Below are 57,671 nucleotides of genomic sequence, written 5' to 3' on the forward strand. Positions count from 1 at the left end.
CGATCACGAGCACGAGCAGGCCGAAGACGACCGCAAGGCAGATGAACGTCACACCCAGTGCCTCCATGCTGGGAACCCTAGACGGATTCCGGAGTCACCGAACCGCCGACCCTGGCGTTGTCCGCCACGATCACGACCCGGTTCGAGTCGACGGAGAAGAAGCCCCCGTCCACACCGACCACCAGGCGTTCGCCGTCGACCGGGTCCACCGAGAGCTCACCCGCTTCGAGGATCGCCAGGATCGGAGCGTGGCCGGGAAGGATCCCGATCTGCCCGTTGGCGGTGCGTGCGTTGACCGTGCGCGCCGCGCCCGACCACACGAAGTGGTCGGCCGCGACGATTTCGACCTCGAGTTCGCCGTGCGATGCCATCAGCGTTACTTACCGGTCTGGGCTTGGATCTTGGCCCACTGGCGCTCGACGTCGTCGAGGCCACCGATGTTGAAGAACGCCTGCTCCGCGATGTGGTCGAGGTCGCCGTTGCAGATGGCCGCGAAGCCTTCGATGGTGTCCTTGATGGAGACCGTCGAGCCCTCGACGCCGGTGAACTGCTTGGCGGTGTAGGTGTTTTGCGAGAGGAACTGCTGGATACGGCGCGCACGCGCGACGATGACCTTGTCCTCTTCGCTGAGCTCGTCGATACCGAGGATCGCGATGATGTCCTGCAGTTCCTTGTTCTTCTGGAGGATCTGCTTCACGCGCACGGCCGTGTTGTAGTGGTCGTGCCCGATGTACTGCGGGTCCAGGATGCGCGAGGTCGACGCGAGCGGGTCCACGGCCGGGTAGAGGCCACGGGATGCGATCTCGCGGGAGAGCTCGGTGGTCGCATCGAGGTGCGCGAACGTGGTTGCCGGAGCCGGGTCGGTGTAGTCGTCGGCAGGGACGTAGATCGCCTGCATGGACGTGATCGAGTGACCCTTGGTCGAGGTGATGCGCTCCTGCAGGAGGCCCATCTCGTCGGCCAGGTTGGGCTGGTACCCCACGGCGGACGGCATGCGGCCGAGGAGGGTCGACACCTCAGAGCCTGCCTGGGTGAAGCGGAAAATGTTGTCGATGAAGAGCAGCACGTCCTGGTTCTGCACATCGCGGAAGTACTCCGCCATGGTCAGCGCCGAGAGGGCCACGCGGAGGCGCGTTCCCGGCGGCTCGTCCATCTGGCCGAACACGAGGGCGGTGTCCTTGAGCACGCCGGCCTCTTCCATCTCGACCCAGAGGTCATTTCCTTCACGGGTGCGCTCACCGACACCGGCGAACACCGAGGTGCCACCGAAGTTGCGGGCGACACGGGTGATCATCTCCTGGATGAGGACGGTCTTACCGACGCCCGCACCACCGAAGAGGCCGATCTTTCCACCCTTGATGTACGGGGTCAGGAGGTCGATCACCTTGATGCCCGTCTCGAGCATCTCGGTGGAACCTTCCAGCGACGCGAAGGACGGTGCCTTGCGGTGGATCGGCCAGCGCTCGCTGATCTCGAGTGCGGACTCCTCGACGTCGAGCGGCTTGCCCAGGACGTTGAAGATGTGACCCTTCACGCCGTCGCCGACAGGCACGGAGATGGGGGCGCCGGTGTCCTGCACTACGGTGCCGCGGACGAGTCCGTCGGTGGCCTGCAGCGAGATGGCGCGTACGAGGTTCTCACCCAGGTGCTGCGAGGTCTCGAAGGTGATCAGGCGGGTCACACCGTTGAGAGTGACCTCGGTGGTGAGCGCGTTGTACATTGCGGGGATTGCGTCGGCCGGGAACTCGACGTCGACAACCGGGCCGATGACACGTGCAATACGGCCGGTGGCGCCGGGGGCAACTGAGTCCGTACCGTGTTCAACAGTCTGGGCAGTCATCTCTCTCACTTCATTTACGTAGATGGCGTGGAAACAAGTCTAGCTATGCACCCGGCGCCCGCGAGGACCCGGATGGGGTGTCAGGAGGCGTTCAGCGCATCCGCGCCGGCCACGATCTCCGAGAGCTCCTGGGTGATCTCCGCCTGGCGGGCGGTGTTGCGCAGACGCGTGTACTTCTTGATGAGCTCGGTCGCGTTGTCGCCTGCCGACTTCATGGCCCGCTGGCGCGCAGCGAGTTCGCTCGCCGCTGCCTGCAGCATGGCGGCGAAGATGCGCGCTTCGATGTACCGCGGGAGGAGCGCGTCCAGGACCTGCTCGGGCTCCGGCTCGTACTCGTAGAGGGGAAGGAGTTCGCCGTCCTGCGACTCGTCCTCGTCGACCACCTCGAGCGGGAGCAGGCGCATGACGGACGGCTCCTGCACGACCATGGAGCGGAACTTCGTGTAGACGACGTGGATCTCGTCCACGCCACCGTCCTCGTAGTCCTTCAGGAAGGTGGACAGGAGCGCCTCACCGACCTCTCGGGCGACGCTGAACTCGGGAGCATCGGTGCCTCCGGTCCAGATCTTCTCGTAGGCGCGGCCACGGAAGTCGAAGTACGACTGGGCCTTGCGTCCGATCAGGTATGCCTGGATCTCCTTGCCCTCGGAGCGGAGCGTCTCGAAGAGCCCCTCCGCCTGCTTCAGGGCACTGGCCGAGTACGAACCGGCGAGGCCGCGATCGGAGGCCATGACCAGCACGGCTGCGCGCCGCACCTGACCGTGCTCGGTGGTCAGCGGGTGGTCGATCTCCGTCTGCGACGCCACGGCCGAGACGGCACGTGTGATCGCGTTCGCGTACGGCAGCGCAGCGGCGACACGCGTACGTGCCTTGCCGATGCGAGAAGTCGCGATCAGTTCCATCGCCTTGAAGATCTTCCGCGTCGACGTGGTCGAGGCGATCTTCTGGCGGTAGACCCGGATCTGGGCTCCCATTCTTGTCCTTTCCTTCGCTCCCGGTGGGGGAAGCGATCAGGCCAGGGTCCTGCACGCCGGGAGGGGTCGGGCCCCTCCCGGCAGCAGATCCTCTAGCGCTTGTGCCTGACGATCTTTTCCTGCTCGACCGAATCGGCGTCGATCGCTTGGTGCTCCTCGTGACCGGGGTGGATGCCGTTACCGTGACCGAAGAAGCCCTGCTTGAAGTTCGTGATCTGCGTCTTCAGCTCCTCGACGGTCGAGTCCTCGAGCTTGCCGGTCTGGGCGAGCGTGGTGAGGATCGGCGAGGTGTGGCCGAGGTGCTCCAGGAACTCCGTCTCGAAGCGGTTGATGTCCTCGACCGGTACGTCGTCGAGGTGTCCGTTCGTTCCGGCCCAGATGGAGACGACCTGCTGCTCCACCGGCATCGGCGAGTACTGACCCTGCTTGAGCAGTTCCATCAGGCGGGCACCGCGTGTCAGCTGCTGGCGTGACGCCGCATCCAGGTCGGAGGCGAACATCGCGAAGGCCTGCATGTCGCGGTACTGGGCCAGGTCGAGCTTCAACGTGCCCGAAACCTTCTTCATCGACTTCACCTGTGCGGCACCGCCCACGCGGGACACCGACACACCGACGTCCACGGCGGGGCGCTGGTTGGCGTTGAACAGGTCCGACTGCAGGAAGATCTGGCCGTCGGTGATGGAGATGACGTTGGTCGGGATGTAGGCAGACACGTCGTTCGCCTTCGTCTCGACGAGCGGGAGCCCCGTCATCGAGCCTGCACCGAGCTCGTCGGAGAGCTTCGCGCAGCGCTCGAGGAGGCGGGAGTGCAGGTAGAACACGTCGCCCGGGTAAGCTTCACGTCCCGGCGGGCGCCGGAGCAGCAGGGACACCGCACGGTAGGCCTCTGCCTGCTTGGACAGGTCGTCGAACACGATGAGGACGTGCTTGCCGCCGTACATCCAGTGCTGGCCGATGGCCGAACCGGCGTAGGGGGCGAGGTACTTGAAGCCCGCGGGGTCGGAGGCGGGAGACGCGACAATGGTCGTGTACTCCAGCGCACCCTTGTCCTCGAGGGTCTGGCGGACGGCTGCGATGGTCGAAGCCTTCTGGCCGATCGCCACGTAGATGCAGCGGACCTGCTTGTTCACGTCGCCCGAAGCCCAGTTGGCCTTCTGGTTGATGATCGTGTCCACGGCGATGGCTGTCTTGCCGGTCTGGCGGTCACCGATGATCAGCTGACGCTGGCCGCGGCCGATCGGGATCATCGCGTCGATGGCCTTGAGCCCGGTCTGCATGGGCTCGTGCACCGACTTGCGCTGCGTGACGCCAGGAGCCTGGGTCTCGAGCGCGCGGCGTCCTTCGGCGACGATCTCGCCGAGGTCGTCGATGGGCTGGCCGAGGGGGTCGACCACGCGGCCGAGGAACGCGTCGCCGACGGGAACGGAGAGGATCTCGCCCGTGCGGTGTACTTCCTGGCCTTCTTCGATTCCGTTGTAGTCACCGAGGACGACGACACCGATTTCACGGGTGTCGAGGTTCTGGGCGAGTCCGAGCGTGCCGTCCTCGAACCGCAGCAGCTCATTGGCCATGACGGAGGGAAGACCCTCGACACGGGCAATGCCGTCACTGGCGGTGGTGACGCGTCCGACTTCGACGCGCTCCGCGTTTCCGGGCTCGTAGGACGCCGCAAAGTCGTTCAACGCACTACGGACGTCTTCGGCGTTGATGGTCAATTCGGCCATCTCAGTCCCTGCTCTCCTGTGTTGTGATCACCAGATGCGTGGCGACCGGGGTGTGATTCAGTGGGTGTGACAAGGCGCGCGCGCCTATCCCGCCAGTCTGCGGCGGAGTTCGGACAAGCGCGTGACCACGGTGGAGTCGACCATTTCGTCTCCGACGCTGACACGGACTCCCCCGATGAGTGAGGGATCGACGTTCACATTGACCTTGAGCTCGCGGCCGTACATCACGTTCAGCCCGGCTTCCAGCCGTTCGAGCTGGCTTGCCGTCAGCGGACGGGTGACGCTGACGTTGGCAATCCAGCGCTGCTGGCGTGCGGCGACGAGTTCGAGGAACCTCTCGACGAGGGCCGCCGGCTTCAGTCCGCGCGGTGCCCGCACGGCCTGCGCGATGAGGAGCCTGCCGGCAGGTCCTGCCTGGGGAACGAGCTTCAGGCCGAGTGCGACCTTCGACTCCGGCGCCGCCTGCGCTTCGGACAGGGCGCGCTGCAGCGCGTGGTTCGAGGCGACTACCTGCATGAAGGAGTACAGCTCGTTCTCGAGCTGGTCCAGGCCCTCCACCCCGCTGCCCTGCTCGGCGACCGAGATCACCACGGTCGCCGCGAGGGTCTCCAGGGCGTCCCCGATGTCGCGTGCGTTGGCCCAGCGCTGGCTGACGAGGTCCTTGACCACGTCCGCTGCGTCGGGCGAGACGCGACCGGCGATGAGCTGGTCGACCAGCACGGCCTTGTCCTTGCCCGTGCGGGACGGATCGGTCAGCGCGCGGCGGAGCCCGGCATTGCTGTCGAGGATCGCCAGCACGCCGAACAGGTCCTCGGCCAATGCGAGGGTTGCGCCCGGCAGTCGGGACTCCAGTCCTTCACGGACCGTTGCCAGGGAGACGCTCGATACTCCTGCCATTACTTCGCTGCACCTGCGCTTTGCGACGACGTCTCGAGGTCGGCGAGGAAGCGGTCGATCACGCGCGCCGAACGGGCGTCGTCCGCGAGGGACTCCCCGACGATGCGGCTTGCGAGATCCGTGGCGAGCGTACCGACCTCGGCGCGGAGCGAGACCACGGCGGCCTGGCGCTCGGCTTCGATCTGCACGTGCGCCTGCTCCGAGATGCGTGCCGACTCGGCAGCAGCCTTCTCCTTGAGGTCCGCGAGGATCTGCGCACCTTCGGCACGGGCTTCCTCACGGATCCGGTTGGCCTCGGTGCGAGCCTCCACGAGCTGCTGCTTGTACTCGTCGAGCGCCGCGTTGGCCTGGGCCTGGGCGGCCTCGGCCTTAGCGATACCGCCTTCGATCGCCTCCGTACGCGCTGCGAAGGTCTTCTCGAACGCCGGCATGACGAACTTGATGACGATGAACATCAGCACGGCGAAGCCGGCAAGCGTTACAAGGAATTCCCACCAGTTCGGTGCGAGCGGGCTCGATCCCTCTTCCGCCGCCATAATTGCTGCGTTAAGCATTTTTCACCCGTCTTTCTTCAACGTGTCTTCGATCGATCTGGACGGGGTGTCAGGCGCCGATGACGAAGGCGAAGACGAGACCCAGGATCGCGAGGGCTTCGGTCAGTGCCAGACCGAGGAAGGCGATGGGCTGGAGGACACGCTGTGCCTCAGGCTGGCGAGCTACGCCATTGATGTAGGCCGCGAACACGAGACCGACACCGATACCACCGCCGATTGCGGAGAGACCGTATCCAACGAGGTTGAGGCTACCCTGTACTTCCATTGTGTTCCTTTCAAGATGCCGCTTGCTGCGACAGGTTGTTTGGGATCATCCCCGACGGGGAAGACTTGTGTGAATCAGTGGGCGTCGGCGTGCAGTGCGCCTTCGATGTAGATCGCGGCGAGCAGCGTGAAGACGTAGGCCTGGAGGATCATGATCAGCGCCTCGAGCATGTACATGGCGACGGCTCCGACGAGGACCAGGACGCTCGTACCCTGCAGCAGGATGTTGCCGGTGGAGACCATGTACTCGATCGCGGAGCCCGCCAGGGTCACGATGAGGTGACCGGCGAGCATCGTCGCGAAGAGTCGCAGTGAGTGGGTGACCGGGCGGACGATGAAGTTCGAGATGATCTCGATCGGCACGACGATCGGCAGGATGTACCAGGGAACACCCGAGGGGACGACGGCCAGCTTGAAGTAGCGCAGACCGTGCTTCTTCACGCCGATGCCCACCCACAGGAGGTAGAAGATCGCCGCGATGGCGTAGGCGCTGCCCGGGTGGGAGAAGCTCGGCAGCTGCAGGAACGGGATGGCGCCGAAAATGTTGTTCACCAGCACGAAGAAGAAGGCCGTGAACAGCCAGGGGACGTACTTCAGGAAGTCCCTGCCGCCGATGATGTCCTTGCCGATGGAGTTGCGAACGAAGCCGTAGGCCGACTCACCGAGGAACTGCACCTTTCCCGGAACCAGCTGCTGGCGGCGGGATGCGACGAGGAAGAAGGTCGCAATGAGGATCACGGACAGGACGACCATGAGCATCTGCTTGCCGAAGCCGGGGTCGAACCAGACGCCGTAGGAGTCACCCCAGGGGAGGATGTCCCGGTAGTGGGTGTCCTCGATCGTCGGGGCTACGAATCCCTCTTCGGTAGTTGCGGCCGGGAGCGCAAGCGCGATCAACGCGTTTCCTCTCTGCAGTGTCCATCGTTGGGCAAGATCTGTTCGGCCGCAGCGTGACTGGTCCGACTCTTTAAGTTATGGGGATTCACTCGCGTTCAGCCTCGGTCCCGGGCACGGTCCGCCCGCCTCGCGGCTTCGGGGTGTGGTTCCGGGTGAGGTTGTGCATGTGGGAGAGGTAGAAACCCCCTGCTGCACCTAAGAACGCTCCCGCCAGCACCAACCAGCGCATGTCGAGGAGATTATCCAGCCCCCAGCCTATCAAACTCCACACCGCGATCCCGCCAATCATGTAGCTGAAGACGGCGATGCCGGCGTTGTACCCGCCGTTGGAATAGCGCGCGTCCACGTCCTGGGGCGGCGTTCCGGGACCCTCGTCCGGGTCGGGCGTGATGCGGGCCACGTCAGCGTCCTTCCGTGGGATCGGCAGACGGCGCTGCGCCCGCCGGCGCGTCCGGCGCCGCGTCGTCGTACAGGGGTGTCCTCAGGCGGGAGAACGCGAAGACCTCCGCCACCTGCCAGGCGACGACGGTCGCGAGTGCTCCGGTGAAGAACCAGGTGCGGTCGAGCCAGCCCGGCGTCCCGAGGAGGAACAGGACGGCGGCGAATCCGACGACCTTGATCGCGTAGGTGACGGCGAAGAGCCCGAGCGCCCCGGAGGGATTGGTCCTGCCGGTGAAATGCCCGATCAGGAGACTTATGCCGAAGAAGGCGACCACCAGCGCCGCACCGAACAGCACGCTTGCACCGGCTGCGGAGGAGGTCGCGAGGGTCGCGGCGACCGCGAGCACCAGGGCGATCGCCCCGCCTGCAGCGGCGCTCCTCGCGAGGATGCGCAGCCAGGGGGACGCCGTGGCCTCCGCCGCGGCCACGAGGGGCTGGGCTCCGTTCGCCGGGTGCTCCGGTCGTGGCACGTGCTGGTCCGCTCTGTCGGCTGCGCCGTCCGGCGCCCTGCTGGCCCTCCGCCGACGGCGTCGGGAGGGTGGTGCGGATGCGCATGGAGAACACGCCGCACCGGCGCCTGAAATTCTACCGCACGGCGGACGGCACTCCCGGAGCTGTCAGGGCGTGGCAGCCGTACGGCGACGGGCGAGCGCGCGGAAGATCCGCGGAGAGTAGAGGTACAGGGCGACGACGGCGGCGGCGAAGAGCGAGGCGGAGACCGCCAGTGGCGCCGCTGCAGTGGCGAGCACGAAGCCGGCCGCCCCCGTCAGAGCGGACAGGATGCTGACGAGGAGTGACACCTGCACGTGGCTGAGGCCGGTGTCGGTGAGCCGCTGGTACACATGCTGCCGGTGGGCGGTGTAGAGGCGCTCACCGCGGCGGGCCCGGCGGACGAAGGTGGTGAACGTGTCCGCGAGGTAGATCAGCACGGGCGAGAGCAGGTATTCGAGGTAGACACCCGCCAGCAGGCCGGTCACGGCGATCGCGGCGACGGACGCCCCCAGGAGGTAGCTGCCGACGTCCCCGAGGAAGACGAATCCCCGGCCGAGGTTCCAGGGCAGGAACCCGGCGAACGCCGCGGCGACCACGAGCCCCGCGACCGTCAGCCACAGTTGGTCGCTCAGCACGCCGGCGTAGGAGTAGAAGAGCCCGACGACGAGGCCGTGCATGCCCGAGATGCCGTTGATCCCGTCCATGAAGTTGGCGGCGTTGATGTAGGTGGCGACGGCGATCGCGCCGATGGGCACCCACCAGTAGCTGCTCTCGTCGATGGTGGTGGCGAGCGCCGCGGTACCGACGGCACCGATCAGGAGCTGCGCGGAGGCGCGGACCCGGATCGGCAGGCCGCGGAAGTCCTCCATCCACCCGAGAACGGCCGATGCCCCCACCATGCAGATGATGACCAGGATCAGCGACCGGTCGACGGCGACGAGGCCGGTCGCGAGCGAGAGCACCAGGGCGACGAGGATCGCCACCGCTACCGCCACCCCCATCCCGCGGATCACGACGGTGCTGTGCGAGGAGCGGTGGTTCGGTATGTCGATGACGCCCAGCCGCTTCAGCAGGGGCTTCACGACGGTGGGCAGCGCGAGCGACAGCCCCAGCGCGACGGCGCCGACGACTGCCAGGAGCGCCGTCACGAGTGTCCTCCGCCCGCCCGCAAGGGCGTCGGGTGCGAGGGCGTCGGGTGCGGGGTCGTCGGGTGCGCCGCCGTCGCGCCCTGTCCGTCGTGCCGGACGGCCCCCGGCCCGATGGAACCCTCGGGCGAACCGTCGGAGGGACCCCCCGGGGATCCGTCGGACGGGGCGATGCTGCGGCGGCCGTCCCCGAATCCGCCCTCGTCCTTCCACTCCGCGAGGCTGAGTTGCTGCGGATCGAGCGGCGCCACGGAGGTGTGCGAGATCTTGGGGTGCAGGGGCCGGGAATCGTTCTCCCCGACGCCGATCAGGTCCTCGTGCATCTTCTCGCCCGGCCGCAGACCCGTGAAGACGATGTCGATGTCCTTGCCGGACATCGCGATCATGCGCTGGGCGACGTCGAGGATCCGGACGGGCTCGCCCATGTCGAGGATGAGCACCTCCCCTCCCCTGCCGATCGCCCCGGCCTGGACCACGAGCTGGCAGGCCTCCGGGATGGTCATGAAGAACCGCGTGACCTCGGGATCGGTGACCGTGATCGGGCCGCCCGTGCGGATCTGCTCGGTGAAGAGCGGGAGCATCGAGCCACGGCTCCCGATGACGTTCCCGAAGCGTACGGACACGTACTTCTGACCCGTCCGCTCCGCATGCCAGGACGTGAGCTTCTCCGCGACGCGCTTGGAATGGCCCAGGACGCTCGTGGGATCGGCCGCCTTGTCCGTCGAGATGTTGACGAAGTTGGTGACGCCGACGGCTGCGGATGCCCGAAGGACGTTGAGGGAGCCCTGGACGTTCGTCTTCCAGGCCTCCTCCGGATACTGCTCGAGCAGCGATACGTGCTTGAGCGCTGCGGCGTGGAAGACGACCTGCGGCCTGCGGTCCTCGAAGATGTTCAGGAGCGCGTCCGCGTCACGGATGTCGGCCAGGACGGTGTCGCGGCCGGTCAGCAGGCCGCGGCCTGTGAGGGAGATCTGCGTCGACTGGAGCCCGGTCTCGTCGCGGTCCAGCATGATGAGCTCGGCCGGCGCGAAGCCGGACAGCTGGCGGCACAGCTCGGATCCGATCGAGCCGCCGGCACCGGTCACGAGCACGCGCTTGCCGGTGATGTAGCCGGCCACCTCGTCGGGGTGGATGTCGACGGGGCGCCGCCCGATGAGGTCCTCCACCGCGACCTCACGGAAGTCCGCGATGCCGGCACCCGCCGCGCCGAGCATGTCGCGCAGGGGCGGCAGGACCAGCACCTTGATGCCGAGTCCCTCCACCAGGTCCGAGACCCGGCGCACCTGGGACGCCTCGACGTCGGCAAAGGCGATGACCAGGGCCGATGCCTGCGTCCGGACTGCGACCTCCCGCAGGTCGTCAATCCTGCCGAGGACGGGCACGGTGGACAGCCGGAGATGCTTCTTGGCGGGGTCGTCGTCGATCAGGCCGACGGGGAAATAGGGGGACTCGGGATCCTGCATCATGCGGACCACGAGGGAGTTGCCGAGGAAACCGGCACCGTAGATCAGTGTGCGCTGCGCGTCCTCTCCCGGTTTGGCCTTGCTCTCCACGTACATGCGCTTGAGGTAGCGCGTCGCCGCGAGGAACATGCACGCGAAGGGGAAGGCGATGACGCCGATGCTTCGCGGGACCTCGATGACGGTGAAGAACGCGACGCTGACGAGCACCAGGATCACGGCGACGAGGACGGCGACGATCACCAGCAGTTTCGCCTCGTGGAAGCTGCCGAAGCTGTATCTTCCCCGGTACAGGGCGAAGCTGAGGCCCACCACCAGTTGCGCGACGACGGCCACCGCGCAGAAGGTCGCGATGCCGGCGACGTTGATCTCCTTCACCAGCAGCTCGTAGCGCAGGATCAGCGCGAGGACGATGGCCACGATCCAGGCCGCCGCATCGAGCAGGTACTGCGACCACAGCCAGATCGCCGGCTTGTCCCCGGAGGGAGTTCCGGCAGAGCCTGGTGTCCGGGTGGAAGCCCGGCCTTCGTTGAGTCCCATGATTCCTAACAGTGTCATGCAGACCACCACCGCGTTCCCCCGAGGTGCGGCCGCCGGGGCCCGGCACCGGGAGGGCAGGGCCGGTCCGGCCGGGGGTGGAACACGGTGTAATAGACTGCTATTACCCGAGAATACTAACTGCACCGCCTGTGCCGGGCCTGTTGGCACAGCCCTGGCGCGGCCCGGAAGGAACACGTTGCACGTCCCCGACGCCGGCACTCCGCGCGTGTTCATCGTGATCACCACCTTCAACCGGGCCGCACATCTCGCGGATCTCCTCGACTCCGTCGCTGCCCTCGACCCGGCACCGTCCGGAGTCGTCGTCGTCGACAACGCGAGCATCGACGGCACCGCGCAGCTCCTCGCGGAGGTCGACCTGTCGGTTCCGGTCCTCGTGCACCGACCGGCCCGGAACCTCGGAGGCGCGGGTGGATTCGCCGCCGGCGTGGCCCGCGCCCTCGACGAGGGTGCCGACTGGCTGTGGCTGATGGACGACGACGTCGTCGTCCTGCCCGACGCCCTCGCGTCCTTCGAGCCCTGGATGCACCGCTATTCCTGCATCCACGGCCGCCGGTACGACACCGAGGGACGGCCGTTCTTCTGGCAGCACACCCTCAACGAGTTCCTCGGCGTCCACCTGCCCGTCCGCGGGGACGTCTTCGCGCAGTCACCGGTCTTCCATACGAACGTGGGCTGTTTCGAGGGCATGCTGGTGGCCGCCTCCGTGGTGCGTGAGATCGGGCTGCCCGACGCGCGGTTCTTCCTCAACGGCGACGACCTCACCTACGGCTGGCTCATCGCGCAGCGGTACCCGGTGGCGTATGTCGACGCCTTCGTCCTGCGGAAGAACCGCGCGCAGCGCCAGGTGGACCTCGGGGTCCGGCACCTGAACGACTCGAGCGACCTGTCACGGTTCTGCGGCATGCGCAATCGCGGCTACCTCGCGCGCTATCTCCGGCTCCATGGCCGCTATCACCGCGCCGGATTCGGCGCCGGGACCGTCCTGACCGCGGCGAAGGAGCTCCTGCGGCTGGTCGCCGTCGAGCGATCCCTCTCCGGAGCGTCCTCCCTCTGGCGCGGCTGGCGGGCCTCGCGAGTCATCCTGCGCGACCCGGACTGGACGCCCGAGCCGCCGCTCTCCCTGCCCGGCGCGTCCGGCTCGATCGGGTCCGCTGCATGAGCTGGCTGGTCCTTGGCGGTTCCGGTTTCGTCGGGTCCGCGGTGCTCCGCGCGCTCCGCTCCTCCGGGATCGAAGCCGTCGCCGCTGCAGCGCCGCGCCTCACGGCGACGGCGGGCACCGCGGATGCCGTCAGCGAGGCCGCGGCACGCATCGACACCGCGGAGCTGGAGGCGATGCTGCAGGGCCACGAGGTCGTGGTCAACGCGGCCGGTCTCGCCACTCCCTCCGCGTCCGGCGGAGCGGACCTGCTGGGCGCGAACGCCCTGCTGCCCGCCGTCGTCGCCCGTGCCGCAGCAGCCGCGGGAGTCCGGCGCTTCCTCCACCTCAGCAGTGCTGCCGTGCAGGGCAGGACGCCGATGCTCGACGAGACGGACACCGTCCGCCCCTTCTCCGCCTATTCACGCAGCAAGGCCCTCGGGGAACAGGCACTCGCCCTGGTGGCGGCCGGTCTCCCCGACCTGTCGGTGGTCACCATCCGTGCCACGTCCGTGCAGGGGCGGGGCAGGCCGACGACGGCGGCGCTGGCGCGGCTCGCCCGCTCCCCCCTCGCCTCGGTGGCCGCTCCCGGCAGCGCCCGGTCCCCCGTCACGTCCGTCGAGGCCCTCGCCGACCTGGTCCTCTCCGTCGGCCGGCACGAGGGACCGGTACCGCCCAGGGTGCTCCAGCCCTGGGAGGGGCTCACCGTCCGTACCGTCCTCGAAGCCGCCGGGGGGCGACCCCGGGTGCTGCCTGCAGCGCTCTGCCGGCTCGCGGTCGGGAGCGGGTACGCAGTGTCGTCCGTGCTGCGCGGACGCCTGGATGGTTCTGTCCGCCGCGTCGAGCTGATGTGGTTCGGCCAGGACCAGGTGCCGGGATGGGCTGCGGCTCAGCATATCGTCCCGGAAGCGCGGGCGCGCGACGTCCTTGCCGGGGCACAGCAGGATCGGACCGGACCGGACGGGCCTACCGGACCGGGTGCCGAGGGGTCCCGGGAGGACCCGGGTCCGCACGCGGGACCGCAGGACGCCCCCCGCACCTGACGCGCGTCAGCGGCCGGAGGGCGCCTGGCCTACGTCATTCCCGGCGTCGGTCCCGGCGTCCGTCGCGGCATTCCCGCCGCGACCGTCGATACCGACGACGTCCGGGATGACCTCCCGGAGCCGCTCCAGCGGGAGGGTCCCCTGGCGGACGACGCGCAGGACCTCGCCCGTCGCGTCGACGATGGTCGACCCCGAACCGTCGGCGGCCGTCCGCGGTCCGGCGTCGAGGTAGACGGCTACGGATTCGGCGAGCTGCGCGGCCGCGTCGGCTGCCGTGGTCGCAGCGGGCTGACCGGTCCGGTTCGCGGACGACACGGCCAGCGGACCGGTGATGGTGAGCAGCTCGAGCGCGACGGCGTCGTCCGGCATGCGGAGTGCCACGGTTCCCATCGTGTCGCCGAGGTCCCAGGTGAGGGATGGCTGGGCATGGCAGATCAGCGTCAGGCCCCCGGGCCAGAACGCCTCGGCGAGCCTCCGTGCGTCCGGGTGGATGTCCGTCGCGAGTCCGTCCAGCGTCTGGATCCGGGGGATGAGGACGGGCGGGGGCATGTTCCGGCCACGGCCCTTGGAGGCGAGGAGGGTGGCGACGGCCTGCGGGGAGAACGCGTCGGCACCGATCCCGTAGACGGTGTCGGTGGGCAGGACGATGCACTGCTTGAGCGACACCGCCCGCTGGGCAGCCGTCAGCCCCTCTCTGCGTTGGACGGGATCGGAGCAGTCGTAGCTGGTGGTCACGAACCCATCTTTCCATTCGTGCGCGGCGCTCCGCACCTCGGGAGGCGGCGCGGCCTTCCCGGTCAGGACGACGGCGGCGGACCGAAGCCCGTCCCCCGGAGGCCCGCCGAATAGGCGGCGAACCAGGCCCGCAGTCCCTTGATGTCACGCTGCGTGACGAACCAGTAGGGGAAGCCGATGACGTCCGCGCCGAACCACCGGAGGTTACGGTACTTGCGGGCCAGGTAGGCCCGGTTGCGGAAATAGGAGAACCGCTTGAAGTCGCCCTCGGGGATGACCGGCGTGATGAAGCCGCCGAAGATCGGCTTCATCTCCGACCAGGTCGCCGGGTGGCGGACGGCCACCGTCGCCAGCGTCCCGTACGTCAGGCCCGCCTTCCGCACGCGTGCCAGGAAGTCCACCTCGTCGCCGCGGATGAAGAACTTCATGTCGGGCAGTCCGATCTTCGCGAACACGTCGGCCCGGACCAGCGCACCGTTGAAGAAGTGCACCATGCCGGGCAGGTAGCCCATCGGCTCCAGCTTCGCCCGGTCGTTCGTGAGGAGACCGTTGATCCGGAAGTTGAAGGACAGGCGCGTGGGATCCGAGGTCGCGGCGACGAGGGGGCTCACGATATCGAGGTCGTGCTCGTGCGCCGCGCGGAGCAGTTCGGCGAGGCAGCGCTCGTCCTCGGGGTGGCCGTCGTCGTCCATGAGCCAGATCCATCGGGCGCCGCTCGCGATCGCCGCCAGGATGGCGAAGGCGAAGCCGCCGGCACCGCCGAGGTTGGCTTCCGAACGGAGGTAGTGGATACTCCCGGCCGCGGCGTCGACGACGGCTGTCGCGGGCTTCGTGCCCGAGTCGACCAGGGCCACGGTCGCGATCGGCGCGCTCTGCGCCGCGAGGGACCGCAGGAGCTGGGCGAGCTCCTCGTGCCGGTCGTAGGTGACGGCCGCGACCGCGACGGTATCACCCGACATGCCGGCGCCCCTGTCGGCCCCGGTGTCGGCCGCTCCTCCAGTGTTCATTTCTCCGGTGCCCATTTCTCCGGCGTCCATTTCTCCGGCGTCCATGGCGGATCCGGTCATCGGCTTTCCTTTCCGGTCGTGTCCAGCGACACGCTGTCGGAGCCGAGCACGGCGCTCGTCGCGCGGTCCCGACCGTTGAGGTCCTGATGCGTGCGGATCGTGCTCCACAGACCCGACTGCCGGAGGAACGCGGCCACCCAGGGCGCCTGCACCTCCGCATGCTCCATGACGAAGTAGCCGCCCGGGCGGAGGAGGCGCGCCGCGGAGGAGGCAGCGGCCCGGGGCAGCTCCATCCCGTCCGCTCCCCCGCCGTAGAGCGCCATCTGCGGATCGTGCTCGGCCACCTCGGGCTCGTTGGGGACGGCGTCCGCGGGGATGTACGGCGGGTTGGACACGACGATGTCGAACGATCCGTTGTGCGCGGGGAGGGCCGTCGCGAGGTCACCGCGGGTCAGGTGCACCCCGAACCGCTCCAGGTTGGGCGCAGCCCAGGCCAGTGCGAGGTCGCTGAGTTCCACGGCATGGACGCTGGCGCCGGGCACCTCGTCGGCGACGGCCGCGGCGATCGCGCCCGACCCGGTGCCCAGGTCCACGATCTTCGGGGCCTCGAGGCCTGCCGCATGGTCGATCACGAGCTGCGCGACGGTCTCGGTCTCGGGCCGCGGCACGAAGACCCCGGGGCCGACCGCCAGGTCGATGCGCCGGAAATGGGCCGTACCCGTGAGGTGCTGCAGCGGAACGCGCCGGGCCCGCTCGTCGACGAGTGCGTCGAAGCCGTCGGGTACCGCCGCACCGGTCAGGGCAAGGGCCCGGAGCCTGCCGCGGGAGACACCCAGCAGGTGGGCGGCCAGGAGTTCCGCGTCGACGCGGGGACTGGGAACACCCGCCTCCCGGAGCTGCCGCTCTGCCGCCCGCAGGGCCTCCTCCACGCCTACTCTTCCGTGCCGATGGCGTCCAGGCGGGCCTGCTCGTCCATCTCGATCGCGGACTGCACCACGGGCTCGAGTTCGCCGTTCATGACCGCGTCGAGGTTGTAGGCCTTATAGCCCGTCCGGTGGTCGGCGATCCGGTTCTCGGGGTAGTTGTAGGTACGGATGCGCTCCGAGCGGTCCATGGTGCGGATCTGCGACTTCCGAATGTCGGAGTTCGCGGCGTCGATCTTCTCCTGCTCGTGCGCGAGGATGCGGGACCGGAGGACGCGCATGGCGGCTTCACGGTTCTGCAGCTGCGACTTCTCGTTCTGCATCGCGACGACGATCCCGGTGGGGAGGTGGGTGATGCGCACGGCGGAGTCGGTCGTGTTCACCGACTGCCCGCCGGGGCCAGAGGACCGGTAGACGTCGATCTTCAGGTCGTTCTGGCTGATCTCGACCTCCTCCGGCTCGTCGACCTCGGGCAGGACGAGGACACCCGCGGCCGAGGTGTGGATACGGCCCTGCGACTCGGTGACGGGCACGCGCTGCACACGGTGCACGCCGCCCTCGAACTTGAGCCGGGCGTAGACGCCCTCGGCGGGATCGTTCGAGGACCCCTTGATGGCCATCTGGACGTCCTTGTAGCCGCCCAGGTCGGACTCGTTGGCCGAGATGAGCTCGGTCTTCCAGCCACGCGACTCGGCGTAGCGCGCGTACATGCGGAGCAGGTCGCCGGCGAACAGCGCGGCCTCGTCGCCACCCTCGCCGCCCTTGACCTCGATGATGACGTTGCGGCCGTCGTTGGGATCCCTCGGGATCAGGAGCCGGCGCAGGCGCTCCTGCGCGGTGGCGAGTTGCTCCTCGAGCACGGGCACCTCGGCGGCGAACTCGGGGTCCTCGGACGCCATCTCGCGGGCCGCCTCGAGGTCGTCGTTCAGCGCGCTCCAGCGGTTGTGCGCATCGACGATGCGGCCGAGCTCCGCGTACCGGCGGCCGAGCTTCCGGGCCAGCGCCTGGTCGGCGTGCACCGCGGGGTCGGCGAGCTGATCCTGCAGCTCGGAGTGTTCGTCGAGCAGTCCCTGGATGGACTCAAACATCGGGTGTACCTCTTTCGGCTGTTACAGCCAGTCTACGAAGGACGAGACGGCAGACATGACCGGAATCCCTCGCGGAAGCCGGTCATCTGTGTCATCTCGGCGCCGGATGCTGTTCCCGGCCGGTCTTAACCAGAAAACCGCCCTGGAACCGGCCACCGGGCCCGAACCCCCGCAGGCTCTGCGCCTGCGGGAGGTCCGTGCTTCGGGGCCGCGTTCCGGGCGGTTCCGGAGGGACTAGTCGGAATCCTTGGAGCCCAGGGTGGTCTTCTGGACCTGCATCAGGAACTCGACGTTGGACTGCGTCTCCCGGATCTTGTTGGTGAGCAGCTCCAGCGCCTGCTGGGTCTCCAGACCCGACAGCACACGGCGCAGCTTCCACATGATCTTGACCTCGTCGGGCGAGAGCAGGTTCTCCTCGCGGCGCGTGCCCGAGGCGTTGACGTCGACGGCGGGGAAGATGCGCTTGTCGGCGAGGTTGCGCGACAGGCGGAGCTCCATGTTGCCGGTGCCCTTGAACTCCTCGAAGATGACCTCGTCCATCTTGGATCCGGTCTCCACCAGTGCGGTGGCGAGGATGGTGAGCGAGCCACCGTTCTCGATGTTGCGCGCAGCACCGAAGAAGCGCTTCGGCGGGTAGAGAGCAGCCGAGTCGACACCGCCCGAGAGGATGCGGCCCGACGCCGGAGCGGCGAGGTTGTACGCACGGCCGAGACGCGTCATCGAATCGAGCAGCACGACGACGTCCATGCCCATCTCCACGAGGCGCTTGGCGCGCTCGATGGAGAGCTCCGCGACCGTGGTGTGGTCGTCGGCCGGACGGTCGAAGGTCGAGGCGATGACCTCACCCTTCACGGTCCGCTGCATGTCGGTGACTTCCTCGGGACGCTCGTCCACCAGGACCATCATGAGGTGGACCTCAGGATTGTTGATCGTGATGGCGTTGGCGATCGACTGCAGGATGAGCGTCTTGCCGGCCTTCGGCGGCGAGACGATCAGGCCGCGCTGGCCCTTGCCGATCGGAGCCACGAGGTCGATCACGCGGGGACCGATCTTCTTGGGGTCGGTCTCGAGGCGCAGGCGGTCCGAGGGGTAGAGGGGCACGAGCTTCGCGAACTCGACGCGGTCCTTCAAATCCTCGGCGGGCTTGCCGTTCACCGAGGTGACGCGGACGAGCGCGTTGAACTTCTGGCGTGCGCTGGCCTGGGTCTCGCCCTCGCGGGGTGCCCGGATCGCACCGACGACGGCGTCGCCCTTGCGCAGGTTGTGCTTCTTGACCTGCGCGAGCGACACGTAGACGTCGTTCGGGCCCGGCAGGTAGCCGGAGGTGCGGACGAAAGCGTAGTTCTCGAGGACGTCGAGGATGCCCGCGACGGGCAGCAGGACGTCGTCCTCGGTGACCTCGACGTCGTCGACGTCGGGCTGGTTGCGGCCGCGGCGGCGGTCGTTGCGCTCGTTGCGGTCCCGGAACCGGCTGTTGCGGTCCTCGGTGGGGGCGGAGCCGTTGCGGTTCGCGCGGTTGCGGCGGTTGCGTCCGCGGCCCTCGTCATCGTTCGCACCGTTTCCGCGGTTGTCGCTGCGCTCGCTGCCGTTGCGCCCGGCGTCGTTCTGGCTCTCGCCGTTCGCGTTGCCGTTCGAGTTGCCGTTCGCGTTGCCGTTCGAGCGGTCCTCGTCGCGTCCGTTGCGTGAGCGGCTGCGGCGCTCGTTGCGGTCGCCGCGGCCTTCGCCCTGGTCGGCCGGGGCATCGCCCTGGGCGTCACCCTGCTGCCCGTTCTGGGCGTCGTTCTGCTGGCCGTTCTGGCCGGCCTGCACGTCGGAACGGTCCTCGCCGCGGCGGCTGCGGCGGTTGCGCTGGTTGCGGCCCCCGTTGTCGCGGTCATTGTCGCGCTCGCCGCGGTCCTGCTGCTCGCCGTCGGCGGAGTCCGCGGCATCGCGCGAAGGAGCGGTATCGCCGACGGGGGCTTCGGCCTGGTCGCCGGCGTCGGCGGCGGGCGCGGACACGACACCGTCGCTGCCGGCCCGGCGGTTACGGTTCCGGGTGCGCGGCTGGCGCTCGGCCGGAGCGGACTGCTCGTCGGAAGCACGGCCGCCGGCGGCCTCGGCCGGGGCCTCAGCTGCGGGACGCTCCGCGTCGGCGCTGCGCTCGGTGCGGACCGCGGCGACCTTGGGGCGGTCGGCGACGGCGGAACCGCGCTGGTGGTCGGAGATCGCGGACACGAGGTCGCTCTTGCGCATCCTCGATCCGCCGGTGATCCCGAGCTGGCCGGCCAGGGCCTGGAGCTGTGCGAGCTTCAGGCCCGCAAGGCCGCTGCTCTTGGAAGTTGTTGCGCCGGTTGCTTCAGCGTCTTGGGTTGCCACACCTGGTAACAGGTCAGTGGTGTCAGTCACGAAGGATCCTTCCCCCTCGTCGGGCGGCCACCTGATCGGTGGTCCGCGGTGGTTTGCCCCGTGCCGCAGGTCAAAGCAGGCGGGGTTCAGCCGAGCCGGAGACGATCCGGCAGGCCGGGTGTGCTGGAAGCCTGAGGATGTCGATGGGCGGGAGGAGAAGTCCGCACGCACAAAGATAAGGTCGGAGGCTACACCGGAGGCGGTGCTGCTGCTGATGGAACCTGCAGTGTCGCGGCGGTCCGAAGAAGAGGACGGCCAGCTCAACAGAAGCACACAATGCCTGTTGGAGTCTTTCACGTTTCAACAGACGCAGTAATTCCGCCTGGGCGGTTACTACCCTTGGTGCACTCCTACTTTAGCACCTTCCCGCTCCACTGCTAGCCGGAGAACCCGCCAGATCCCCGGCGTGTCGCCCTGTCCGACCAGTGCGCGCACGGCGTCCTCCGCCTTGAGGGCCCCGGCCTCGCCCACGGCGAGGGTCAGGACGCTCGGCCCTGCCCCGGAGATGGTACTGGCGAAACCGGCGGCCCGCAGTCCGCGCAGGAGGGTGGCGCTGGGTAGCATGGCCGGCGCGCGGTAGTCCTGGTGCAGCGAGTCCTGCGTGGCGAAGAACAGCAGCGACGGATCGGCACCGAGGGCGTGCACCAGGAGGGCTGCGCGTCCGGCATTCGCCGCGGCGCTGCGGTGGGAGACCGACGGCGGGAGGAGCGCCCGGGCGCTCTCCGTGGACAGTGCCAGATCCGGTACGGCGAGCACGGGGATGACGTCCGGGTGCACCTCCACACGTGTGCTGTGGTAGGCCCTGCCGCTCTCCCACGAGATCGCCAGGGCTCCCATCAGGGCAGGCGCGACGTTGTCCGGGTGGCCCTCGATCGTGGCTGCCCACTGCAGGAGGTGCTCGGCGTCGAGCTGTTCGCCGACGGGGAGCAGGGCGTTGCCGGCGAGGACTCCGGCGACGATCGCGGACGCCGAGGAGCCCATCCCCCTGCCGTGCGGGATGACGTTCGTGGTGTCGAGTTCGAGTCCGGGCGCACGGCGCCCCGCGCGATGCAGGGTGCTGATGAGCGAGCTCGCGACGAGGTGGGTCTCGTCGGTCGGGAGGGCCTCGGCGCCCTCCCCCGTGGGGCGCACCGTCGTGGATCCCGACGTCGTCGTGCGGACACGCACGGTGTCGTGCAGGGTCAGCGCGAGGCCCAGGGTGTCGAAGCCGGGTCCGAGGTTCGCACTCGTGGCCGGTACCCGGACGACGATGTCCTGGCCGGCCTCGACCGTCGGGAGGTCGAGCACGTTCGACGACGCGGGTGCCGCGTGCAGGCCCGCCATGTCAGTCTTCGAGCCCGAGCGCCGCAGCGACGCTCACGACGTCGAACTCCACCTTGGTCGGTTCTACATCCGAACCGTCCGCGGTGCGCAGCGCCCACTGCGGATCCTTGAGGCCATGGCCCGTAACGGTGATGACGATCGTCTTGCCCGTCGGGACGAGGCCTTCCGCGTGTTTCTTGATGAGCCCGGCGACACCGGCGGCGGACGCGGGTTCGACGAAGACGCCCTCCCGCGAGGACAGCCAGCGGTGCGCGGCGAGGATCTCGTCGTCCGTCACGGCCTCGATGAGGCCGCCGGACTCGTCCCGCGCCGCGACCGCGAAGTCCCAGGACGCCGGGTTGCCGATCCGGATGGCGGTGGCGATGGTGTCCGGCTCGGTGATCGGGTGACCCTTGACGAGCGGCGATGCACCCTCCGCCTGGAATCCCCACATGATCGGCGTGCGGGTCGCGACGGCGGGAAGCTCCCCGGCGTGCATCGAGGCGTAGGGCGCCGCGTACTCCTTGTAGCCCTTCCAGTACGCGCTGATGTTCCCGGCGTTCCCGACGGGCATGAGGTGGTAGTCCGGCGCGTCGCCGAGCGTGTCGACGACCTCGAAGGCCGCCGTCTTCTGGCCTTCGAGCCGTGCCGGGTTCACCGAGTTCACGAGGAACACGGGGTACGCCTCAGCGAGCTTCCGGGCCACGTCGAGGCAGTTGTCGAAGTTGCCGTTGACCTGCAGGAGCTGGGCTCCGTGGGCGATCGCCTGGCTGAGCTTGCCCATGGAGATCTTGCCGTCCGGCACGAGGACGGCGCACGTGATACCGGCCTGCGTGGCGTACGCGGCGGCGGAGGCGGAGGTGTTGCCCGTCGAGGCGCAGACCACGGCCTTCGCACCGGCGGCGACGGCGGCCGTCATGGCCATGGTCATCCCGCGGTCCTTGAAGGAACCCGTGGGGTTCATGCCCTCGACCTTCAGGTAGACGGCCGAGCCCGTCAGCTCGGACAGGTGCCGGGCGTGCACGAGCGGCGTTCCGCCCTCGCCGAGGGTGATGACCTCGGTGGCGTCCGTGACTGGCAGGCGTTCGGCGTATTCGCGGATGACTCCGCGCCACTGGTGGGCCACTTAGATTCCCTCTACTCGAAGAACGGATGAGACGGCGGTGATGACATCGAGCGCGGCGACCTGCTTAACGGTCGCGGCGAGGGACGCCTCGGGTGCGCGGTGCGTGACGATGCGCAGCTCGGCGGTCGTACCGCCGTCGGGCCCGCCCTGATGGATGCGCTGGCGCATGGTCTCGATGGACACGCCGTTCTCGGCGAAGATCTGAGCGATGCGCGCGAGGACGCCCGGCTGGTCCGCGACCTCCAGCCCGATGCAGTAGCTCGTGCGCACGGTGTCGATGCTCAGCGCCGGAACGTGACCGGTGGTGGTCTCCGTCCGTCCCGGGCCGCCCAGCACCATGCGGCGTGCGGCGCTGACGACGTCTCCGAGCACGGCCGACGCGGTCGGGGTGCCGCCCGCGCCCTGGCCGTAGAACATGAGCTCGCCGGCATTCTCCGCCTCGATGAAGACGGCGTTGAAGGCTCCGCGGACCGCGGCCAGCGGGTGGGACCTCGGCAGCAGCGTCGGGTGCACGCGTACGCCGGCGCCCGCGGATCCGGCGTCGTCGGTCAGCAGCTCGGCGATGGCCAGGAGCTTGATGACGTAGCCGTCCTCGGCGGCGGCCGCGATGTCGTCGGCCGTGACGGCCGTGATGCCCTCGCAGAAGACGTTCTCGAGGCCGAAGCGCGTGTGGAAGGACAGCGATGCGAGGATGGCGGCCTTCGCGGCGGCGTCGTGGCCCTCGACGTCGGCGGTCGGGTCCGCCTCTGCGTAGCCGAGGTCCTGGGCCGCCTTGAGGGCATCGGCGAAGGACGCGCCGGTGGTGTCCATCTGGTCGAGGATGTAGTTCGTGGTGCCGTTGACGATCCCGAGGACGCGCGTGATGCGGTCGCCGGAGAGGCTGTCCTGGATGGGCCGCAGGATCGGGACTGCGCCGGCGACGGCGGCCTCGTAGGACAGCTGGACCCCCGCGGCGTCCGCCTTCTCGTAGAGTTCCGGTCCGTCCTGGGCCAGGAGTGCCTTGTTGCCGCTGACGACGGTCGCTCCGTGCTCGATCGCGCGGAGGATCAGGGACTTGGCAGGCTCGATGCCGCCCATCAGTTCGATCACGATGTCCGCGTCCTCGACGAGCGCCTCGGCGTCGAGCGTGAGGAGTCCGGCAGGGAGGTCGACGTCACGCCGGGCGTCGAGCGTGCGGACCGCGATCCCGATGAGTTCGAGCGGGGCTCCGACACGGCGGCCGAGGTTCTCCGCGTCCTCGAGGAGGATGCGGGCTACCTGCGAGCCGACGTTGCCGCAGCCGAGCAGGGCTACGCGCAGGGGCTGTGCGGGGGGCGTTGCTGGTGAGTTCATGCGGTCCGTGGTGCTCCTGAATCCGTGGCTGGCAATGCGGGTTCGCGCTGGACGTCCCTGCGGAACAGGTCCTCCTCGGTCTCACCGCGCACGATGAGCCGGGCAGCACCGTCGGCCACCGCCACGACGGGCGGGCGCGTCAGGTAGTTGTAGTTGCTCGACAGCACCCAGCAGTAGGCTCCGGTGCCCGGGACGGCGAGGAGGTCGCCCGCTCCGGTGTCATCCGGGAGGTAGACGTCCCTCACCACAATGTCACCGCTCTCGCAGTGTTTTCCAACCACACGGGAGAGCACGGGGCTCGCCTCCGGGGTCCTCGAGGCCAGAACGGCCGAGTAATCCGCGCCGTAGAGCACCGGACGGGCGTTGTCGCTCATGCCCCCGTCCACCGACACATAGCGTCGCGGATGCGTAACGGAGGTGTCCGCCACCACCTCGGACCCGTTCGCGGCCGCGTCGACGCGCACCGTCTTCGTGGTGCCCGCGGTGTAGAGGGTGAAGGTCGTCGGGCCCACGATGGCGCGGCCCGGCTCGATCGAGATCCGGGGCACGCGCAGTCCCAGCTCGCGGCAGGTGGCACCGACGACGGCGGCCATGGCGCGCGCGATCTCTGCCGCGGGGCGCGGCTCGTCGGCCTCGGTGTAGGCGATGCCGTAGCCGCCGCCGAGGTCGAGTTCCGCGAGTTCGACTCCGTGGCGGTCGCGGACTCCGGCCAGGAATCCCAGCAGCCGCTGCGCCGCGAGTTCGAAGCCCTCGGGCTCGAAGATCTGCGACCCGATGTGGCAGTGCACGCCGAGGAGGTTGATGCCGGGGTGGGCCAGGGCGTCCGCGACGGCGCGCGCGGCGGGCGAGGAGGCATCGCCATCGCCCCCGTCCGCCTGTCCCGGACCCTGCTCGGTGGTCAGGGAGAGCCCGAACTTCTGGTCCTCGTGGGCCGTCGCGATGAACTCGTGCGTGTGCGCGTGGACCCCCGGCGTGAGGCGGAGCATGACGTTGGCCTGGCGGCCCCGCTGCAGGGCGAGGTCCCCGACGAGGGCGACCTCCTGGAGGCTGTCGACGACGATCCGTCCGAGATCCGCGTCGATGGCGCGGGTGATCTCCGCCGCCGACTTGTTGTTCCCGTGGAGCCCGAGCCGGGAGCCGGGCAGGCCGGCACGGAGGGCCACGGCGAGCTCGCCGCCGGAGCACGTGTCGAGGCCGAGCCCTTCCTCGCGTACCCAGTGCGCGACCTCCGTGCAGAGGAAGGACTTGCCCGCGTAGAACACGTCCACTCCCCCGCAGAGGTCCCGGAACGCGTCGTCGAACGCGTCGCGGAAGGTGGCCGCACGGGTGCGGAAGTCACCCTCGGACACGACGAACAGGGGGGTGCCGTACTGCCGGGCGAGCTCGGTCACGGGGATCCCGTCGACCTGCAGCACGCCGTCCGGTCCGCGGTCCACGTCCTCGGCCCACAGCTTGGCGTCGAGCCGGGCCGGGTCGACGGGAACGGACAGCCACTCCGGGGCGAGCGGGGATGCTTCGGCGGCCACGGCTACATCCTCTCCGGCGCGGACACGCCGAGGAGGTCCAGGCCGTTCGCCAGGACCTGCTGCGTCGCGTTGTTCAGCCACAGGCGCGAGCGGTGCACGTCCTCGACCGCGGCGTCACCGAGCGGTGCCACGCGGCAGGCGTCGTACCAGCGGTGGTAGGTCCCCGCGATGACCTCCAGGTGCCGCGCCACGCGGTGCGGCTCGCGGAAGGTCGCGGACTGCGCGACGACGCCGGGGAACTGGCCGAGCGCAGCCAGCAGTTCGCCCTCGGTGGGGTGGCTCAGTGACGCGGCGTCGAAGGTGCTGGTGTCCACTCCGGCGGACACGGCATTGCGTGCGACGGCGTGCGTCCGGGCATGCGCGTACTGCACGTAGAACACGGGGTTCTCGTTGGTGTTCTTCCGCAGTAGCTCGGGATCGATGGACATGGCCGAGTCGGCCGGCGACCGTCCGAGGGAGTAGCGCAACGCGTCCTTGCCGAGCCAGTCGAGCAGGTCCCGCAGCTCGATGATGTTGCCGGCGCGCTTGGAGAGCCGGGCGCCGTTCACGGACACCATCTGGCCGATGAGGACCTGGATGTTCTCCTCCATGTCGTCGCCGGCGCAGGCCGCGATGGCCTTGAGGCGACCGATGTAGCCGTGGTGGTCCGCTCCGAGGAGGTAGATCTTCTCGGGGAAGCCCCGGTCCTTCTTGGAGAGGTAGTACGCAGCGTCGGAGGCGAAGTACGTGGGCTCGCCGTTGGCCCTGATGAGAACGCGGTCCTTATCATCGCCGAAGTCGGTCGTGCGGAGCCAGACGGCGCCGTCCTCGTCGAACACGTGGCCCTGCTCGCGCAGGCGGTCGACAGCCTGCTCCACGGCGCCGCCGTCGTGCAGTGCGGACTCGGAGAAGAACACGTCGAAGTGCACTCCGAAGTCCGCCAGCGTCTCCTTGATATCGGCCATCTGTGCCTCGTAGGCGAGGGCGCGCACGATCGGGAGCGCGGTGTCGTCGTCTAGGTCCGCGACCTCGGGGCGGTCGGCGAGGACGGAGCGGCCTAGATCGGCGATGTACTGGCCGGGGTAACCGCCCTCCGGCGTCGGTCGGCCCTTGATGGTCGCAAGCACGGAGGCTGCGAAGTTGTTCATCTGGGTGCCGGCGTCATTGATGTAGTACTCCGTGGTCACCTGTGCACCGCTGGCCCGGAGTACGCGCGCGATGGAATCACCGAGGGCGGCCCACCGCGTGTGGGCGAGGTGCAGCGGACCCGTCGGGTTGGCCGATACGAACTCCATGTTGATGGTGTGGCCCGCGAGTGCCTCGTTGGTGCCGTAGGCGGGGCCGGCCTCGACGATCGTGCGGGCCAGCTCGCCCGCGGCCCCGGCGTCGAGCGTGATGTTGAGGAAGCCCGGACCGGCGATGTCGACGCTCTTCACGCCAACGATCGCGGCGAGGCGGTCGCTCAGGAGCTGGGCGAAGGCCCGCGGGTTCATGCCCGCCTTCTTGCCGAGCTGGAGGGCGATGTTCGTCGCCCAGTCGCCGTGCTCCCGGTTCTTGGGTCGCTCCACCCGCACCTCGGAGGGGAGGTCGATGCTGAGGTCACCCGCCTCGACGGCGGCCTTCAGGCATGCGGATATAGCGGCAGAGAGTTCTTCGGGAGTCACCCGTCAAGCATAGCGACACGGGCCGCGGCACCCTGATTTTCGTGACGCGGCTCAACTCGCGCTGCCCGGTCGCCCGGCTCCGGGAGCGGCCGGGACCGGGCGGAACAGTCCGCGGGGCTGTCAGAAACGAACCATCGGTGGAACGCTGGACTGATTCCGCACGTTACTTTCAGATTCAACCATTCCTGTGCGGAGTCCGCCGCACCCCGACGACCACCAGGAGCACGCAGTGACCAGAACAGGCCCGGCCGGCACACCCGTTGACAGTTCCGATGACAGATCCGCGGCCCCACCCGCCGCCATGACGTCCAGCACGACGTCCCGACCCGGAATGACCGGCCGGACCGCCTTCCCCGCGCACAAGCGCGTGCTGACAGCACTCGCCGCCGTGTCGATCCTCGGTGCCGCGGGCTGTGCGGGCGCCGAGGCCGGAACGCCGGCAGGGACCGCTGCGGATGCTCCCGCCGCCACCGGACCGGAGGAGTCGGCGGCCGCCGGACCGATGGAGACCGGAGCTGCCGGGGCCGCCGCCGGCGAGCAGGCCTACAGGGACGGCACCTACACCTCGACGGGTTCCTACCAGTCACCCGCAGGACCGGAGGAAGTGGGCGTGACCCTCACACTCGAGGCCGACGTCGTCACTGCCGTCACGGTCGAACCGAAACCCGACAACCCGACCACGAGGGAGTACCAGGGGCGCTTCGCGGGGGGCATCTCGGACGCCATCGTCGGGAAGAAGCTCGACGAACTCTCCGTCGACAAGGTGGCGGGTTCCTCGCTGACCAGCGGTGGCTTCAACGATGCGACCGGCAAGATCAAGAGCGAAGCCGGGCTCTAGGCGCGGCATGACCGCCTCCTTCGGCTTCGACGCGATCGGCACCCGCTGGCGCGTGGACTGTACCGCGCCGCTGGCGCCGGAGCAGACAAGGGACCTGCTGCGCCTCGTGGAGGAGTACGACGGGCTCTACTCGCGCTTCCGGAGCGACTCGGGAGTCACAGCGCTCGCGGCCGACGGCGGTCAGCTCGCCCTGCCGGACCACGGTGCACGGCTCGGCGGGCTCCTGCGTACTCTCTACGACCTCACCGACGGCGGTGTCTCACCCCTCGTCGGGGACCGGCTGGCGGCCTCGGGGTACGACGCCGCCTACTCCTTCACCGTGACGGCGGAGCCGGCGCCGGCACGCGCGTGGGACGACGTCCTGCAGTGGACGGGCCAGGGCATCACCCTGCGCGAGCCGGCCCTCCTGGACGTCGGTGCGGCGGGCAAGGGCCAGCTCGTGGACCTCCTGCTGGAAAGCCTCGTCGCCGCGGGCCACGAGGACGTGATCGTGGACGCCGGCGGCGATATGCGGCGAACCGGCTCCGACGCCATCACCGTCGCCCTCGAGCATCCCTACGATCCGTCGTCCGCCATCGGGACCGTCCGCCTGGGCTCCGCGGCGCTCTGCGCGTCCGCGTCCAACCGCAGGGTGTGGGGCGACGGGCTGCACCACATCCTCGATGCCCGCACGGGCCGCTGCGTCGACACGGTCGTCGCGACATGGGTCCTCGCGGAGGACGCCATGACCGCCGACGGACTGTGCACCGCCCTCTTCGTCACCGACCCCGCGGCGCTCGCTGAGGCCTTCACGTTCGACTACGTCGTGGTGTACTCGGACGGACGCGCCCGCTATTCCGCCCCCCTCGCAGGAGCCCTGTTCCGATGACCGCACGACTCGACGCCCTGCTGGGCCGCCTGACCATGTACCGGCTGACGCTGGCCCTGCTCCTGGTCCTGACCGTCGAGGCCCTCGTGCTGTCGCTGGCGGGCCTCCTCGCGTTCTCGCCGGCCGAACTCGGCGGGACCCTCCTCGCCGCCGTCGGCGGAACGATCATCGGCACACGGCTCCTGGCCCTTATCCTGCGGCTGCGTCCGCACGGGGACTCGTCGCTCATCACGGGACTGATCGTGTTCCTCATCATGTTCCCGTCGGGTACCACGGCCGGCCTCGGCGGCATCCTGGTGGCCGGCATAGCCGCCGGAGCGTCGAAGTTCCTGCTGGCCTTCCGGGGGCGGCACATCTTCAACCCCGCCGCGACGGGCGCCGTCGTCGCGACCCTGCTGGGAGTGGGGGCAGCGGGATGGTGGGTCGCCAACGCCTACATGCTCCCCGTCGTCGCCGTCGGCGCCGCCCTCCTCCTCTACCGGACGCGGAAGCTCTCCATGGCCGCGGTGTTCCTCGTCGTGGGCATCGGCATCCTGCTCGTCGGACTGGTGCAGGGCGGCATGAGTCCCGCCGCGGGCCTGCAGCTGGTCCTCACGTCGTACCCCCTCCTGTTCCTCGTGGGGTTCATGATGACCGAGCCGCTCACCCTGCCGCCGCTTCGCTGGCAGCAATGGCTGTTCGCCGCGATCGTCGCCACCGTCCTCGCGCTCCAGCTGTCCATCGGTCCGGTCTTCCTCGGCCCGGAGTTCGCCCTGGTCATCGGCAACGCGGGAGCCTTCCTCCTAGGCCAGCGGCGCGGCGTGCGGCTGTCCTTCGCCGGCGCGCGGCCGCTCACACCGACCAGCACCGAACTCGTCTTCGAGCCCTCGCGGCCCGTGCGCTTCCGTGCCGGCCAGTACATGGAGCTCAGCATGCCGCACCGCGACGCCGACGGGCGCGGCAGCCGCAGGGTCTTCAGCATCACGTCCGCACCGCAGGACACCGCGGTCACGTTCGGTGTCCGGACCACGGAATCGGGCAGCTCCTTCAAGAAGGCACTCCTCGAGCTGCCCAGGGAGGCCCGCATCACCGGCACCCTCGTGGGCGGCGATTTCTGCCTGCCGCGCGACCGGTCGGTGCCCCTGCTGCTCGCGGCCGGAGGGATCGGCGTGACGCCGTTCATCAGCCAGCTACGGGACCTGGCCGCGCGCGGCGAGGAACGCGACGTCGTCCTCGCCTACGTCGTCCGGAGCAAGGAGGACATCGCGTTCCGGGACGAGCTGGCCGACCTCGGCACCCGCGTGGTGCTGTTCGTGCCCGGCGGGGAGGCCCCGGACCTGCCCGGCACCTGGACCTACGGGGGCCCGGCTCCTGATGCGGAGAGCCTCCTCGCCGCCGTGCCGGACCTCAGGAAGCGCAGGGTGCTCGTCTCGGGCTCGCCGAAGCTCATCGGCGAGATCCGCGCGGAAGTCCGCAAGGCCGGCGTTGCACGCGTGCGCACGGACGCCTTCCTGGGCTACTGACCGCCCGTCCGCCGCCGCGTTTTCCGGGAGAAGCACTACCTGCTAAGCTCGATGAGTCCCTTACGGATCCGGGAGTTCCCGTGTCTGCCTTCGTAGCTCAGGGGATAGAGCGTCTGCCTCCGGAGCAGAAGGTCGTAGGTTCGAATCCTATCGAGGGCACCCCGACTCACGCAGAGTCCACCGCCGTCGGCCACCAGGCCGGCGGCGGTTCTGTTTTCGGTGGGCTCCACAGCACGCGCCCCGCCGGGGCCGGACGGGATCGCGGACAGCTTTCGTCCGCTTCCCGTCGTACCGTGGTGGCATGATCGAGACCTCGGCCCGCCTGCTGCAGCTCCTCTCCCTCCTGCAGCTGCGGCGCGAGTGGACCGGCCCGGCCCTGGCCCAGCGCATGGACGTCACGGAACGCACCGTACGGCGGGACATCGGGAAGCTGCGCACGCTGGGCTACCCCATCAACGCCTCCCCCGGCATTGCCGGCGGGTACCAGCTCGGCGCCGGTGCCCAGCTCCCCCCGCTCCTGCTTGACGACGACGAGGCGCTCGCCGTCGCGATCGGGCTGACGGCGGTCACGGCCAGCCCGGTCTCGGGCGTGGGCGAAGCCTCCGTCCGTGCGCTCACCAAGCTCGAGCAGGTCCTGCCTCCCCGCCTTCGGCCCCGCTTCTCGGGGCTGCGGTCCGCAGTGACCCGGATGGCGGCCGCCAGCACACCCGTCGATCCCGAGGTGCTCACCGCCCTCTCCGCAGCCATCACCGAACGCCGCTGCGTCGCGTTCCGGTACGACCGGCACGACGGCGAATCATCCCGGCGGGTCGTCGAGCCGTACCGCCTCGTGGACACGGGCCGGCGCTGGTACCTCGTGGCCTTCGACCGCGAGCGCGAGGGCTGGCGGACCTTCCGGGTGGACAGATGCCGGAGCGTGCCCCTGGCGAGGGACCGTTTCGTGCCCCGGCCGCTGCCGGCGCCGGACCTCGCCGTCTACGTCCAGGAGTCCATCACGCGGTCGCCCTTCTCCTATGACGCCGTCATCCGGTTCTCCGCGCCCCTGAGCGAGCTGGAGGCACACGTCCCCGCGACCACGGGGACCCTCGAGGCGGACGGCGAGGAGCACACGCTGCTCCGGGCGGGCTTCGACTCCCTCGATTTCCCGCTGGCCTACCTCGCGAGCTGGGACATCGACTTCGAGGTCATCGAGCCCGCCGCGATGCGCGAGCGCGCCCTCGTGATCGCCGACCGCCTGCGCCGCTCAGCCCGAGGACCCGGACAGGACGGGACCGGACAGGACGGAGCCGGTGCCGTCGGCAAGGCAAGCCCCGGCCGACAGTGAACGCAGGCCTGCCGGTCGGTGCGACGAACTAGACTGGTAGGCAACTATGGCACTGACAATCTCCTACCCCGCGGACCTTCCCGTCTCGGAACGCCGGGCAGACATCATGGCTGCCATCGCAGCGAACCAGGTCACCATCATCGCCGGCGAGACCGGGTCCGGGAAGACGACGCAGATCCCCAAGATGTGCCTCGAACTCGGCCTGGCCGAGCACGGGCTGATCGGCCACACCCAGCCCCGGCGGCTCGCGGCCCGGACCGTCGCCGAGCGTATCGCCGAGGAACTCCAGGTGGACCTCGGCGAGGAGGTCGGCTACCAGGTCCGCTTCACGGGTTCGGTGGGCCGGAAGACGAAGATCAAGCTGATGACCGACGGCATCCTGCTCGCCGAGATCCAGCACGATCGGATGCTGCGCAAGTACAGCACCATCATCATCGACGAGGCCCACGAGCGCAGCCTCAACATCGACTTCATCCTCGGGTACCTTCGGCGCATCCTGCCCGAGCGGCCCGACCTCAAGGTCATCATCACGTCGGCGACCATCGACCCGGAACGCTTCGCGGCCCACTTCGCCGCCGATGCCGCCATCGAGGACTCCTCGCCCGCACCCATCATCGAGGTCTCCGGGCGCACCTACCCCGTGGAGATCCGGTACCGTCCGCTCGACCAGCCGCCGGGCGGACTCGACGACGGCGACGGCGGCGCGGACAGCGAGCTGGAGGAGGAGCGCGACCCGCTCGATGCCGTGTGCGACGCCGTGGACGAACTCTCGCTCGAGGCTCCCGGCGACATCCTCGTGTTCTTCTCCGGCGAGCGCGAGATCCGCGACGCCGCCGACGCCCTCCGGGCCCGCATCCAGTCCACGTCCCGCCTGCGTGGCACGGAGGTCCTGCCCCTGTTCGCCCGGCTCTCGCTCGAGGAGCAGCACCGCGTCTTCCGCCCCACGGGCAGCCACCGCCGCATCGTGCTCGCGACGAACGTCGCCGAGACGTCGCTGACGGTCCCCGGGATCAAGTACGTGATCGACACGGGGACCGCGCGTATCTCCCGCTACTCCCACCGGACGAAGGTGCAGCGCCTGCCGATCGAGCGCGTCTCGCAGGCCTCGGCGAACCAGCGGTCGGGCCGCAGCGGACGCGTCTCGAACGGGATCGCGATCCGCCTCTACTCGGAGGAGGACTTCGCCTCGCGCAGGCCCTTCACCGAGCCCGAGATCCTGCGGACGAGCCTCGCGGCGGTCATCCTCCAGATGGCCGCGATGGGCGTCACGCGGAGTCCGAAGGACATCGCCGAGTTCCCCTTCGTCGAGCCTCCCGAGACCAAGGCCATCAACGACGGCGTCACCCTGCTGCGCGAACTCGGGGCACTGAAGGACGACGGCAGCCTGTCCGCCGTGGGCCGGAAGCTCGCCCAGCTCCCCGTCGACCCCCGCCTCGGCCGCATGATCGTCGAGGCCGGCTCGCGTGGTTCCGTCAAGGAGGTCATGGTCCTCGCCGCGGCACTGACCATCCAGGATCCGCGCGAGCGGCCCTCCGCGGACCAGCCTGCCAAACAGCAGCAGGCGGCCGAGAAGCACAAGCGCTTCGTCGACGAGAACTCCGACTTCACCGCCTACCTCAACCTCTGGCGCTACCTCCAGGAGAAGCAGGACGAGCTCTCCTCCACCCAGTTCCGGAAGCTGTGCCGGACCGAGTTCATCAACTACCTGCGCGTGCGGGAGTGGCAGGACCTCTTCCAGCAGCTGCGCCAGCTCGCGAAGCCCCTCGGCATCACCCTGCCGGCCGGTCCCGTGGATCCCGTGGGACTCCACGAGCAGATCCACATCAGCCTGCTCTCGGGCCTGCTGAGCAACATCGGGCTCTACGACCAGCGCAAGCGCGAGTACGCGGGAGCGCGCGGAACGCGTTTCGCCGTCTTCCCCGGGTCGGCGCTCTTCAAGAAGTCACCCGACTGGGTCATGGCCGCCGAGCTCGTGGAGACCTCGCGGCTATGGGCCCGCGTCGTCGCGCGCATCGACCCGCTGTGGGCGGAGCAGGTCGCCCCGCACCTCGTGAAGCGCACCTACAGCGAGCCCCACTGGTCGAAGAAGATGGGTGCCGTGATGGCCTACGAGAAGGTCACGCTCTACGGCGTGCCGATCGTGCCGCAGCGCCGCATCAATTACGGCCGGATCGACCGCGAGGTCGCCCGTGAGCTGTTCATCCGCCATGCCCTCGTCGAAGGCGACTGGAAGACGCACCACACCTTCTTCAGCCGCAACCAGGCCCGGCTCGCCGAGGTGGAGGAACTGGAGAACCGCCTGCGCCGGCGCGACCTGCGCGTGGACGACGAGACGCTCTTCGAGTTCTACGACCAGCGGATCGGCCCCGACGTGGTGTCCGAGAGGCACTTCGACTCCTGGTGGAAGACGGCCCGGCAGGACCGCCCCGACCTTCTCGACTTCGACCCGGAGAAGCTTCTCAGCGAGGATGCCGCGGAGCTCGACGAGGAGGCCTTCCCGAGCGTATGGCACCAGGCAGGCTTCGAGCTGCCCCTGGCCTACGAGTTCTCACCCCTGACCCCGGGTGCGCACGACGGCGTCACGGTGACCATCCCCGTCCTGTTCCTCAACCAGCTCGACCCGAAACCCTTCCGCTGGCAGATCCCGGGCCAGCGCGTCGACCTCGTCACAGCCCTGATCAAGTCCCTGCCGAAACAGGTTCGGAAGAACTTCGTGCCCGCTCCGGATGTCGCCCGGGCGGCGGTCGCCACCCTCGAGTCGGACTTCGACCCCGCGCAGGACGACCTCGAGGCATCCCTCGAACTCGCCCTGCGGCGCCTGCGCGGACACGTCATCCCGCCGGGATCGTGGAACTGGTCGGCCGTCCCCCAGCACCTGCTGCTGATGTTCCGTATCGTCGACGCGGGCGGCCGGGTGCTCGACGAGTCACGCGACCTCGAGTCGCTGAAGGAATCCCTGGCGCCGGCGGTGAGCCGCGCCATCGCGCAGTCCCTCGGCGCCACTCCGGGCAGTACACGGCCTGCAGGAGGACCCGGGCGCGGCGGTGGCCGCGGGAAGGGTGCCACCGGCCCTGCCGGTCGCGGCGACAACGGCAGCCATCCCTCGGGGCGGGGATCCGGGCGCACCGCCGGCGCAGCGGACGCGCAGCCGGCAGGCGGGGCGTCCTCCTCGCCCGGCACGCCCCGCGGAGGTGTCGCCGTGGCGCCCGCCGTGGCCGAGCGGACCGGCGAGAAGACCTGGGTGTTCGGAACCCTCGAACGGGAGGTGTCCCGCACCGTCGCCGGCCACCGCGTCACGGGTTTCCCCGCTCTCGTCGACGAGGGCTCTTCCGTGGGCCTGAGGGTCTTCCCCACGGCGGGTGAGCAGGCCGCCGCGATGCGCGCCGGCATCATCAGGCTCCTCTCCCTGCGCATTCCGAGCCCGGCCAAGTACGTGCTCGAGCATCTGAGCAACACGGAGAAGCTCACGTTCAGCCAGAACCCGCACGGCAGTGTCGCGGAACTGATCCGGGACTGCTCCCTGGCAGCGATCGACAAGCTCGTGCCGGAGGAGCTGCCCTGGACCGAGGATGCCTTTTCCCGGTTGTACGAGGAGGTCCGCGCCGAACTGATCGACACGGTCTTCACGGTGACGGCAACGGTCGAGAACGTGCTCTCCAGCAACCGGCGTATCCAGAAGCAGCTGAAGGGCACCACGAGTCTCGCGCTGATCACGGCCCTCAACGACATCCGGAGCCAGCTCGAGCACCTCGTCTACCCCGGCTTCGTGGCGGCGACGGGCTATGCGCAGCTCTTCCACCTGCCCCGGTACCTCAAGGCCATCGAGGTGCGGCTGGAGAAGCTGCCGACCAACGTGCAGCGCGACGGCGTCGGCATGGCCGCCGTCCAGCGGCTGGAGGACGAGTACGACGACGCCGTCGCGTCCCTCGCGGCCGGACGGCACCGCCCCGCCGCGCTCACCCGCGTCCGCTGGATGATCGAGGAGCTCCGCGTCAGCCTGTTCGCGCAGGATCTGGGCACGGCCTACTCGGTGTCCGAGAAGCGGGTGCGGACAGCGCTCAACGAGGCACTCGCGGCGACGCGCTGACAGGTACTCGTCAGCCGGGTATGGAGTCGTCGTGCCCGGCGTCCCGCAGTGCACTGCGGAGAGCCTCGGCGGCCCGGTCCATCGCGGCGGGATCGGGTGCCAGGTCCACCCTCTTGACGTCGAAGTCCTCCGGCGACTGGGTCGGCCAGACGTGGACGTGGAGGTGGGGCACCTCGTAGCCCTCGAGCAGGACCCCCACACGCCGGGCCCCGAAAGCCTTCTGCTGCGCCTGGCCGATCGTCTGCGCGACGGCCATCACCGTCGACAGGGTTCCGGGGTCGGCCTCCAGCCAGTGCTCGATCTCCCGGCGCGGCACCACGAGCGTGTGGCCGGGGGTGATGGGCGCGATCGTGAGGAACGCGACGACGTCGTCGTCCTGCCACACGAACCGCCCGGGCACCTCGCCGTCGATGATCCGGGTGAAAAGCGTCGCCATCGGTCCTCCTGGTCGGAATGCGGAATGAACGCCCCTGTGCGAGGGGCTCCCCGGCAGCTGGACGCTGCCACGCAGGGGTGGCGGTACGGGGCGTCCTGGGTTCATGTTCCGACGCTACCGTGCCGTCCTGCGACGGGCCAGCACCGGCGTCAGGGGCCAGGGCCCGTCCGTGGTTCCTGCGGCGCTCCTGCCGTACGCCACGTGTCCAGTGCGATCACCACTCCCAGGACGACGAGGGACAGCGCGACGGACGCGAGGGTGTCGGTGAGCCAGTGGTAGCCGAGGTAGAGCCGGCTCACCACCTGCGCGGCGATGCCGCCCAACGCGGCAAGGAACCCGGCGAGCACCGCACCGAGTCGCCTGCGGCGGGAGAACACGACGAACGCTCCGACGAGCAGGAAGTCGGAGGCTCCCAGGACGTGGCCGGAGGGGAAGGAGGACGTGCTGTCGACACCGAGCAGCATCGCCCCCGTTGGCGGGCGGGTACGGTCCACGAGGTGCGTGATCACTGTGGCAAGGACCACTCCCGCGCTCATGGCGCCGGCCAGGAGCAGGGGGCGCCAGATGTGGCGTGCCCTGAGAATCCAGACCGCGGTCACCACCACGACGACGATCGGCATGACGACGGGGCCGAAGACGATGGCCAGGACCACCATCACCACGGTCACCGCCGCTACGCGATGGCCGACGAACCACGAATGGACCGGCCCGTCCAGCGTGGCCAGGTCATCCTTCTGCAGCACATCACCCAGGGTCAGGAAGAAGAAGCCGCTGCCGGCCAGGACCAGGACGACCGCCGTGCTGTAGAGCAGCTTCCGCGCCCGGGCGCTGACCCGGCGCTCCTCGGCCACGACCTTCCCGTGGAGGAACCGACGGGCCTTCGCGGGAAGCGGCCGCGCGGCCACAGCACTCCCGTTCCCCTCAGCCGCCCGTCACCACGGGCAGCCCCTGCGTCGTCGACCACTGGGACCAGGAGCCGGGAAACAGCGCCGCGTCGATTCCCGCGATCTCGAGGGCCGCGATCTCGTGGGCGGCGGTGATGCCCGAACCGCAGTAGACCGCGACCCTCCCGCGGTCGGCGCCCAGCGCGGCGAAGCGGCGCCGGAGCTCCTCGACGGGCCGGAAGCGCCTGTCCTCGCCCAGATTGTCCGCGGTGGGTGCGCTGACGGCCCCGGGGACATGGCCGGCCTGCGGGTCGACCGGCTCATGCTCGCCCCGGAAGCGTTCCCCGGCGCGGGCGTCGAGGAGGACGTCGACTCCCGCCGGCTCGAGGAGGTCGGGGATCGAGACCACCGGCATGTGGCCCGAGGAGAGGTGGACGCTGCCCACGCAGTGCCGCTCCTCCCCGCCCTCGACGTCGAACCCGGCCGCACGCCAGGTCGTGAGGCCGCCGTCGAGCAGGCGGACCGATGCGAACCCGGCATCACGCAGGAGCCACCAAAGGCGCGCGGCGGCGAGGTTGCCCGAGTCGTCGTACGCGACGACCGTGTCACCGTCGTCGAGCCCCCACTGGCGGGCCGCTTCCTGCAGGGCATCGGCGTCCGGAAGCGGATGGCGGCCGAGACCCGGCCCGCCGGGAGCGCACAGCTGCGTCTCCAGGTCCACATAGACGGCGCCGGGTATGTGGGCCGCTCGGTAATGCTCGTGGCCGGAGGGGTCGCCCAGGGACCAGCGAACATCGAGCAGGAGAGTCTGCGCACCGGAGGTCATCCGGTCCTGCAGCTCCTGCACATCCATCAGAGTCTTCATCGAGATCTCCTGTCGGGACGGGCGACCGGGACGCGGTGGTGACCGCGCCCGGTCCTGATGCACGCCAGTCCACCACACGGCGCTCCGGACACCAAGGGGCCGTTCGGCCGACACGCCTTTCGTCGCCGTCCCCTTCCGGGTGCGTGCGTCCAGATGCAGCGGAAGGACCCAGCTGCCCGTCCTGCCCTTCATCGCGGGGAGGACGGCGGGCAGCAGAGGCCGCCTCAGATCTCGATGCTCTCGCGGACCGTGAGGTGGCCGAAGGTCGTGCCGTACCGCGAACCGAGGCGTGTCACGTGGCCCTCGACCATGCCCAGTCCGGTGTCGTTGAGGAGGGCGTCGTGGATCTGGAACGCGCGGGGCGCACGGACCGAGACGACGAAGTCCACCACTTCCGCCAGTTTCGACCACGGCGCATGCACGGGGACGAGGAGGGTGTCGACGTCGATGCCCTCCGGCACGATGAACGAGTCACCGGGATGGTAGACGCCGCCGATCAGGAAGCCCACGTTGGCGACGAGCGGGATCAGCGGATGGATGAGCGCGTGCTGTCCGCCGAAGGACCGCACCCCGAACCCCGCGGCGGAGAACTCCTCGCCGCCGGCCACGGCGTGGACCCGCTCCCCTGCGGCGTCGCCCAGGCCCTCGCGGACGGCGTCGGCCACGCCCTGCGGTGCCCACAGGTCCACTGACGTGTTCCGGGACAGCACCTCGACGACCCTGTCCAGGTCGATGTGGTCCGGGTGCTCGTGGGTGACCAGGACGGCGCCGGCACCCTCGAGGGCTTCCTCGACCTCGGAGAACGTTCCCGGGTCGATGACGAGTACGCGCCCGTCCTGCTCGAGCCGGACACAGGAATGGGTGAACTTCGTCAGCAGCATGGGCCCAGACTACCCGCGGCGGCGCTGATAATCTTGACTCTGATCCAGGGCCGCCGAGTGCCCGCGGAAAGGGTAGGACATGACGCCTGAGGCGACATCCGAGGCAGTACCGACGGCAGTCTCCGGGCCGGTCCCGGTGTCGAGCCCGGACCCGGACCCGGCGCCGCAGGCCGCCCGCAAGGAGCAGCGCGTCACGCGCCAGCGGCGGGCCGTCAGCGCCGCCCTCGACGTGCTGGCGGACTTCGTCAGCACGCAGGAGCTCCACCGGGTGCTGCACGACCGCGGGGAATCGGTGTCCCTCGCCACCACCTACCGCATCCTCCAGTCCATGGCCGACGACGGTCTGGTGGACGTGCTGCGCAACGGTGACAACGAGGCCGTCTACCGCCGGTGCGCCGTCGAGCACCACCACCACCACCTGCTGTGCCGGAACTGCGGACGGGCCGTGGAAGTCGAGGCGCCCGCCGTCGAGCAGTGGGCCGCGCGCATCGCCGCAGAACACGGGTTCACCGATGCCGCCCACACGGTCGAGATCTACGGTGTCTGTCCGGACTGTGCTGCGCTCACAGCACAGTCCTGACATCGCCGTCCGGACAGCAGGACAGCCTGTGCACTCCCTGCCGGGGACGGGAAGGCACACCTCGCGCACCCACACGGCGCTGACGACGTCGGTGCCGTCGATTACGCTGGAACCGTGACGCCTTCCGACAGCTCCGCCGCCGTGGAGCCGAGCACCCCCGCAGCCGGGTCCGGCACCCGCGAGGACTCCGGTCGCCTCGATGACCTGGTCGAGGCAGTGCGCTGCTACCGCAACGCGGAGAGCTTCATGCGCGGCAAGAGCCGCGATTCGATGCACCTGGGGAAGACGGACATGACGGCCCTGCGCCTGATGCTCCGCGCAGGGCAGGCGGGACGCCCTCTCACCGCGGCCGCACTGGCGCGCGAGCTCCAGATCTCCACCGCCGCCACCACCGTCCTGATCGACCGCCTCGAGAAGAGCGGCCACGCCGAGAGGCGACGGAGCGGAACCGACGGACGCTCCATCGAGATCTGGCCCACGGCCGCGACGGACGACGAGGTGCGCTCGACCATGGGCACGATGCACGAGCGGATGATGGAGATCGCGGGCGCCCTCTCGCCCGAGGAGAGCGACACCATCCGCCGTTTCCTCGACGCCCTGGGGAAGGCCATGCTCGAACTGGACTTCCCGTTCCCGCAGCAGGAACGCTCCGGGGCCTGAGCTCCCGTCCCGGCAAGTAGGGAGATACAGCGCTTACCTAGAGAGCTGAACTACTAGATGGTCTAAACTGTAGCCATGGAACCTTCGGATGCACGGCAGGGAGCCGGCTACTGGTACCCCCCGTCCGGAGAAGGAACGGCCGGCAGGGCCGCGACCGGGGTAGACGTACTCAACGCGCTGAGGGCCTACCGCACCGTGGAGAGCGGACTCCGGCGAAGCCTCAGCCAGCGGCTGAACGTCAACGAGACCGACCTCGCCGCGCTCCGCTACCTCCTCGCCGTCTGGCAGCAGGACCAGGGAGCGAGCCCCAAGGAACTTGCACTCGCACTCGGCATCTCGAGCGCCTCGACGACCCTCGTGATCGACCGCCTCGAAAGGGCCGGCTACATCCGCAGGCGCCGTCATCCCGTCGATCGCCGCGCCGTCATCCTCGAGCCCGGAGAGAAGGCCACCGACGAGTTCCAGGCAGCCTTCGACATCGAGAAACGGGGAGTCCTGGCGGCGGCCGACAACCTCACCCGCGAGGAGACGGAGACCGTCACCCGCTTCCTGCGCAACATGGAGCAGGCCATCACCGACGCGGTCGGCCAGCCGGACCGCGTCCCCGGCTCCTGAGGCCGAGTCCCTGCCCGTCGGCCCGCACCCCGGGACCACGAATCGGATCCGGTCGGGTCCGCATCCGGGGCTCCTGGTTCAGGAGGCCGTCGGCACCGCGGGTCGCCCGACCGGTTCGCCCATTCGCAGATTCGTGGACCTCCGCGCCGATCTCCGCGAGCCGATGAACCGGCACACGAGGTAGATCGCGAAGGAGATCGTGGTCACGTAGGGGCTGATCGGGATGCGGCCCCCGAGCGCCAGCAGGATGCCGCCCACCACGGAGGTGCAGGCGAACACCACGCTGAGCAGGACGGCGGGACCGGGAGCCGAGGTGACCTTCAGTGCCGCGGCGGCCGGCGTGATGAGAAGCGCGAGGACCAGGAGCGCTCCGACGACCTGGATGGACAGCGCCACCGAGATCCCCAGCAGCACCATGAAGAGGATCGAGAGTGCCCGCACGGGCACCCCGCGTGCCTCGGCGAGGTCGGCGTCGGCACTGGCGAAGGTGAGGGGCCGCCAGATCGCGGCCAGTGCGAGGATGACGACGACGGCGCACCCGACGAGCAGGTTGAGCTGCACGTCGTCGACCGAGACGATCTGCCCGGTGAGCAGACCGAACTTGTTGGCAGCGCGCCCCTCGTACAGGGCGAGGAACAGGATCCCCAGACCGAGGCCGAAGGGCATGACGACGCCGATGATGGAGTTCCTGTCGCGTGCCCGGATCCCCATCAGCCCGAGGACGAGGGCGGCGAGGACGGACCCGACGAGCGAACCGGCGACCACGTTGGCTCCTGCCAGGAGCGCGAAGGCGGCGCCTGCGAAGGAGAGTTCGGCGATGCCGTGGACCGCGAAGGCGAGGTCCCGCATCATCACGAACATCCCGATGAGACCCCCGAGCAGGCCCAGGACCGCTCCGGCGATCAGCGAGTTCCGGACGAGGGGCAGCAGCTGCGCGTAGTTGTCGAAGGTGAAGATGGCGCTGAAGATCTCCTGGAGGTCCATGGCCTAGCCGCTCTCGTGGTGGTGGGTGGTGGCATCGGGCAGTCCGACGACCACGATCCGGCCGTTGCTGTGCAGGACCTCGACGGGGCTGTCGTAGAGCTCCGAGAGCACCTCGCTGGTCATGACCTCGGCAGGTGAGCCGACGCGGAACCTGCCGTCCGCGAGGTAGAGCACGCGGTCCACGTAGTCGATCACGGGGTTGATCTCGTGGGTGACGAACACGACGGCGCTGTTCTTCTCCCGGCGCTGCCGGTCGATGAGGGCGCTGACCGCCTGCTGGTGGTTCAGGTCCAGCGACAGCAGGGGCTCGTCGCACAGGAGCACCGCCGGGTCGGTGGCGAGAGCCTGGGCCGCGCGCAGCCGCTGCTGCTCGCCGCCCGACAGCAGCCCCACGGGGGCGTCCGCGTAGGACTCGGCACCGACGTCGCGCAGGAGCCTGTCCACCTTCTCGTCGTAGTGTCGGTTCCGCATCCTCAGGCCCCACCGGTGGCCGTCGACGCCCAGACCCACGAGGTCCCGGGCCCGGAGCGGGGTCTCGGGCGGGAAGGACTTCTGCTGCGGGATGTAGCCGAGGTTCCGGCTGCCGCGGCTGATGGGCCGGCCGGCGATGGTCGCCGTGCCGGTGTCGAGCGGCTGCAGGCCCAGGAGAACCTTCAGGAAACTCGTCTTCCCCGACCCGTTGGGGCCGAGCACGGCGAAGAATTCACCGGGCAGGATGTCGAGGTCCAGTCCCTCCCACAACGTCCGGTCGCCGAAGGACAGCGCTGCACCGCGCAGGCTGATCGCCACCGGTGTTCCGCCTGCCCCGTCCGGGGAGGCCTGGCGGGGCATCGTCGAGGTCATGCGGTGCGGCTTCCAGTCTGTCGGGGTTCAGGAGTGCATCGGGCGTACAGGATGGGGGGACGCCCTCCGGAAGGGACTCCCTCAGGAAGCGAGGGCGGCCGCGATACTCTCCGTGTTGGCGGTCATCCAGGAGACGTAGTCCTCGCCCTCGGGCAGTGTCTCGGTGAAGTCGAGGACGGGGAGGCCTGCGCCGTCGGCCGCGGCGCGTACCGCTTCCGTCTGCGATCCTTCCGTCTGCCCATTGTAGGCAAGGAAGGCGAGGGTCCCACCGGACACGAGCGTCTTCATGTCCTGGAGCACAGCGACCGGGACATCCGTCTCCTCCTCGATGGCCTCGCTGAATTCCTCCGGTGTCACGTTCTCGAGGCCCGCCGCCTCCAGAAGGTAGACGGGGACCGGCTCGGTCACGGCGACCCGTCCCCCGGATCCGTCCGAGGCGAGGGCGGCGAGCCGGTCCTGGATCGGCTGGAGCTGCGCGGCGAAGGCGTCCGCCCGCTCGCGGTACGCTTCGGCGTTGTCCCCGTCCAGCCGGCCGAGCTCCTCGGCGATGGCGTCGGCGAGCCCCACCATCGCAGGGAGGTCGTACCAGACGTGCTCGTTGAATGTCCCGTGGGCGTGCTCCTCCTCGGCGTGCTCCCCGGCCTCGTCCGTGTGCTCCGTCGACCCCTCGGCCTCCTCCAGACCTGATACCTCGACGGCGCTGAGCACCGTCTCCACGCCCGTCTCGTCGGCGAGCCTGCCGAGGAATGCGTCGTAGCCTCCGCCGTTCTCGACCACGAGGTCGGCCCCGGACACCGACAGCTTGTCCTGCACGGTCGGCTCGTAGGAGTGGGGGTCCTGGCTGAGGCTGGTGACGATGGCCGTCACCTCGACGTCGTCCCCGCCGACGGCTGCGGCGATGTCCCCGTACACGTTCGTGGGGGTCACGATCGTGAGCGCACCGTCGCCGGCGCCGGAGGACCCTGCGGCCCCGGGCCCGCCGTCCCCGCACGCGACGAGGCCGAGGGTTGAGACCGCCAGGAGGGCGGGCGCGGCGAGACGGCGGGAAAGGGGCATCAGGACCTCGATCAGACTAATGAGAACAGTTTACGTTAGCGGATCGAGCATAGCCCGTATGCGAATGGTTCGCATCTCCGCGGGCTGGCCTCAGGCGACGGGGGTCTCCGTCCCGTTGACGCCCTCGCCCGTCCTCCGCGCACCCTGGTTCTGCGTCGCATCCCGGATCTCGCCGATGAGCTGCTCGATCACGTCCTCCAGGAAGAGCACGCCGCGGGTGGACCCGTCCGGTCCGAGGACGCGCGCCAGGTGCGAGCCCGTCCGCTGCATCACGGCGAGGGCGTCCTCGATCTCGTCCTGGAGCGACAGGTTGGCGAGCGTGCGGACCTTGTTCTCCGTGATGGGCCTGCGGTACATCGCCTGGGGCATCGACATGATGTCCTTCAGGTGCATGTAGCCGGTGAGGTTGCCGCGCTCGTCCACCATCACGAAGCGGGAGAACCCGGTGCGTCCCACCGCCCGCTCGAAATCCTCCGGAGTCGCGTCGGTCCGGACGGTGACGAGCTCGCTGAGGGGAACCATCGTGGTCTCGGCGGTCTGGCCGGAGAACTCGAGCGCACTGGTGATGAGCCCGGACTCGTCCTCGACCAGGCCGCTCTTCGTGGATTCCTCGACGATCGACTGCACCTCCTCGAGCGTATAGGTCGAGGAGACCTCGTCCTTCGGCTCCACCCGGAGGGCACGCAGGATGTGGTTGGCCGTCCAGTTGAGCGAGGAGATCACGGGGTGGACGACCTTAGCGATCAGGACGAGCGGCGGCGCCAGGAGCAGCGCCGCCTTGTCGGCGACTGAGACCGAGATGTTCTTGGGCACCATCTCGCCGAACGTCACGTGGAGGAAGGTGACCAGCATCAGGGCCAGTGCGAAGGCGACACCGTCCGCCAGCCCCTCCGGCACCCCGACGGCTTCGAACGGCACGACGAACAGGTGGTGGATCGCCGGTTCGGCGACCTGCAGGATCAGCAGCGAACACACCGTGATGCCCAGCTGGGAGCAGGCGAGCATGAGGGACACGTGCTCCATGGCCCAGATCGTGGTCCTGGCGCGCTTCGACCCGGCCTCGGCGAGAGGTTCGATCTGGCTGCGGCGCGCGGACATCACCGCGAACTCGGACCCGACGAAGAAGGCGTTGCCCATCAGGAGGACAACGAGCCACAGAATTCCTGCCCAGTCGCTCATCGGTCGTCCTTCCCTGATGCAGTACTGCCGGCGAGGGCGGGTCGCGGCCCGTCATGCGTGCGGGCGCTCAGTGCGACCGACTGGTGTTCGGGGACGACGGCGCTGTCGGCTGCCACCCCGTCGGGGCTGTCCACATGGGCCTCCGCAGGTTTCGGGGCCGGCCGGAACTGGACGCGGTCGATCCGGCGCCCGTCCATGCGCTCGACCGTGAGGGTGCCCGCCGGGAGCTCGACGCGGTCGCCCGGCGCCGCGACACGGCCGAGTTCGGCCATGATGAACCCGGCGACGGTCTCGTAGCCGGCGTCGTCCGGTACCACGAGCCCGGGAATCTGCACCGTGACCTCGTCGGGACGCATGAGCCCCGGGAAGTACCAGTCTCCCGTGGCGCTCTGCAGCACGCCCGGCTTCAGCTTGTCGTGCTCGTCCTTGACCTCGCCGACGATCTCCTCGACCAGGTCCTCGAGAGTGGCGACACCGGCGGTGCCCCCGTACTCGTCGAGCACGACGGCGAGCTGGAGGTTCGCCTCACGGAGCTCACGGAGGAGGGAATCGAGGTGCACGGTCTCGGGGACGCGCAGGACATCGGTCATGATGGTGCCGGCGGGGAGCTCCGCGCGCTTGTGCCGGGGTACCGCGACGGCCTTCTTGACGTGGACGACCCCCCGGATGTCATCGGCGGAGTCCCCGATGAGCGGAAACCGCGAGTAGCCGGTGCGCCGTGCGGCCTCGACGACGTCGGCCACGGTCTGGTCGGAGTCGATGACCTCCATGCGGATGCGCGGCGTCATGACGTCGGCGGCCGTCCGCTCCGAGAAGCTGAACGTCCGTGCGAGGAAGGTGGCCGTGCCCTGGTCCAGCGTGCCCATCTCGGCGGACCGGCGCACGAGCGACGAGAGCTCCGACGGCGTCCTCGCACCCGAGATCTCCTCCTTGGCCTCCAGGCCGAAGACGTTGAGGATGCGGTTCGAGAAGCCGTTGAGCACGACGATGGCCGGCTTGAAGACGGCCGTGAACACCAGCTGCGGACGGGCCAGCGCCCGGCCGACCCGGAAGGGCAGCGAGATGGAGAGGTTCTTGGGAACGAGTTCGCCGATGAGCATCGACAGCAGTGTCGCCAGGACCATCGCGATGACGATGGACGTCGAGGCCACCATCGCCTCCGACAGGCCGAGCGCGCCCAGGGGCGTCTCGAGGAGCTGCCCGACGGACGGTTCCATCACGTAGCCCGTGAGCAGCGTGGTGAGGGTGATGCCCAGCTGGCAGCTCGAGAGCTGGGTGGACAGCGACTTCAGGCACCGCAGCAGCGGCTCGGCCTTCGTGTCGCCCTCGTCGACGGCGCGCTGCACATAGGTCTGGTCGAGCGCGACGAGCGCGAACTCGACGGCCACGAAGAACCCCGTTCCGAGGACGAGGAGGAGGCCGACGGCCAGGTAGAGCCATTCCACCGCTACATCCCCTCCTCGGTCACGCCGGGTCGGGGATGCAGCGGTCCGCGTCTGAGGGGGTCCGCGGCGTCCGACGGGAGAAGCGCTGCGCCCTGGTCGGGACCGGCGTCGGCCGGGCGTCCCGCAGTGGGCTCGGGCAGCGGATGGGCAAGAGGAGAGGGTAAGCCGGCGTCGAGCCGGCCCCTAGAAGGACTGTCCATAAGAAGATCAGTTTACCGGCTCGGGCGCCGCCCGCCACACGAATCCCGAAGCTGTACGCCGATCGCGTACAACCGGGCTACCAGCTCTGCTGGAGCGGCCGCCCCTCCTCGTAGCCCGCCGCCGACTGCACGCCCACCACGGCACGCTCGCGGAACTCCGCGAGCGATGCCGCACCGGCGTAGGTCATCGAACTGCGCACGCCGGCCGTGATCATGTCGAGGAGGTCCTCCACGCCCGGCCGGGCGGGATCGAGGTACATCTTCGAGGTGGAGATCCCCTCCTCGAAGAGGCCCTTGCGGGCCCGGGCGAACACGTCGTCGCGCCGCGTCCGGTTCTGCACCGCGCGCGCCGACGCCATGCCGAAGCTCTCCTTGTACCGGCGCCCGTTGCTGTCGGCCTGCAGGTCACCGGGGCTCTCGTAGGTTCCCGCGAACCAGGAGCCGATCATGACCTGGCTCGCACCGGCGGCCAGGGCCAGGGCGACGTCGCGCGGGTACCGCACGCCGCCGTCGGCCCACACATGGGCGCCGAGTTCGGCCGCCGCCTGGGCGCACTCGTGGACGGCGGAGAACTGCGGGCGTCCGACGGCGGTCATCATGCGCGTGGTGCACATGGCACCCGGGCCGACGCCGACCTTGATGATGGAGGCACCCGCGGCGACGAGGTCGCGCACGCCGTCGGCGCTGACCACGTTGCCGGCGACGATGGGGACCTTCGGATCGAGGCCGCGGACGACGGCGAGTGCGTCGAGCATCTTGCGCTGGTGGCCGTGGGCGGTGTCGACGACGAGGACATCGACACCGGCGTCCAGCAGCGCCGCGGCCTTGGCCTCCACGTCACCGTTGATGCCCACCGCCGCCGCTACGCGGAGCTTCCCCGCCGCATCGAGCGCCGGCTCGTAGATGGTGGAACGGAGCGCACCTGTCCGCGTCATGACGCCCTGCAGGACGCCGTCCCGCACCACCGGCGCCAGGGGGGCGCGGGCACCGTCGAGGTCCTCGAAGGCCTTCTGCAGGGCCACGGCGGGATTGTCGTCGAACAGCGACGCCTCGAAGGCGGCCGGGGCCGGGCGCATCACGGACTCGAGGGAGGCGAAGCGATCCACCTCCTCGCAGTCGGCCGCGCTGACCACGCCCACGCAGACGCCGCCGTCGACGACGAGCACGGCGCCGTGGGCGCGCTTGTACATGAGGTGGAGCGCATCGATCACGGTGTTGCCGGGCTGCAGCTTCAGCGGCGTCTCGAAGACAGGGTGGCGGTCCTTCACCCACGACGTGACTTCGGCGATCACCTCGACGGGGACGTCCTGCGGCAGGACGCCGATGCCACCGCGCCGCGCCATCGTCTCGACCATGCGCCGACCGGTCACCGCCGTCATGTTGGCGACGACCAGCGGGATCGTGGTGCCCGTCCCGTCGTCCGACGAGAGATCGACGTCGAAGCGGGAGATGACCTCGGACGACGACGGTACGAGGAAGACGTCGGAGTAGGTGAGGTCGGTGGTGGGCGGGTTGATGAAGCGCATGGTTCTCCCTGGATCGACGGCCGCAACGACGGCCGCACAGAGTATAGTGCCTTCCCGCCTGCCGTCCCATTCTCCGCTGCACTCCGCGTGGCATCCGAGGAGGTTCACAGGGCGGCGTATGCCGCTCCGGGACACGCCCTGATTGGCTTGTTTGTTGCTCGTGTCACTACACTTGGACAGGGTCCAGACACGGCTTTGCGCCGATCCTGACGACCGCACCGCGCTCAGGGCAACTTACGGAAGAGGCGTATACCAAGTGCCAGAACAAACCAGCCACCGTCTACCTGAAGAGTTCGGCGGGAACGAGTGGCTTGTTGATGAACTCTACGAACAGTTCCAGAAGGACCGCCACTCGGTCGACAAGAAGTGGTGGGACCTGTTCGATTCGTTCGACGCAGACGATACAGCAGCAGGGAACGACCGCACTGCAGCGGACGAACCCGCCGACCCCGCACTGGCACCGACGGCCACGCCTCCAGCGGCCCCGTCATCGAATGGTGGCACACCGCCCGCACCGGCTGCCCCCGCCCCCGCGCATCCCCCGACGAAGGAACTCCCGGTCGTGAGGACCGAGGTCGCCGCACCCAAGGCCTCGGGCGAGAGCCCCGCGAGCACGCAGCAGAGCGGCAAGCCCCCCGTGGCGAACGAACCGGCGAAGAAGCCGGATACGTCGCGGGACGACAAGCCCGCCACTCCCCCCATCCCGGCACAGCTTCCCGCCTCGGACCGCAATGCCGAGATGGAGGAGAACAAGGTCAGCGTGCTGCGGGGGCCCGCCAAGGCGATCTCCACCAACATGGAAGCCAGCCTGAGCGTCCCCACCGCGACGAGCGTCCGCGCCATCCCGGCCAAGCTGCTGATCGACAACCGCGTGGTCATCAACAGCAACCTGGCCCGCGCCCGCGGCGGCAAGGTCTCCTTCACGCACCTCATCGGCTATGCGATCATCCGGGCCCTCGCCCAGTTCCCGTCGCAGAACGTCTACTACGACGTCATCGACGGCAAGCCCTCGGCGGTGCAGCCCGCCCACGTGAACTTCGGCCTCGCGATCGACATGCCGAAGCCCGACGGAACGCGTTCGCTCGTGGTGCCGAACATCAAGAAGGCCGAGACCATGAACTTCTCGGAGTTCTGGCACGCCTACGAGGAGCTCGTGAAGAAGGCGCGCGCCGGCAAGCTCGGTGCCGACGACTACGCGGGCACCACGGTGTCCCTGACCAACCCCGGCGGCATCGGTACCGTGCACTCGGTCCCGCGCCTGTCCAAGGGCCAGGCCTGCATCATCGGGGCGGGCGCCCTCGAGTACCCGGCCGAGTTCCAGGGCTCCAGTGAGAAGACCCTGGCCAAGCATGCGATCAGCAAGACCATCACGCTGACCTCGACGTACGACCACCGCGTCATCCAGGGTGCGGGCAGCGGCGAGTTCCTGCGCATCATCCACCAGCTGCTGCTGGGCGAGCAGGGCTTCTACGACGAGATCTTCGAGTCGCTGCGCATCCCCTACGAGCCCGTGCGCTGGAGCGCCGACATCCAGGTCGATCCGATGGACGAGATCAACAAGGTCGCCCGGATCCAGCAGCTCATCCACGCGTACCGCGTGCGCGGCCACCTCATGGCGGACACGAACCCGCTGGAGTACGTCCAGCGCAAGCACGCCGACCTGGACATCCGCACCCACGGCCTCACGCTGTGGGACCTCGACCGCGAGTGGCCCACCGGCGGTTTCGGCGGCCAGCCGATGCTCAAGTTCCGCGACATGCTCGGCGTCCTGCGCGACGCCTACTGCCGCACCACCGGCATCGAGTACATGCACCTGCAGGACCCCGCCGAGCGGCAGTGGTTCCAGGAGGAGCTCGAGCACCCCTATCTGAAGCCGAGCCGCGAGGAGCAGCTGCGCATCCTGCACAAGCTGAACTCGGCGGAGGCCTTCGAGACGTTCCTGCAGACGAAGTTCGTCGGACAGAAGCGTTTCTCCCTCGAGGGTGGGGAATCCCTGATCCCACTGCTCGACGCCGTGCTCTCCGGTGCGGCCGACGACGGCCTCGACGAGGTCGCCATCGGCATGGCGCACCGCGGCCGCCTGAACGTGCTCACCAACATCGCCGGCAAGACCTACGCCCAGGTCTTCCGTGAATTCGAGGGCACTCAGGATCCGCGGTCCGTGCAGGGCTCGGGCGACGTGAAGTACCACCTCGGCACCGAGGGGACGTTCACCTCCGACGCCGGGAACGAGACCAAGGTCTACCTCGCCGCGAATCCGTCGCACCTCGAGGCCGTCGATCCCGTGCTCGAGGGCATCGTCCGGGCGAAGCAGGACCTCCTCGACCAGCACGACAGCTTCCCCGTGCTGCCGATCCTCATCCACGGCGATGCGGCCTTCGCGGGCCAGGGTGTCGTGGCGGAGACCCTCAACCTGTCGCAGCTCCGCGGCTACCGCACCGGCGGCACCATCCACGTGATCGTGAACAACCAGGTGGGCTTCACCACGAGCCCGACGTCGTCGCGTTCCTCGGTGTACTCCACCGACGTCGCGAAGATGGTCCAGGCTCCCGTGTTCCACGTGAACGGCGACGATCCCGAGGCCGTGGTCCGCGTGGCCCAGCTGGCCTACCAGTTCCGCCAGCGGTTCAACAAGGACGTCGTCATCGACATGGTCTGCTACCGCCGTCGCGGCCACAACGAGGGCGATGACCCCTCGATGACCCAGCCCATGATGTACAACCTGATCGAGGCGAAGCGCTCGGTCCGCAAGCTGTACACCGAGGCCCTGATCGGCCGCGGCGACATCACGCAGGAAGAGGCGGAGCAGGCCCTGCGCGACTACCAGGAGCGCCTCGAGCGCGTCTTCGCCGAGACCCACGCGGCCCAGACGTCGCCAATCCCGGTCGTCACCAAGGACCCGAAGGCCGTGTCGGACATCGAGCGGCCCTACGCGCAGCAGTCCTCGGACGGCGGCGGGGCCGCCGCACAGCAGACGGCGATCAGCGCCGAGACGCTGGCGCACATCGGTGCAGCGCACATCGCGATCCCCGAGGGCTTCACGGTCCACCCGAAGCTCAAGGCACTGCTCGAGAAGCGTGAGCAGATGTCCCGTGAGGGCGGCATCGACTGGGGCTTCGGCGAGGTGGCCGCCTTCGGGTCGCTCCTGATGGAGGGTGTGCCCGTGCGGCTCGCCGGCCAGGACTCGCGCCGGGGCACCTTCGTGCAGCGGCACGCGGTGTTCCACGACCGGGCGACCGGCCACGAATGGCTGCCGCTGGACGACCTCAGCAAGGACCAGGCCAAGTTCTGGGTCTACGACTCCTCCCTGAGCGAGTACGCGGCCATGGGCTTCGAGTACGGCTACTCCGTGGAGCGACCCGACGCGCTCGTGATCTGGGAGGCGCAGTTCGGTGACTTCGTCAACGGCGCGCAGACCATCATCGACGAGTTCATCAGCTCCGCGGAGCAGAAGTGGGGACAGCGTTCCTCGCTCGTCCTGATGCTGCCCCACGGCTACGAGGGCCAGGGTCCCGACCACTCCTCCGCACGCATCGAGCGCTTCCTGCAGATGTGTGCAGAGGAGAACATGGTGGTCGCGAACCCGAGCAGTGCCGCCTCGCACTTCCACCTGCTGCGTCAGCACGCCTACCGCCGCCCGCGGAAGCCGCTCGTGATCTTCACCCCCAAGCAGTTGCTGCGCCTCAAGGCAGCGGCGAGTCCGGTGGAGGACTTCACGCAGGGCACCTTCCAGCCCGTCATCCCCGACACGCTCGGAACGCCGGGCAACGACGTCGAACGCGTCATCCTGGTGTCCGGACGGCTCTACTACGATCTGCTGTCCTCCCGGCAGAAGCTCGACGACGGCAAGACGGCCATCGTCCGCGTGGAGCAGCTGTACCCGCTCCCGCTGGACGAGATCCAGGCCGCCCTCGCCACCTACCCCAACGCGGAGATCGTGTGGGCGCAGGACGAGCCGGCGAACCAGGGACCGTGGCCCTTCATCGGGCTCAACCTGCCCCAGGAGCTCGACCGGCGCGTGCGCCTGGCCTCGCGCCCGGCATCCGCGTCGACCGCCACGGGCTCGGCCAAGAGCCACGCGGTGGAGCAGGAACTCCTCATCAAGAGGGCGTTCGGCCGGCAATAGCAGGCCATCAGTATGATGTTGGGTGGGGCTTCGGGCCCCACCCGATGTCTTTAAGGGCGTGCGCGGGTTTACCGGCAGCCCGGCACCATCCGACGACCAGCACACCGAGGGACCAGTGGAACAACGCAGAATCCGGCTAGCAGCAGTGGGCGACGAACTCCTCGCGGGGCTCGGTGATCCGCGGGCACTGGGCTGGATTGGACGCGTGATGGCCCGGACCCGGCCGGACAACGCCTTCGTCGAGGCCTACAGCCTCGCGGCTCCCGGCGAGGGTACGGAGTCCCTCGCGAACCGCTGGCTCCAGGAGGCCGGGCGCCGCTTCGGCGACGGGTTCGAGAACCGCCTCGTCATCGGCCTGTCGGACCGCGACCTCGACCTCGAGCTGTCGACCGCGAGGAGCCGGCTCAATCTCGCCAACATCCTCGACGGCGCGGCACAGATAAGCGTCAAGGTCCTCGTCGTCGGCCCCCCGCCGGGCCTCGACGCCGAACGCAACCGCCGCCTCGCCGACCTGTCCGCGGCCTTCGGCGATGTGACCACGCGACGCAAGCACGTCTTCGTCGACACCTTCACCCCGCTGCTCGCGCACGAGCAGTGGCGCCACGACCTCGCCGCGAACGGCGGCACGCCGGGCCAGGCCGGATACGGCCTCATCGCCTGGCTCGTCCTGCACCGCGGGTGGTTCCAGTGGCTCGACGTGCCCGCTCCCGAGTAGCGGTACGCTGCAGGAAGCCCCCGGGACACGCGTCCCGGGGGCTTTTGTGTTCCTCAGCGACCCCATGTTTCCCTCCGGTAACGGTTGGGTTATCACTGGCTCACTGAGTGTCCGCAGGCAACGATCTGCCGTTATGCTGTCCGAGTGTGATTGCCGTCACTGCCGCAATCCGCCTTGGGGGACCTTCCTGCGTTCCTCGCGCCAAGCACAGTAAGGACTATCGAATGCGTAATAAGCGCACTAAGACGCTCGCCGCACTGTCCATCGGAACGCTCATGCTGAGCGCCTGCGGATCGGCGGGCGGTACAGCCGAGACACCGGCATCGGAGGGTGCGACGGAGAACCTCGCCTCGACGATCAACATCGCGATCAGCCAGGCACCGACCGGCTACAACGGCAACACGGCCAGCACCAACGCGGTCTACAACACCTACGTGGACAACCTGACCTCGAGCGGTTTCGCTGCCTTCGCCGCCAATGGCAACCTGGAGCCCAACGAGGAGTTCGGGACCTACGAGAAGACCAGCGACGACCCGCTGACGATCAAGTACACGATCAACGAGAACGCGGTCTGGTCCGACGGCACGCCGATCGACTACGACGACGTCCTGCTGAGCTGGGCGGCCCTGTCCGGCACGCACCCGAGCGGTGAGAAGGATCCCGAGACGGGCGCCGAGGCCGATCTCTTCCAGGCGGCCTCCACCAACGGGTTCGCCTCCATGGAGCAGATCGAGGGCGAGCCCGGTGCCAAGGAGTTCGAGGCCGTCTTCACGGAGCCGTACGCCGACTGGGAAGCACTGTTCACCACCGGCGTCTTCATGCCCGCCCACATCGCCGCCGAGCAGGCCGGGCTGTCCGCCGAGGGCGACGGCGCCGAACTCGTCGAAGCCATCCAGAACGACGACCGTGCGGCGCTGGCCCCGGTCGCCGAGTTCTGGAACACCGGCTGGAACTACGAGGCCGACCTGCCGACGCTCCCCGACACGGCGATCCTCCCCGCCTCCGGCCCGTACAAGCTGGACAACGCGACCGACGGCACCCTGACGCTCGTCAAGAACGACAAGTACTGGGGCGAGGAGCGTGCCGGCAAGACGGACTCGATCGTCTTCAAGACCATCGTCGACGAGGAAGCCGTCCAGGCACTGCAGAACGGCGACGTCGACATCATCGAGCCTTCCAGCCCGACGATCGACACGAAGGCGGCCCTCGAGCAGATCGGCGAGACCGTCACGGTGGACACCGGGCAGTCGCTGACCTTCTCGCACGTGGACCTCGACCAGCGTGCCGGTGCAGTCTTCGAGGACCTCAAGGTGCGCCAGGCCTTCGCGAAGTGCGTCCCGAGGGCCGACATGGTCGACAAGTTCGTGACCCCCATCGATCCCGAGGGTTCGGTCATGAACCTGCACGAGTACCAGCCGGCGCAGTCCGACTACGAGACGGTCCTCGAGGGGGCACCCGCCGCAGAGGGTGACGGGACCGCCGACATCGAGGGCGCCAAGGCGCTGCTCGCCGAGGCCGGCAAGACCCAGCCCGTCAAGGTCAGCCTGATGTTCGCCTCCACGAGCCAGCTGCGCGCCGACATGGTCGCGCTGATCAAGGACTCCTGCGACAAGGCAGGCTTCGAGATCGTCCCGCAGCCCGAGGCCGAGTGGAGCGCCAAGCTCTCGCAGCCAGGCGCCTGGGACGCGGTCGTCTTCGGCTGGGCAGGCTCCGGCCTCGTGGCCTCGGGCCAGTCCATCTACATCACCGGCGGTGAGCAGAACTTCGGCGGCTACAGCGATCCCGAGGTGGACCGCCTCTGGGATGAGATCGTCACGAGCACCGACTCCGAGGCGGTCGTCCCGCTGAAGACCGAACTCGAGCAGCGCCTCGCCGAGACGCAGTACAACGTGGTCCTCTACGCCAACCCGAACATCGCGGGCTACTCCTCGAAGCTCGAGGGCGTGGAACTCAACCCGACGCAGACCGGCATCACCTGGAATGCCTACAGCTGGACGAAGCAGGCCTGATTGCATCATCCGGAGAACGCATGAGGACGGGCAGGCCCTCGGGCCTGCCCGTCCCTGTGCCCGGCCGCGCCACCGCCTGCACCGTTTCCTAGGAGCCCCTCCGTGTTCTACTTCATCGTCAAGCGCACCATCATCTCGTTCTTCATCATGCTCGCGGCGACCACGCTGATGTACTTCCTCACCATCTCGTCGGGCGATCCCTTCGAGGACCTCGGCGAGACCAGTGGCCCCGAGAAGGCCGCCACCATCGCGGCACGTACCGCGGCGATGAACCTGGACGTCCCGCCCATCCCCCGGTACTTCCTGTGGCTGCAGGACATCGGCCACTGCATCGTCCCCGGCGGCGTGAGCTGCACGCTCGGCCAGGACCGCACGGGCGCCGCCGTCCTCCCCCAGCTCGAGAACGCCATGGGGTCGACGCTGCGCCTCGTCATCATCGCAACCGTGCTCGCCCTCGTCCTCGGCGTCGTCGTCGGCATCGTCACCGCGATCCGGCAGTACAGCACCTTCGACTACTCCGTCACCTTCCTCTCCTTCCTGCTGTTCTCGCTGCCCCTGTTCTGGCTCTCGACGCTGCTCAAGCAGTACCTGGCGATCGACCTCAACACCTGGCTGGCGAATCCGCAGTTCCCCTATCTGACGATCGCCCTCATCGGGGTGGTCTCCGGCGTCGTCTGGGCCGTCGTCGTGGGTGGCGACCGCAGGCGCAGGGCGACCGTCTTCGGCATCGCCGCGGTCGTCACCGCGCTCGCCCTGTACCTCCTGCTCGTCACCGGCTGGTTCGTCACGCCGGGCCTCGGCGTCGTCGGGATGCTCGTGTCGGCAGCAGGGGTCGCCGTGCTCTGGACCGCCCTGCTGGCGGGCTTCCGCCGCCGCCGCGTGCTGCACGCGGCCCTCGCGGCCGCAGGGGTGGCCTTCGCCGGCTACCTCCTCTCCATCCCCCTGCTCGACGATCCGAACTGGCTCCTGGTGCTCGCGCTCGTCGGAGGAACCGCCGTCGTCGCGTATGTGGTCGCCGGCGCGGTGGGCGGTCCGTTCCGGGCGCAGGCGGCGAAGATCGGCGCCGTGATCGCCGTGTCCGTCGGTCTGCTGATCGTGCTCGACCGCCTCCTCCAGGCCTACCCGACGCTCTCCGCGAAGGCGGGCGGACGGCCCATCCCGACCACCGGCTCCCAGTCGGCCAACCTCGCCGGGACCTTCTGGGAGATCAACCTGGACTACGCGCTGCACCTCATCCTGCCGACCATCGCCCTGACCCTGATCTCGTTCGCCACCTACACGCGGTACACCAGGGCCAGCCAGCTCGACGTCATGAACCAGGACTACATCCGCACCGCCCGGGCCAAGGGCCTGAGCGAGCGGACCGTCCTCGTGAAGCACGCCTTCCGCAACGCGATGATCCCCATCACCACCCTGATGGCCTTCGACTTCGCCGGTGTCCTGGGCGGCGCCGTCATCACCGAGCAGGTCTTCGGCTGGAACGGCATGGGCAACATGTTCGTCGAGGGCATCAACCACGTCGACCCGGGCCCCGTCATGGCCTTCTTCCTCGTCGTCGGAACGGCCGCCGTGCTGTTCAACATGCTCGCCGACATCGCCTACGCGTTCCTCGATCCGCGCATCACCCTGAGCTAGGACATCCCATGAGCACGAACGACAAGATGCGGGACGATTCCCGCACGTCCCTGGAGCTGTCGGAGATGACCCTCCAGAGCCAGGACAACGACATCGCGACCGCCGCCCCCACCCGGGAGCAGACGGACCGCATCCGCACCACCGAGGCCAAGAGCCAGGGGCGCCTGATCCGCGAGCGGTTCTTCCGCCACAAGGGTGCCCTCGCGGGCATCGCCCTGCTGGTGCTGATCTTCCTCCTCGCCTTCAGCTCGATCGGGTTCGCAGGGATCCCCGGCTGGTGGAACAAGGACTACGACGTCCTCGCCGCGCGCTTCAACGAGGGACGCCCCACGCTGACGCTCTGGCCCTTCAGCCTCGGGGAGCACCCGTTCGGCCAGGACGTCCTCGGCCGCGACTACTTCGCGCTCACCATGCGCGGCATCCAGACCTCCCTCATCATCGCGTTCATCGTCGGGCTGGTGGCCATGGTCATCGGCACGACGGTGGGGGCGGTCGCGGGATACTTCCGCGGCTGGACCGAAGCGTTCCTCATGCGCATCACCGACGTCGTCATCACCATCCCCACGGTGGTCATCGCCGCGGCGGTCGCCGGCATCGTGGCGAAGAACGGCATCATCCCCTTCGCGATCTTCCTCGGCCTCGTCACCTGGACCGGCCTCGCGCGGCTCGTGCGCGGCGAGTTCCTGTCGCTGCGCGAGAAGGAGTTCGTCGAGTCGGCGAAGTCCGTCGGCGCGAGCTCGGCCCGCATCATCTTCCGGCACATCCTGCCCAACACGGTCGGCGTCATCATCGTGTCGACGACGCTGGCGATCTCCGGCGCCATCCTCCTCGAGACGGGCCTGAGCTTCCTCGGCCTCGGCGTCACGGCGCCCGACACCTCGCTCGGCAAGGCCATCAACGACAACCGCTCGGCCCTCACCGTGCGACCGTGGCTGTTCCTCTGGCCCGGAGCGTTCATCATCGGCATCGCCCTGGCCGTCAACTTCATCGGTGACGGCCTGCGCGACGCGTTCGACCCCAAGCAGACAAGGGTGAAGCAATGAGTTCCAGTTCCGTCATTCTCTCGGACGAGCAGGCTCCGGTCGCCGACGGCCCCATCCTCGCGGTCCGGGGTCTCGGCGTCGAGTTCAACGTCGACAACGAATGGGTCATGGCCGCGGAGGACGTCTCCTACGAGATCCATCCCGGCGAGATCCTGGCGATCGTCGGTGAATCCGGATCCGGCAAGAGCATGTCCTCCATGGCCCTGCTCGGCCTGCTCCCCCGCAACGGCCGCTCGACCGGCAGTGCCAAGATGCTCGGCCGGGAACTGATCGGTGCGCCGCAGGGCACCCTCCGGCGGGTCCGCGGCAACGAGATCGCGATGATCTTCCAAGAACCCATGACGGCGCTGAATCCTGTGCTGACGGTGGGTGAGCAGATCCGGGAGGCCGTCGAACAGCACACGGAGCTGTCACCGGCCGAGGCGAAGAAGCGTGCCATCGAGCTGCTCCGCATGGTGGAGATCCCCGAGCCCGACCGCCGCTACGACAACTTCCCGCACCAGTTCTCGGGCGGCCAGCGCCAGCGCGCGATGATCGCCATCGCCCTGGCGAACGATCCGATGCTCCTCATCGCCGACGAACCCACGACGGCGCTCGACGTCACGGTGCAGGCGGAGGTGCTCGACCTCCTGCGCAAGCTCAACAAGAGGCTCAACAGCGCCGTGCTGCTCATCACCCACGACATGGGAGTGGTCGCCGACCTCGCCGACCACGTCGTCGTCATGGAGCGCGGGCGGATCGTCGAGGCCGCGCCGACGGCGCAGCTGTTCGCCGCCCCGGCCGAGGCCTACACGAGGCAGCTCCTCGGAGCGGTCCCCCACCTCGGGTCGAAGGTGGGCGGCGTCCTCTCCGACGTCGAGGTGGTGGACGGGCGCC

At 69.1% G+C, this 57,671-nt stretch carries 49 protein-coding genes and 1 tRNA gene (2 of these 50 running past the window's edge); 17 read left to right on the plus strand and 33 right to left on the minus strand.

Annotated features, from left to right (window positions below):
- The 13 genes from ACX80H_RS03500 to ACX80H_RS03560 all read right to left on the minus strand — a co-directional run.
- A protein-coding gene (locus tag ACX80H_RS03500) for a DUF2550 domain-containing protein (RefSeq protein ID WP_459311049.1) crosses the window boundary here: on the minus strand, positions 1 to 67 show its 5' portion. The gene continues 365 nt to the left of window position 1, outside the view; 67 of the gene's 432 nt are visible here — the first part of the coding sequence; it begins with the start codon at positions 65 to 67; its stop codon lies beyond the left edge, outside the window.
- 10 nt (positions 68 to 77) lie between these two features.
- Complete coding sequence (locus ACX80H_RS03505) at positions 78 to 371, minus strand: F0F1 ATP synthase subunit epsilon (RefSeq protein WP_459311051.1); 294 nt, start codon at positions 369 to 371, stop codon at positions 78 to 80.
- Between the two features lie 5 nt (positions 372 to 376).
- Positions 377 to 1,840: a F0F1 ATP synthase subunit beta gene (atpD, locus tag ACX80H_RS03510; protein WP_459311053.1), complete on the minus strand. Its 1,464-nt coding sequence runs from the start codon at positions 1,838 to 1,840 to the stop codon at positions 377 to 379.
- A gap of 80 nt (positions 1,841 to 1,920) precedes the next feature.
- Positions 1,921 to 2,814 carry a F0F1 ATP synthase subunit gamma gene (locus tag ACX80H_RS03515; RefSeq protein ID WP_459311055.1) on the minus strand — a complete coding sequence of 298 codons (894 nt, stop codon included), beginning with the start codon at positions 2,812 to 2,814 and terminating at the stop codon, positions 1,921 to 1,923.
- Between the two features lie 92 nt (positions 2,815 to 2,906).
- Positions 2,907 to 4,538 (minus strand): F0F1 ATP synthase subunit alpha, encoded by a 1,632-nt coding sequence (gene atpA / locus ACX80H_RS03520; RefSeq protein WP_459311057.1) that lies wholly within the window; start codon positions 4,536 to 4,538, stop codon positions 2,907 to 2,909.
- Positions 4,539 to 4,622: 84 nt separating this feature from the next.
- Positions 4,623 to 5,435 (minus strand): F0F1 ATP synthase subunit delta, encoded by an 813-nt coding sequence (locus ACX80H_RS03525; RefSeq protein WP_459311059.1) that lies wholly within the window; start codon positions 5,433 to 5,435, stop codon positions 4,623 to 4,625.
- The gene (locus tag ACX80H_RS03530; protein ID WP_459311061.1) at positions 5,435 to 5,989 is read right to left on the minus strand and encodes a F0F1 ATP synthase subunit B; all 555 of its coding nucleotides are present in this window, start codon (positions 5,987 to 5,989) and stop codon (positions 5,435 to 5,437) included. Before ACX80H_RS03530 ends, ACX80H_RS03525 begins: the two co-directional genes overlap by 1 nt.
- A gap of 49 nt (positions 5,990 to 6,038) precedes the next feature.
- The gene (locus tag ACX80H_RS03535; RefSeq protein WP_019481292.1) at positions 6,039 to 6,254 is read right to left on the minus strand and encodes an ATP synthase F0 subunit c; all 216 of its coding nucleotides are present in this window, start codon (positions 6,252 to 6,254) and stop codon (positions 6,039 to 6,041) included.
- 74 nt (positions 6,255 to 6,328) lie between these two features.
- Entirely contained in the window at positions 6,329 to 7,150 is an 822-nt protein-coding gene (gene atpB, locus ACX80H_RS03540) for a F0F1 ATP synthase subunit A (RefSeq protein WP_459311063.1), read from the minus strand.
- A gap of 85 nt (positions 7,151 to 7,235) precedes the next feature.
- A complete protein-coding gene (locus ACX80H_RS03545; RefSeq protein WP_459313357.1) occupies positions 7,236 to 7,541 on the minus strand; it encodes a hypothetical protein in 306 nt (101 codons plus the stop codon).
- A gap of 10 nt (positions 7,542 to 7,551) precedes the next feature.
- A complete protein-coding gene (locus ACX80H_RS03550; RefSeq protein WP_459311065.1) occupies positions 7,552 to 8,061 on the minus strand; it encodes a Cg1360 family ATP-synthase-associated protein in 510 nt (169 codons plus the stop codon).
- Positions 8,062 to 8,208: 147 nt separating this feature from the next.
- Positions 8,209 to 9,231 (minus strand): MraY family glycosyltransferase, encoded by a 1,023-nt coding sequence (locus ACX80H_RS03555; RefSeq protein ID WP_459311067.1) that lies wholly within the window; start codon positions 9,229 to 9,231, stop codon positions 8,209 to 8,211.
- Positions 9,228 to 11,246: a polysaccharide biosynthesis protein gene (locus tag ACX80H_RS03560; protein WP_459311068.1), complete on the minus strand. Its 2,019-nt coding sequence runs from the start codon at positions 11,244 to 11,246 to the stop codon at positions 9,228 to 9,230. The genes ACX80H_RS03555 and ACX80H_RS03560 overlap by 4 nt, the downstream gene beginning before the upstream one ends.
- Before the next feature lie 178 nt (positions 11,247 to 11,424).
- Between ACX80H_RS03560 and ACX80H_RS03565 the strand changes: the two genes are divergently transcribed.
- Positions 11,425 to 12,408 carry a glycosyltransferase gene (locus tag ACX80H_RS03565; protein ID WP_459311070.1) on the plus strand — a complete coding sequence of 328 codons (984 nt, stop codon included), beginning with the start codon at positions 11,425 to 11,427 and terminating at the stop codon, positions 12,406 to 12,408.
- A complete protein-coding gene (locus ACX80H_RS03570; RefSeq protein WP_459311072.1) occupies positions 12,405 to 13,427 on the plus strand; it encodes an NAD-dependent epimerase/dehydratase family protein in 1,023 nt (340 codons plus the stop codon). Before ACX80H_RS03565 ends, ACX80H_RS03570 begins: the two co-directional genes overlap by 4 nt.
- Positions 13,428 to 13,433: 6 nt before the next feature.
- Here ACX80H_RS03570 and ACX80H_RS03575 read toward each other — a convergent pair whose 3' ends face one another.
- The 10 genes from ACX80H_RS03575 to argS form a co-directional block, all read right to left on the minus strand.
- A complete protein-coding gene (locus ACX80H_RS03575; protein WP_459311074.1) occupies positions 13,434 to 14,162 on the minus strand; it encodes an L-threonylcarbamoyladenylate synthase in 729 nt (242 codons plus the stop codon).
- 62 nt (positions 14,163 to 14,224) lie between these two features.
- Positions 14,225 to 15,229 carry a glycosyltransferase gene (locus tag ACX80H_RS03580; protein ID WP_459311076.1) on the minus strand — a complete coding sequence of 335 codons (1,005 nt, stop codon included), beginning with the start codon at positions 15,227 to 15,229 and terminating at the stop codon, positions 14,225 to 14,227.
- On the minus strand, positions 15,226 to 16,098 hold the full coding sequence (prmC, locus tag ACX80H_RS03585; RefSeq protein ID WP_459311078.1) for a peptide chain release factor N(5)-glutamine methyltransferase: 873 nt from the start codon (positions 16,096 to 16,098) through the stop codon (positions 15,226 to 15,228). The genes ACX80H_RS03580 and prmC overlap by 4 nt, the downstream gene beginning before the upstream one ends.
- Positions 16,099 to 16,100: 2 nt before the next feature.
- Positions 16,101 to 17,180, minus strand: a complete 1,080-nt coding sequence (prfA, locus tag ACX80H_RS03590) for a peptide chain release factor 1 (protein WP_459311080.1) — start codon at positions 17,178 to 17,180, stop codon at positions 16,101 to 16,103.
- Between the two features lie 234 nt (positions 17,181 to 17,414).
- Positions 17,415 to 19,565, minus strand: a complete 2,151-nt coding sequence (gene rho, locus ACX80H_RS03595) for a transcription termination factor Rho (RefSeq protein ID WP_459311082.1) — start codon at positions 19,563 to 19,565, stop codon at positions 17,415 to 17,417.
- Positions 19,566 to 19,898: 333 nt separating this feature from the next.
- The gene (thrB, locus tag ACX80H_RS03600; RefSeq protein ID WP_459311084.1) at positions 19,899 to 20,888 is read right to left on the minus strand and encodes a homoserine kinase; all 990 of its coding nucleotides are present in this window, start codon (positions 20,886 to 20,888) and stop codon (positions 19,899 to 19,901) included.
- A gap of 1 nt (position 20,889) precedes the next feature.
- On the minus strand, positions 20,890 to 21,993 hold the full coding sequence (gene thrC, locus ACX80H_RS03605; RefSeq protein WP_301226870.1) for a threonine synthase: 1,104 nt from the start codon (positions 21,991 to 21,993) through the stop codon (positions 20,890 to 20,892).
- On the minus strand, positions 21,994 to 23,325 hold the full coding sequence (locus ACX80H_RS03610) for a homoserine dehydrogenase (RefSeq protein WP_459311085.1): 1,332 nt from the start codon (positions 23,323 to 23,325) through the stop codon (positions 21,994 to 21,996).
- Positions 23,322 to 24,851: a diaminopimelate decarboxylase gene (gene lysA, locus ACX80H_RS03615; RefSeq protein WP_459311086.1), complete on the minus strand. Its 1,530-nt coding sequence runs from the start codon at positions 24,849 to 24,851 to the stop codon at positions 23,322 to 23,324. Before lysA ends, ACX80H_RS03610 begins: the two co-directional genes overlap by 4 nt.
- 2 nt (positions 24,852 to 24,853) lie before the next feature.
- Positions 24,854 to 26,494, minus strand: coding sequence for an arginine--tRNA ligase (gene argS / locus ACX80H_RS03620; protein ID WP_459311088.1), 1,641 nt, complete (start codon positions 26,492 to 26,494; stop codon positions 24,854 to 24,856).
- A 229-nt stretch (positions 26,495 to 26,723) separates the two neighbouring features.
- Here argS and ACX80H_RS03625 point away from each other — a divergent pair, with 229 nt between their 5' ends.
- The 6 genes from ACX80H_RS03625 (at position 26,724) to hrpA (ending at position 35,113) form a co-directional block, all read left to right on the plus strand.
- Complete coding sequence (locus tag ACX80H_RS03625) at positions 26,724 to 27,332, plus strand: FMN-binding protein (protein ID WP_459311090.1); 609 nt, start codon at positions 26,724 to 26,726, stop codon at positions 27,330 to 27,332.
- Positions 27,333 to 27,339: 7 nt separating this feature from the next.
- On the plus strand, positions 27,340 to 28,200 hold the full coding sequence (locus ACX80H_RS03630; RefSeq protein ID WP_459311092.1) for an FAD:protein FMN transferase: 861 nt from the start codon (positions 27,340 to 27,342) through the stop codon (positions 28,198 to 28,200).
- Positions 28,197 to 29,702 (plus strand): FAD-dependent oxidoreductase, encoded by a 1,506-nt coding sequence (locus ACX80H_RS03635; RefSeq protein ID WP_459311094.1) that lies wholly within the window; start codon positions 28,197 to 28,199, stop codon positions 29,700 to 29,702. The genes ACX80H_RS03630 and ACX80H_RS03635 overlap by 4 nt, the downstream gene beginning before the upstream one ends.
- A gap of 86 nt (positions 29,703 to 29,788) precedes the next feature.
- Positions 29,789 to 29,861: transfer RNA gene (locus ACX80H_RS03640), tRNA-Arg, on the plus strand.
- Between the two features lie 142 nt (positions 29,862 to 30,003).
- Positions 30,004 to 31,026 carry a helix-turn-helix transcriptional regulator gene (locus tag ACX80H_RS03645; RefSeq protein ID WP_459311096.1) on the plus strand — a complete coding sequence of 341 codons (1,023 nt, stop codon included), beginning with the start codon at positions 30,004 to 30,006 and terminating at the stop codon, positions 31,024 to 31,026.
- Between the two features lie 46 nt (positions 31,027 to 31,072).
- The gene (hrpA, locus tag ACX80H_RS03650; RefSeq protein WP_459311098.1) at positions 31,073 to 35,113 is read left to right on the plus strand and encodes an ATP-dependent RNA helicase HrpA; all 4,041 of its coding nucleotides are present in this window, start codon (positions 31,073 to 31,075) and stop codon (positions 35,111 to 35,113) included.
- Positions 35,114 to 35,123: 10 nt separating this feature from the next.
- Here hrpA and ACX80H_RS03655 read toward each other — a convergent pair whose 3' ends face one another.
- The 4 genes from ACX80H_RS03655 to ACX80H_RS03670 all read right to left on the minus strand — a co-directional run bounded on the left by ACX80H_RS03655 (position 35,124) and on the right by ACX80H_RS03670 (position 38,179).
- Complete coding sequence (locus tag ACX80H_RS03655) at positions 35,124 to 35,549, minus strand: HIT family protein (protein WP_459311100.1); 426 nt, start codon at positions 35,547 to 35,549, stop codon at positions 35,124 to 35,126.
- A 149-nt stretch (positions 35,550 to 35,698) separates the two neighbouring features.
- Positions 35,699 to 36,454, minus strand: coding sequence for a phosphatase PAP2 family protein (locus ACX80H_RS03660; RefSeq protein ID WP_459311102.1), 756 nt, complete (start codon positions 36,452 to 36,454; stop codon positions 35,699 to 35,701).
- 16 nt (positions 36,455 to 36,470) lie between these two features.
- On the minus strand, positions 36,471 to 37,298 hold the full coding sequence (locus ACX80H_RS03665; RefSeq protein WP_459311103.1) for a sulfurtransferase: 828 nt from the start codon (positions 37,296 to 37,298) through the stop codon (positions 36,471 to 36,473).
- Between the two features lie 224 nt (positions 37,299 to 37,522).
- The gene (locus ACX80H_RS03670; protein WP_459311104.1) at positions 37,523 to 38,179 is read right to left on the minus strand and encodes an MBL fold metallo-hydrolase; all 657 of its coding nucleotides are present in this window, start codon (positions 38,177 to 38,179) and stop codon (positions 37,523 to 37,525) included.
- A 79-nt stretch (positions 38,180 to 38,258) separates the two neighbouring features.
- On the opposite strand from ACX80H_RS03670, the gene ACX80H_RS03675 reads away from it, so the two are divergent.
- The 3 genes from ACX80H_RS03675 (at position 38,259) to ACX80H_RS03685 (ending at position 40,034) form a co-directional block, all read left to right on the plus strand.
- Positions 38,259 to 38,759 (plus strand): Fur family transcriptional regulator, encoded by a 501-nt coding sequence (locus tag ACX80H_RS03675; protein WP_459311105.1) that lies wholly within the window; start codon positions 38,259 to 38,261, stop codon positions 38,757 to 38,759.
- 114 nt (positions 38,760 to 38,873) lie between these two features.
- A complete protein-coding gene (locus tag ACX80H_RS03680) occupies positions 38,874 to 39,419 on the plus strand; it encodes a MarR family winged helix-turn-helix transcriptional regulator (RefSeq protein WP_459311106.1) in 546 nt (181 codons plus the stop codon).
- 75 nt (positions 39,420 to 39,494) lie between these two features.
- Positions 39,495 to 40,034, plus strand: a complete 540-nt coding sequence (locus ACX80H_RS03685) for a MarR family winged helix-turn-helix transcriptional regulator (protein ID WP_459311108.1) — start codon at positions 39,495 to 39,497, stop codon at positions 40,032 to 40,034.
- 78 nt (positions 40,035 to 40,112) lie between these two features.
- Here ACX80H_RS03685 and ACX80H_RS03690 read toward each other — a convergent pair whose 3' ends face one another.
- The 6 genes from ACX80H_RS03690 to guaB1 all read right to left on the minus strand — a co-directional run bounded on the left by ACX80H_RS03690 (position 40,113) and on the right by guaB1 (position 47,267).
- A complete protein-coding gene (locus tag ACX80H_RS03690) occupies positions 40,113 to 41,018 on the minus strand; it encodes a metal ABC transporter permease (protein WP_459311110.1) in 906 nt (301 codons plus the stop codon).
- 3 nt (positions 41,019 to 41,021) lie between these two features.
- Complete coding sequence (locus tag ACX80H_RS03695; RefSeq protein WP_459311112.1) at positions 41,022 to 41,861, minus strand: metal ABC transporter ATP-binding protein; 840 nt, start codon at positions 41,859 to 41,861, stop codon at positions 41,022 to 41,024.
- An 81-nt stretch (positions 41,862 to 41,942) separates the two neighbouring features.
- Positions 41,943 to 42,917 carry a metal ABC transporter solute-binding protein, Zn/Mn family gene (locus ACX80H_RS03700; protein ID WP_459311114.1) on the minus strand — a complete coding sequence of 325 codons (975 nt, stop codon included), beginning with the start codon at positions 42,915 to 42,917 and terminating at the stop codon, positions 41,943 to 41,945.
- A gap of 90 nt (positions 42,918 to 43,007) precedes the next feature.
- Positions 43,008 to 44,096, minus strand: coding sequence for a hemolysin family protein (locus tag ACX80H_RS03705; protein ID WP_459311115.1), 1,089 nt, complete (start codon positions 44,094 to 44,096; stop codon positions 43,008 to 43,010).
- Positions 44,093 to 45,541, minus strand: a complete 1,449-nt coding sequence (locus ACX80H_RS03710; RefSeq protein ID WP_459311117.1) for a hemolysin family protein — start codon at positions 45,539 to 45,541, stop codon at positions 44,093 to 44,095. Before ACX80H_RS03710 ends, ACX80H_RS03705 begins: the two co-directional genes overlap by 4 nt.
- 277 nt (positions 45,542 to 45,818) lie before the next feature.
- Positions 45,819 to 47,267, minus strand: a complete 1,449-nt coding sequence (gene guaB1, locus ACX80H_RS03715; protein ID WP_459311119.1) for a GMP reductase — start codon at positions 47,265 to 47,267, stop codon at positions 45,819 to 45,821.
- Between the two features lie 256 nt (positions 47,268 to 47,523).
- On the opposite strand from guaB1, the gene ACX80H_RS03720 reads away from it, so the two are divergent.
- The 6 genes from ACX80H_RS03720 to ACX80H_RS03745 form a co-directional block, all read left to right on the plus strand.
- Positions 47,524 to 51,393, plus strand: coding sequence for a multifunctional oxoglutarate decarboxylase/oxoglutarate dehydrogenase thiamine pyrophosphate-binding subunit/dihydrolipoyllysine-residue succinyltransferase subunit (locus ACX80H_RS03720; RefSeq protein WP_459311121.1), 3,870 nt, complete (start codon positions 47,524 to 47,526; stop codon positions 51,391 to 51,393).
- Positions 51,394 to 51,508: 115 nt separating this feature from the next.
- Positions 51,509 to 52,108 (plus strand): GDSL-type esterase/lipase family protein, encoded by a 600-nt coding sequence (locus ACX80H_RS03725; protein ID WP_459311122.1) that lies wholly within the window; start codon positions 51,509 to 51,511, stop codon positions 52,106 to 52,108.
- 224 nt (positions 52,109 to 52,332) lie between these two features.
- On the plus strand, positions 52,333 to 54,117 hold the full coding sequence (locus ACX80H_RS03730) for an ABC transporter family substrate-binding protein (RefSeq protein WP_459311124.1): 1,785 nt from the start codon (positions 52,333 to 52,335) through the stop codon (positions 54,115 to 54,117).
- A 102-nt stretch (positions 54,118 to 54,219) separates the two neighbouring features.
- Complete coding sequence (locus tag ACX80H_RS03735; RefSeq protein WP_459311126.1) at positions 54,220 to 55,752, plus strand: ABC transporter permease; 1,533 nt, start codon at positions 54,220 to 54,222, stop codon at positions 55,750 to 55,752.
- Between the two features lie 8 nt (positions 55,753 to 55,760).
- Positions 55,761 to 56,795: an ABC transporter permease gene (locus ACX80H_RS03740; RefSeq protein WP_459311128.1), complete on the plus strand. Its 1,035-nt coding sequence runs from the start codon at positions 55,761 to 55,763 to the stop codon at positions 56,793 to 56,795.
- On the plus strand, positions 56,792 to 57,671 hold the 5' end (the start) of the coding sequence (locus tag ACX80H_RS03745) for a dipeptide ABC transporter ATP-binding protein (protein WP_459311130.1). It continues 899 nt past the right edge of the window; 880 of the gene's 1,779 nt are visible here — the first part of the coding sequence; it begins with the start codon at positions 56,792 to 56,794; its stop codon lies off the right edge, out of view. The genes ACX80H_RS03740 and ACX80H_RS03745 overlap by 4 nt, the downstream gene beginning before the upstream one ends.

The sequence above is a fragment of the Arthrobacter pasteuri genome (assembly GCF_054510955.1).

Excerpts from the sequence above, each read along its gene's own strand:
- ACX80H_RS03670 (WP_459311104.1), bottom strand. The coding sequence starts at position 38,179 with ATGCTGCTGACGAAGTTCACCCATTCCTGTGTCCGGCTCGAGCAGGAC.
- ACX80H_RS03695 (WP_459311112.1), bottom strand. The coding sequence starts at position 41,861 with ATGACCTCGACGATGCCCCGCCAGGCCTCCCCGGACGGGGCAGGCGGA.
- thrB (WP_459311084.1), bottom strand. The coding sequence starts at position 20,888 with ATGGCGGGCCTGCACGCGGCACCCGCGTCGTCGAACGTGCTCGACCTC.
- ACX80H_RS03570 (WP_459311072.1), top strand. The coding sequence starts at position 12,405 with ATGAGCTGGCTGGTCCTTGGCGGTTCCGGTTTCGTCGGGTCCGCGGTG.
- ACX80H_RS03630 (WP_459311092.1), top strand. The coding sequence starts at position 27,340 with ATGACCGCCTCCTTCGGCTTCGACGCGATCGGCACCCGCTGGCGCGTG.
- ACX80H_RS03665 (WP_459311103.1), bottom strand. The coding sequence starts at position 37,298 with ATGAAGACTCTGATGGATGTGCAGGAGCTGCAGGACCGGATGACCTCC.
- ACX80H_RS03530 (WP_459311061.1), bottom strand. The coding sequence starts at position 5,989 with ATGCTTAACGCAGCAATTATGGCGGCGGAAGAGGGATCGAGCCCGCTC.
- ACX80H_RS03740 (WP_459311128.1), top strand. The coding sequence starts at position 55,761 with ATGAGCACGAACGACAAGATGCGGGACGATTCCCGCACGTCCCTGGAG.
- ACX80H_RS03535 (WP_019481292.1), bottom strand. The coding sequence starts at position 6,254 with ATGGAAGTACAGGGTAGCCTCAACCTCGTTGGATACGGTCTCTCCGCA.
- prfA (WP_459311080.1), bottom strand. The coding sequence starts at position 17,180 with ATGTTTGAGTCCATCCAGGGACTGCTCGACGAACACTCCGAGCTGCAG.
- ACX80H_RS03525 (WP_459311059.1), bottom strand. The coding sequence starts at position 5,435 with ATGGCAGGAGTATCGAGCGTCTCCCTGGCAACGGTCCGTGAAGGACTG.
- ACX80H_RS03635 (WP_459311094.1), top strand. The coding sequence starts at position 28,197 with ATGACCGCACGACTCGACGCCCTGCTGGGCCGCCTGACCATGTACCGG.
- ACX80H_RS03505 (WP_459311051.1), bottom strand. The coding sequence starts at position 371 with ATGGCATCGCACGGCGAACTCGAGGTCGAAATCGTCGCGGCCGACCAC.
- ACX80H_RS03580 (WP_459311076.1), bottom strand. The coding sequence starts at position 15,229 with ATGACCGGATCCGCCATGGACGCCGGAGAAATGGACGCCGGAGAAATG.
- ACX80H_RS03610 (WP_459311085.1), bottom strand. The coding sequence starts at position 23,325 with ATGAACTCACCAGCAACGCCCCCCGCACAGCCCCTGCGCGTAGCCCTG.
- ACX80H_RS03515 (WP_459311055.1), bottom strand. The coding sequence starts at position 2,814 with ATGGGAGCCCAGATCCGGGTCTACCGCCAGAAGATCGCCTCGACCACG.
- ACX80H_RS03560 (WP_459311068.1), bottom strand. The coding sequence starts at position 11,246 with ATGACACTGTTAGGAATCATGGGACTCAACGAAGGCCGGGCTTCCACC.
- ACX80H_RS03655 (WP_459311100.1), bottom strand. The coding sequence starts at position 35,549 with ATGGCGACGCTTTTCACCCGGATCATCGACGGCGAGGTGCCCGGGCGG.
- ACX80H_RS03685 (WP_459311108.1), top strand. The coding sequence starts at position 39,495 with ATGGAACCTTCGGATGCACGGCAGGGAGCCGGCTACTGGTACCCCCCG.
- ACX80H_RS03645 (WP_459311096.1), top strand. The coding sequence starts at position 30,004 with ATGATCGAGACCTCGGCCCGCCTGCTGCAGCTCCTCTCCCTCCTGCAG.
- guaB1 (WP_459311119.1), bottom strand. The coding sequence starts at position 47,267 with ATGCGCTTCATCAACCCGCCCACCACCGACCTCACCTACTCCGACGTC.
- ACX80H_RS03700 (WP_459311114.1), bottom strand. The coding sequence starts at position 42,917 with ATGCCCCTTTCCCGCCGTCTCGCCGCGCCCGCCCTCCTGGCGGTCTCA.
- ACX80H_RS03675 (WP_459311105.1), top strand. The coding sequence starts at position 38,259 with ATGACGCCTGAGGCGACATCCGAGGCAGTACCGACGGCAGTCTCCGGG.
- atpA (WP_459311057.1), bottom strand. The coding sequence starts at position 4,538 with ATGGCCGAATTGACCATCAACGCCGAAGACGTCCGTAGTGCGTTGAAC.
- ACX80H_RS03690 (WP_459311110.1), bottom strand. The coding sequence starts at position 41,018 with ATGGACCTCCAGGAGATCTTCAGCGCCATCTTCACCTTCGACAACTAC.
- atpD (WP_459311053.1), bottom strand. The coding sequence starts at position 1,840 with ATGACTGCCCAGACTGTTGAACACGGTACGGACTCAGTTGCCCCCGGC.
- hrpA (WP_459311098.1), top strand. The coding sequence starts at position 31,073 with ATGGCACTGACAATCTCCTACCCCGCGGACCTTCCCGTCTCGGAACGC.
- ACX80H_RS03705 (WP_459311115.1), bottom strand. The coding sequence starts at position 44,096 with ATGAGCGACTGGGCAGGAATTCTGTGGCTCGTTGTCCTCCTGATGGGC.
- ACX80H_RS03730 (WP_459311124.1), top strand. The coding sequence starts at position 52,333 with ATGCGTAATAAGCGCACTAAGACGCTCGCCGCACTGTCCATCGGAACG.